Origin of the sequence: Stagnihabitans tardus, from assembly GCF_009925085.1 — a bacterium.
Taxonomy (GTDB): Bacteria; Pseudomonadota; Alphaproteobacteria; order Rhodobacterales; family Rhodobacteraceae; genus Stagnihabitans; species Stagnihabitans tardus.
Window position 1 is genome coordinate 1 of record NZ_JAABNR010000002.1, and the last position, 56,633, is coordinate 56,633.

The 56,633-nt window shown below is 67.2% G+C and carries 48 protein-coding genes, 1 tRNA gene and 2 pseudogenes (1 of these 51 running past the window's edge); 24 read left to right on the forward strand and 27 right to left on the reverse strand.

All coding sequences use genetic code 11. The annotated features are described in order from the left end of the window. The first annotated feature begins 50 nt into the window (after positions 1-50). Positions 51-127 (forward strand) — tRNA-Met (locus GV832_RS01855). 72 nt (positions 128-199) lie between these two features. Here GV832_RS01855 and GV832_RS01860 read toward each other — a convergent pair. Then, positions 200-883, reverse strand: coding sequence for a transposase domain-containing protein (locus GV832_RS01860; protein WP_168773128.1), 684 nt, complete (start codon positions 881-883; stop codon positions 200-202). A gap of 533 nt (positions 884-1,416) precedes the next feature. Between GV832_RS01860 and GV832_RS01865 the strand changes: the two are divergent. The 3 genes and pseudogenes from GV832_RS01865 to GV832_RS21930 form a co-directional block, all read left to right on the forward strand. Continuing rightward, positions 1,417-1,841: pseudogene (locus GV832_RS01865) on the forward strand (ATP-binding protein); the annotation flags it as partial. A gap of 162 nt (positions 1,842-2,003) precedes the next feature. Continuing rightward, positions 2,004-2,168: a transposase gene (locus tag GV832_RS01870; RefSeq protein WP_168773127.1), complete on the forward strand. Its 165-nt coding sequence runs from the start codon at positions 2,004-2,006 to the stop codon at positions 2,166-2,168. A 31-nt stretch (positions 2,169-2,199) separates the two neighbouring features. Continuing rightward, positions 2,200-2,505, forward strand: a pseudogene (locus GV832_RS21930) (IS5/IS1182 family transposase); the annotation flags it as partial. Positions 2,506-2,743: 238 nt separating this feature from the next. On the opposite strand, the gene GV832_RS01875 reads toward GV832_RS21930, so the two are convergent. Beyond that, a complete protein-coding gene (locus GV832_RS01875; RefSeq protein ID WP_168773129.1) occupies positions 2,744-4,831 on the reverse strand; it encodes a hypothetical protein in 2,088 nt (695 codons plus the stop codon). Positions 4,832-4,955: 124 nt separating this feature from the next. Continuing rightward, positions 4,956-5,672 carry a hypothetical protein gene (locus tag GV832_RS01880; RefSeq protein ID WP_168773130.1) on the reverse strand — a complete coding sequence of 239 codons (717 nt, stop codon included), beginning with the start codon at positions 5,670-5,672 and terminating at the stop codon, positions 4,956-4,958. Positions 5,673-5,753: 81 nt separating this feature from the next. On the opposite strand from GV832_RS01880, the gene GV832_RS01885 reads away from it, so the two are divergent. Further along, entirely contained in the window at positions 5,754-6,797 is a 1,044-nt protein-coding gene (locus GV832_RS01885) for a four-carbon acid sugar kinase family protein (RefSeq protein WP_168773131.1), read from the forward strand. Further along, a complete protein-coding gene (locus GV832_RS01890; RefSeq protein WP_168773132.1) occupies positions 6,790-7,509 on the forward strand; it encodes a FadR/GntR family transcriptional regulator in 720 nt (239 codons plus the stop codon). Before GV832_RS01885 ends, GV832_RS01890 begins: the two co-directional genes overlap by 8 nt. A gap of 111 nt (positions 7,510-7,620) precedes the next feature. Here the strand turns inward: GV832_RS01890 and GV832_RS01895 are convergent, their stop codons facing one another. From GV832_RS01895 to GV832_RS01930, 8 genes are read right to left on the reverse strand one after another with little or no spacing between them, the layout of a single operon-like run. Beyond that, positions 7,621-8,736, reverse strand: a complete 1,116-nt coding sequence (locus tag GV832_RS01895) for an iron-containing alcohol dehydrogenase (protein ID WP_168773133.1) — start codon at positions 8,734-8,736, stop codon at positions 7,621-7,623. After that, a complete protein-coding gene (locus GV832_RS01900) occupies positions 8,733-9,650 on the reverse strand; it encodes a dihydrodipicolinate synthase family protein (protein WP_168773134.1) in 918 nt (305 codons plus the stop codon). The genes GV832_RS01895 and GV832_RS01900 overlap by 4 nt, the downstream gene beginning before the upstream one ends. 1 nt (position 9,651) lies before the next feature. Then, positions 9,652-10,602, reverse strand: a complete 951-nt coding sequence (pdxA, locus tag GV832_RS01905) for a 4-hydroxythreonine-4-phosphate dehydrogenase PdxA (RefSeq protein ID WP_168773135.1) — start codon at positions 10,600-10,602, stop codon at positions 9,652-9,654. After that, on the reverse strand, positions 10,599-11,597 hold the full coding sequence (locus tag GV832_RS01910) for an ABC transporter ATP-binding protein (RefSeq protein WP_168773136.1): 999 nt from the start codon (positions 11,595-11,597) through the stop codon (positions 10,599-10,601). Before GV832_RS01910 ends, pdxA begins: the two co-directional genes overlap by 4 nt. Continuing rightward, entirely contained in the window at positions 11,594-12,577 is a 984-nt protein-coding gene (locus GV832_RS01915; protein WP_168773137.1) for an ABC transporter ATP-binding protein, read from the reverse strand. The genes GV832_RS01910 and GV832_RS01915 overlap by 4 nt, the downstream gene beginning before the upstream one ends. Beyond that, on the reverse strand, positions 12,574-13,497 hold the full coding sequence (locus GV832_RS01920) for an ABC transporter permease (RefSeq protein ID WP_168773138.1): 924 nt from the start codon (positions 13,495-13,497) through the stop codon (positions 12,574-12,576). The genes GV832_RS01915 and GV832_RS01920 overlap by 4 nt, the downstream gene beginning before the upstream one ends. Beyond that, positions 13,497-14,453 carry an ABC transporter permease gene (locus tag GV832_RS01925; RefSeq protein ID WP_168773139.1) on the reverse strand — a complete coding sequence of 319 codons (957 nt, stop codon included), beginning with the start codon at positions 14,451-14,453 and terminating at the stop codon, positions 13,497-13,499. The genes GV832_RS01920 and GV832_RS01925 overlap by 1 nt, the downstream gene beginning before the upstream one ends. Before the next feature lie 51 nt (positions 14,454-14,504). Next, positions 14,505-16,136 (reverse strand): ABC transporter substrate-binding protein, encoded by a 1,632-nt coding sequence (locus GV832_RS01930; protein ID WP_168773140.1) that lies wholly within the window; start codon positions 16,134-16,136, stop codon positions 14,505-14,507. A 308-nt stretch (positions 16,137-16,444) separates the two neighbouring features. Here GV832_RS01930 and GV832_RS01935 point away from each other — a divergent pair, with 308 nt between their 5' ends. Next, entirely contained in the window at positions 16,445-17,611 is a 1,167-nt protein-coding gene (locus GV832_RS01935) for a sialidase family protein (RefSeq protein WP_227754184.1), read from the forward strand. Between the two features lie 212 nt (positions 17,612-17,823). Next, a complete protein-coding gene (locus GV832_RS01940; protein WP_168773141.1) occupies positions 17,824-18,795 on the forward strand; it encodes a LacI family DNA-binding transcriptional regulator in 972 nt (323 codons plus the stop codon). Here GV832_RS01940 and GV832_RS01945 read toward each other — a convergent pair. The 3 genes from GV832_RS01945 to GV832_RS01955 are packed head-to-tail and all read right to left on the reverse strand — an operon-like array spanning position 18,792 to position 21,937. Further along, positions 18,792-19,925 (reverse strand): Gfo/Idh/MocA family protein, encoded by a 1,134-nt coding sequence (locus GV832_RS01945; protein WP_168773142.1) that lies wholly within the window; start codon positions 19,923-19,925, stop codon positions 18,792-18,794. The genes GV832_RS01940 and GV832_RS01945 overlap by 4 nt on opposite strands. A gap of 12 nt (positions 19,926-19,937) precedes the next feature. Further along, a complete protein-coding gene (locus GV832_RS01950; RefSeq protein ID WP_168773143.1) occupies positions 19,938-20,828 on the reverse strand; it encodes a TIM barrel protein in 891 nt (296 codons plus the stop codon). Continuing rightward, positions 20,825-21,937: a Gfo/Idh/MocA family protein gene (locus GV832_RS01955; protein WP_168773144.1), complete on the reverse strand. Its 1,113-nt coding sequence runs from the start codon at positions 21,935-21,937 to the stop codon at positions 20,825-20,827. The genes GV832_RS01950 and GV832_RS01955 overlap by 4 nt, the downstream gene beginning before the upstream one ends. A gap of 86 nt (positions 21,938-22,023) precedes the next feature. On the opposite strand from GV832_RS01955, the gene iolD reads away from it, so the two are divergent. The 5 genes from iolD (at position 22,024) to GV832_RS01980 (ending at position 27,974) form a co-directional block, all read left to right on the forward strand. Next, a complete protein-coding gene (gene iolD, locus GV832_RS01960; protein ID WP_168773145.1) occupies positions 22,024-23,886 on the forward strand; it encodes a 3D-(3,5/4)-trihydroxycyclohexane-1,2-dione acylhydrolase (decyclizing) in 1,863 nt (620 codons plus the stop codon). Next, the gene (iolC, locus tag GV832_RS01965; protein ID WP_168773146.1) at positions 23,886-24,854 is read left to right on the forward strand and encodes a 5-dehydro-2-deoxygluconokinase; all 969 of its coding nucleotides are present in this window, start codon (positions 23,886-23,888) and stop codon (positions 24,852-24,854) included. The genes iolD and iolC overlap by 1 nt, the downstream gene beginning before the upstream one ends. 11 nt (positions 24,855-24,865) lie before the next feature. Next, positions 24,866-25,705, forward strand: coding sequence for a 5-deoxy-glucuronate isomerase (locus GV832_RS01970; protein ID WP_168773147.1), 840 nt, complete (start codon positions 24,866-24,868; stop codon positions 25,703-25,705). Further along, on the forward strand, positions 25,702-26,544 hold the full coding sequence (locus tag GV832_RS01975) for a class II fructose-bisphosphate aldolase (protein WP_168773148.1): 843 nt from the start codon (positions 25,702-25,704) through the stop codon (positions 26,542-26,544). The genes GV832_RS01970 and GV832_RS01975 overlap by 4 nt, the downstream gene beginning before the upstream one ends. 113 nt (positions 26,545-26,657) lie before the next feature. After that, positions 26,658-27,974, forward strand: a complete 1,317-nt coding sequence (locus GV832_RS01980) for a sensor histidine kinase (protein ID WP_168773149.1) — start codon at positions 26,658-26,660, stop codon at positions 27,972-27,974. A 59-nt stretch (positions 27,975-28,033) separates the two neighbouring features. Here GV832_RS01980 and GV832_RS01985 read toward each other — a convergent pair whose 3' ends face one another. The 4 genes from GV832_RS01985 to GV832_RS02000 are packed head-to-tail and all read right to left on the reverse strand — an operon-like array spanning position 28,034 to position 30,892. Then, the gene (locus GV832_RS01985; protein WP_168773150.1) at positions 28,034-29,020 is read right to left on the reverse strand and encodes a DUF6976 family protein; all 987 of its coding nucleotides are present in this window, start codon (positions 29,018-29,020) and stop codon (positions 28,034-28,036) included. An 11-nt stretch (positions 29,021-29,031) separates the two neighbouring features. Next, the gene (locus GV832_RS01990; protein WP_168773151.1) at positions 29,032-29,241 is read right to left on the reverse strand and encodes a hypothetical protein; all 210 of its coding nucleotides are present in this window, start codon (positions 29,239-29,241) and stop codon (positions 29,032-29,034) included. A 54-nt stretch (positions 29,242-29,295) separates the two neighbouring features. Further along, a complete protein-coding gene (locus GV832_RS01995) occupies positions 29,296-29,763 on the reverse strand; it encodes a flavin reductase family protein (RefSeq protein WP_227754185.1) in 468 nt (155 codons plus the stop codon). Positions 29,764-29,797: 34 nt separating this feature from the next. Then, positions 29,798-30,892, reverse strand: a complete 1,095-nt coding sequence (locus tag GV832_RS02000) for an LLM class flavin-dependent oxidoreductase (protein ID WP_227754186.1) — start codon at positions 30,890-30,892, stop codon at positions 29,798-29,800. A gap of 109 nt (positions 30,893-31,001) precedes the next feature. Between GV832_RS02000 and GV832_RS02005 the strand changes: the two genes are divergently transcribed. Next, positions 31,002-31,547 (forward strand): winged helix DNA-binding protein, encoded by a 546-nt coding sequence (locus GV832_RS02005; RefSeq protein WP_168773153.1) that lies wholly within the window; start codon positions 31,002-31,004, stop codon positions 31,545-31,547. A gap of 185 nt (positions 31,548-31,732) precedes the next feature. Next, complete coding sequence (locus tag GV832_RS02010) at positions 31,733-41,650, forward strand: calcium-binding protein (protein WP_168773154.1); 9,918 nt, start codon at positions 31,733-31,735, stop codon at positions 41,648-41,650. Between the two features lie 29 nt (positions 41,651-41,679). On the opposite strand, the gene GV832_RS02015 is transcribed toward GV832_RS02010, so the two are convergent. The 4 genes from GV832_RS02015 to GV832_RS02030 are packed head-to-tail and all read right to left on the reverse strand — an operon-like array spanning position 41,680 to position 45,624. Then, complete coding sequence (locus tag GV832_RS02015; protein ID WP_168773155.1) at positions 41,680-42,678, reverse strand: 4-hydroxyproline epimerase; 999 nt, start codon at positions 42,676-42,678, stop codon at positions 41,680-41,682. Position 42,679: 1 nt separating this feature from the next. Further along, positions 42,680-43,906, reverse strand: a complete 1,227-nt coding sequence (locus GV832_RS02020) for an NAD(P)/FAD-dependent oxidoreductase (protein WP_168773156.1) — start codon at positions 43,904-43,906, stop codon at positions 42,680-42,682. A 1-nt stretch (position 43,907) separates the two neighbouring features. Next, positions 43,908-44,867, reverse strand: coding sequence for a dihydrodipicolinate synthase family protein (locus GV832_RS02025; RefSeq protein ID WP_168773157.1), 960 nt, complete (start codon positions 44,865-44,867; stop codon positions 43,908-43,910). 58 nt (positions 44,868-44,925) lie between these two features. Next, on the reverse strand, positions 44,926-45,624 hold the full coding sequence (locus GV832_RS02030; protein WP_168773158.1) for a GntR family transcriptional regulator: 699 nt from the start codon (positions 45,622-45,624) through the stop codon (positions 44,926-44,928). A 190-nt stretch (positions 45,625-45,814) separates the two neighbouring features. Here GV832_RS02030 and GV832_RS02035 point away from each other — a divergent pair, with 190 nt between their 5' ends. The 4 genes from GV832_RS02035 to GV832_RS02050 are packed head-to-tail and all read left to right on the forward strand — an operon-like array spanning position 45,815 to position 49,398. After that, positions 45,815-46,642 carry a class I fructose-bisphosphate aldolase gene (locus GV832_RS02035; RefSeq protein ID WP_168773159.1) on the forward strand — a complete coding sequence of 276 codons (828 nt, stop codon included), beginning with the start codon at positions 45,815-45,817 and terminating at the stop codon, positions 46,640-46,642. Beyond that, positions 46,639-47,778, forward strand: a complete 1,140-nt coding sequence (locus tag GV832_RS02040; RefSeq protein ID WP_168773160.1) for a Gfo/Idh/MocA family protein — start codon at positions 46,639-46,641, stop codon at positions 47,776-47,778. Before GV832_RS02035 ends, GV832_RS02040 begins: the two co-directional genes overlap by 4 nt. Further along, the gene (locus tag GV832_RS02045; protein ID WP_168773161.1) at positions 47,765-48,421 is read left to right on the forward strand and encodes a D-lyxose/D-mannose family sugar isomerase; all 657 of its coding nucleotides are present in this window, start codon (positions 47,765-47,767) and stop codon (positions 48,419-48,421) included. The genes GV832_RS02040 and GV832_RS02045 overlap by 14 nt, the downstream gene beginning before the upstream one ends. Then, positions 48,418-49,398 carry a carbohydrate kinase family protein gene (locus GV832_RS02050; protein ID WP_354001914.1) on the forward strand — a complete coding sequence of 327 codons (981 nt, stop codon included), beginning with the start codon at positions 48,418-48,420 and terminating at the stop codon, positions 49,396-49,398. Before GV832_RS02045 ends, GV832_RS02050 begins: the two co-directional genes overlap by 4 nt. Before the next feature lie 59 nt (positions 49,399-49,457). Here GV832_RS02050 and GV832_RS02055 read toward each other — a convergent pair whose 3' ends face one another. Genes GV832_RS02055 through GV832_RS02065 form a run of 3 tightly spaced genes read right to left on the reverse strand, consistent with a single transcriptional unit; the run spans position 49,458 to position 51,590 of the window. Next, positions 49,458-50,429 (reverse strand): LacI family DNA-binding transcriptional regulator, encoded by a 972-nt coding sequence (locus GV832_RS02055; RefSeq protein WP_168773163.1) that lies wholly within the window; start codon positions 50,427-50,429, stop codon positions 49,458-49,460. After that, complete coding sequence (locus GV832_RS02060) at positions 50,430-51,059, reverse strand: NrsF family protein (RefSeq protein WP_168773164.1); 630 nt, start codon at positions 51,057-51,059, stop codon at positions 50,430-50,432. It abuts the gene before it with no gap. Between the two features lie 3 nt (positions 51,060-51,062). Beyond that, entirely contained in the window at positions 51,063-51,590 is a 528-nt protein-coding gene (locus GV832_RS02065; RefSeq protein ID WP_168773165.1) for a sigma-70 family RNA polymerase sigma factor, read from the reverse strand. A 180-nt stretch (positions 51,591-51,770) separates the two neighbouring features. On the opposite strand from GV832_RS02065, the gene GV832_RS02070 reads away from it, so the two are divergent. From GV832_RS02070 to GV832_RS02090, 5 genes are all read left to right on the forward strand, one after another. Beyond that, positions 51,771-52,052: a BufA1 family periplasmic bufferin-type metallophore gene (locus tag GV832_RS02070; RefSeq protein WP_168773166.1), complete on the forward strand. Its 282-nt coding sequence runs from the start codon at positions 51,771-51,773 to the stop codon at positions 52,050-52,052. An 88-nt stretch (positions 52,053-52,140) separates the two neighbouring features. After that, a complete protein-coding gene (gene bufB / locus GV832_RS02075) occupies positions 52,141-52,959 on the forward strand; it encodes an MNIO family bufferin maturase (protein ID WP_168773167.1) in 819 nt (272 codons plus the stop codon). Beyond that, on the forward strand, positions 52,960-53,667 hold the full coding sequence (locus GV832_RS02080) for an HvfC/BufC N-terminal domain-containing protein (RefSeq protein WP_168773168.1): 708 nt from the start codon (positions 52,960-52,962) through the stop codon (positions 53,665-53,667). Then, positions 53,664-54,104 carry a DoxX family protein gene (locus tag GV832_RS02085; protein ID WP_168773169.1) on the forward strand — a complete coding sequence of 147 codons (441 nt, stop codon included), beginning with the start codon at positions 53,664-53,666 and terminating at the stop codon, positions 54,102-54,104. Before GV832_RS02080 ends, GV832_RS02085 begins: the two co-directional genes overlap by 4 nt. A 38-nt stretch (positions 54,105-54,142) precedes the next feature. Then, positions 54,143-54,910: a hormone-sensitive lipase gene (locus GV832_RS02090; RefSeq protein ID WP_168773170.1), complete on the forward strand. Its 768-nt coding sequence runs from the start codon at positions 54,143-54,145 to the stop codon at positions 54,908-54,910. Here the strand turns inward: GV832_RS02090 and GV832_RS02095 are convergent. Together GV832_RS02095 and kynA are read right to left on the reverse strand one after the other, a co-directional pair. Further along, entirely contained in the window at positions 54,894-56,522 is a 1,629-nt protein-coding gene (locus tag GV832_RS02095; RefSeq protein WP_168773171.1) for an AMP-binding protein, read from the reverse strand. The genes GV832_RS02090 and GV832_RS02095 overlap by 17 nt on opposite strands. A gap of 49 nt (positions 56,523-56,571) precedes the next feature. After that, a protein-coding gene (gene kynA, locus GV832_RS02100) for a tryptophan 2,3-dioxygenase (RefSeq protein WP_168773172.1) crosses the window boundary here: on the reverse strand, positions 56,572-56,633 show its 3' end. It continues 811 nt past the right edge of the window; the window shows 62 of its 873 coding nt (coding positions 812-873); its start codon lies beyond the right edge, outside the window; the stop codon is at positions 56,572-56,574.

Below are 56,633 nucleotides of genomic sequence, written 5' to 3' on the forward strand. Positions count from 1 at the left end.
GATAACTCTCTATCCGATCCACAACCCCACCGATCCTGGAACAAAACCGTCGCGGGGTGGAGCAGCCCGGTAGCTCGTCAGGCTCATAACCTGAAGGCCGCAGGTTCAAATCCTGCCCCCGCAACCAGTTTTATGCAGCGATATCAAAGACACCCGCCCCGCAGCAACGCGGGGCTTTTTGCTGTCCGCATGGCTGGCGCTACGAAAGTGCGGCAAGCGTCTGGTCTGACCGCGACGCCTTCGACGTCCAAGGCAATAGGTCATCGACCTTGTTGATCTTGCAGTCGGGCAAGCGCGCGAGGGTATTGGCGCGCCATGCAAGGGGATCGCCGGCGTTGAGCTTGGCCGTTTCGATCAGGGGGCAGGCCTTGCCGTCGGCCTCGGAGCCCAGGAAGGGGTGGATATTCCGCCCGAATACTATGGCGTGCATGCCGCGTCCGGCGAGATTGCCGTCCAGCGCCAGGATGCCGTGGTCGAGAGGTGGCGCAGGCGCTCCATGCGGGTCAGGGCCTAGCGGATGGCTGCGGCGAGGCGGGATTTTCAAGGGATCGCCGTCAGTTGCATGGCCAGCCATCGCTCCCGGTCGTTGAAGACCGTGCGGCTTTTGTGCTTCGTCGTTCGGCGCGGCGAACTGGCGGTGACCCTTTGGCCTCCTTCTCGACGGAGTGGAGCTTGGCGATCCGGCCGATGGCTCCCTCGGCGAGGGAGGGCCCTGCGAGCGGTGAATGTCGACGAACTTGCGCCTGACATGAGCCATGCAGGCAACCCCGCGGATGGCCCACGTGCGACAGAGGTCCTCGAAGCCGGACAGGACATGGCGGCCCATGGCATCGGCCAACGGTTCGAGCAAAACGGTGGACTTGCCGACCCGATCGGCCAGCATGGAAAGGTCGGGCCTGTGTTTTGGCGCCCCCCTGATGATCTGGCGGACCGTTCGCTGTCAGGCAGCGGACGCAGGGGGAGTTGACGCGGGTGGACATGAACGCGCGGGTTCGACTGGCCCTTCATGTCAAGGGCTGGTCGGTGAGGAAGATCGCTCGTGAACTGCATGTTTCGCGCATCGAAGCCAATGCGCCATTGGTCCGAGGAAAGCCCCGACGGCGCGGCCTGGGCTACCAGGGCGGACATGATGCCCTCTGCCGGTTCGGCCCATGACCTGGCCGCAGAACCGGGGCGCGGCGAGGGCCGAGGCCAACCCGTTCGATTGGGAGCCACGAGATCGGCGGGCCCATGCCCGGGCCTTCGGCCGAGGCCAGACGGTCGATGATCCTTGGCCTCCCTGCTCTGGCTCGCAAACCTGGAGCCATGGGCACGCCGTCGCCATTGGTGCTCGCATCGGGGGCGCATCACTGGCAGCTCCGAGCGCGCAAGGCCCCCTTCAAGGACTGGGTCCTGGCGCCTCCCATGGCCGCCGGGATCAAGCGCCGGCACGAACCGCCTCGCATCGTCGGTGACCTCTCGCAGTCGGAGATCGCCGAGAAGCAGGCGCGATCCATCCGCTGCCAGATGACCATCGCCAAGCCGCCCCTTGCCAAGGACATCGAACAGTTCGACGTCACCGGCGGCCGATCAATGAAGGCCTGGTCAAGGACCTGGAAACCGGCAATTTCGCGGCCTGTCCGCGCAATGTCGTTCTGAACGGCGGCACCGGGCCCGGCAAGACCCGCCTCGCCCGCGCCCTCATCCGCTGCGGCACGCGCGGTGTCGGGCTCCGCGCTCGGACCAATGGCGCTTGCGCCTCCATCTTCAACGTCGATCTGGTCAACCGCTAGGAGACCGAGACCCGGGCCGGCAAGCAGGGCCGCATGGCCGACTTTCTGACCCGCCTCCACGCTGTGATCAGTTCCATCGGCTCAGGCCCAGATCTCCACGCCCGGCAAAGGGGTCAAGATTGCGCGCCGATTGGCATGCGTCTTCACCAGCCACCCATGCACGGCCCAGGTCCGCAGCCATGGCCTGAAGCAGGAGTTCATCACCCAGCATTGCCCCCAAGCCAAGACGCCATGGTCGAGCCCGTGATCCGGACCATCAAGGCGCAGGGCATTCACCGCCAGCGCTTGGACAGCATCCAAGCCATGGGCGAGGGGATCAGCTTTTGCAATACCCGGCGCCCGCATCAGGCGCTGGACATGAAGACCCCTGCCGAGGCATTCGCATCGGAAGCTTAACCCTGCGCCGATTCCGCCCGGTCGATACAGGGGGGCCTGCGGCCATCGCCCTTGTCATGCTGCCTCTGCGGCGCGTGGGGCGGCAGCCGTCATTCCCCTCCGCAAGAACGGCAAACCCTGGAAGGAACCGAGCGCAGGGGGCGAGGCGCACCGCCGTTGCCTCGGTCGGGCGGCCTGGAAAGGCTGGGCAGACTGTCACCGTCGAAGTCTGGTCGTGGCTAGGACGCGCTGTTTCAAACGGCTCGGTCAGCGCGTCCTCTCCCGCGACTTCGGTCGCCAGGTTGCCGAACTTCGAAACAGAGCCGCCACCCTGAACCGCCTCACCGCCTTCGGAACGCGGCTCGTGGCGCGCAGGACAGGTCTGTCCCGGGAAAGGGGAACCCTCGAACCCAGCGGAGTTGCACAACACAGCCGTCTTGAGGGAAAACCCTTGAAACCGTCAGCTTCATGGCCCTGCGCCCTTCTTGCCGAACCTGGTGCAACGCGCGAAAGGCCCCAGGCATCCGCCTTGGCCCATGGCGTCCAGAAGACGCCACAGGTCGCTGTCCGTGACTTCCTGCGCGTCCTGACGGGCGCTAAAGCGAAGCGGTCTGCACCTTGCCGCCGACCCTGACATTGCGCCCGATCACGCTGGTGGTCTGGACCTTGATGTCCTCGGCCGAGGCCGCCTTGTCAGGGAAATGCGTCAGGCTCTTCCACGGGCTCGAGACGTTGTCGCGCTGCAGGACAACGCGGACATAGGGCACCATGGCGATGGTGCCGTCCTTCATCAGGTATTCCACGCCCAGCCGGGTCAGCATCTGCTTTTCCGTGATCTTGCCGGTTTCGAAGAGGTCCAGCACCTGGTTGGCGAAGTTCAGGCTGGCAAGGCCGGCCTCCTTGCGCGACAGGGAATAGCCCCAGCCCTTGTAGGGCTTGCCATAGTCCTTGGGCGGGCCGAGGAAGACCGCAACCGAGGTCAGATCCTGCCAGCCGTTGATATGGACCTGGGTCCAGGCCTTGTCCGTCATCCGCTTGATCGCCGTATCCACCGCCAGCTTCTCCAGCACCGGATTGGCAAAGACCGAGCTGGAATTGTCGCTGGGCAGGTTGGTCCAGTTCGCGACCTCGCCCAGGATGGCCTTCTGCACCACCTTGCGGGACTTCACGACCTTCTTGCCGTCGACCTCTTCGTATTCGATGTCGATTTCCTTCCAGCGGGTGGTTCGGATCGTGACGCCCGTTCCGCGCAGGCGGTCCGTCTGGCCGTTGTCGCCGTAGCCGTCCGGCGCGACGCCCCCCGTGGCCGCGCGCCGGGCCTGGCGCTCGATGCCGGTCTGGGCGCCGTGGCGGCTGGAGCCATGGCCCTCTCCTTCCGCATTGCGCCGCACCTCGCCGCCCTCGCCGTCCTTGCCCTCGCGCCATTCCATCGCCTCGGCCTGTTCGCGGATCGTCTCTTCCAGCGCGGCATGGATCTCCTTGAAGGGCATCTCAGGCACGGACTGGACCAGCTTTTCGATCCGGTCGTCCAGCGCCTTCATCTTTTCGGCGACCTCCTTCAGGGCAGTGTCGCGCGACTCTTGCGCCTGAAGGATCAGGGGTTGCAGCTCCAGCCGCTTGGCCTCGATCTCGCCCTTCTTGGTCTTGATCTCCTTCTCCAGCTTGACGACATCGGATTGCGCTTTGCTGCGCGCCTCGCCGGTCAGGACGAATTTCTTCTTGTTGTTCTTCTGCTTCTGGTTCAACGAGCCGCGCAGGGTGCTCAGCTGCTTGTTGGCCTTGGTGATCTGGCTCTCCAGCGCGGTCACGTCCTTGGACAGGGCGGTGATTTCCTTGGTGGCCTTGTCCTTGATCGCCTTTTCGTCCAGCGCAAGACCCTCTTTGGCGCCCTGCACCTTGCCCTTGTCCGTCTTGACCGCCACGGCCAGGGCCTTGATCAGCTTCGCGACCGCCGCCTCGATATCGGCCGGAGGCTTGGTGCCGACGAGGTCGGTCACCCCCTCTTTCAGGGCCTGGGTCAGGGTCTTCTGGCTTTCCTCGGAGAGGCCCGCCTTGACCTCGTCATAGGCCTTCGAGAACTTCTGCGCCAAGGCCGTGCCATGCGCCTTCAGGGCCTTGTCGAAATCGGCCGTCACCTTCTCCAGCGACTTGAAAGCCGCCGTGTAGTCGCGCTCTTCGGCCGAGGCGAGGGCGAAATCCCGGGTGGCGCGCAGGGTCGGCCCCTCGCTCAGGCGCGAGACCGAGACGTCGAAGAGCTTGGCCAGCTCGGCGGCGGCCTTGTCGAACTTGGCCTTGTCGGGATGGGCGCCGGTGTCGACGCCGCTGGCGCCTTTCTTCGGGGCAAGCGCCTGTCCATCGCCCTCCTTGGCCAGCACGATCGTCAGGCTCAGGCCATGAGTCTTCAGGGCGACCTGCAGCGCCTTGGCGAGGCCCGAGGGCGCCTTGACTTCGCAGGTCAGGGTCAGGGTCTTGCCCGCCAGCGCGGCCGAGCCGAAGCAGGTCTGCGTCGTGCCCACCGCCTTTTTCGCCAGCTCGGCCAGGGCCTTGCCATCCTTCTGACGGTTCAGGATCAGGACGGTCTCCGCAGCCTCCTTGCCAAGGCAGAGGCCGAAATTGACCGGGCGCTTGGTGGCGACGGCCAGCATGGCCTTCACTTCCTTGACCTCTTCGCTACTCATCGGCATGGCGATTCCCCCCCTGGATCGTGCGGACTTTCGAGGAAGGCTAACAGATTTTTGCTTCGGCGCTACATCGGCGCATCCGGTCGAGAAAGAGGCGGTCCAGCGGCTAACCGGACCCTTTGCGGGCCTAGATCGCCAGGCGGACCTCGCCGATGTTCTCGACTGTCGCCACCAGTTCTTGACCCGGCTCCAGCACCAGGGGGCCGATGCGGGCGCCGGTGATGACGAACTGACCCGCCCGCATCCCGACCCCCAGCCGCGCGGCGTGGTTGGCCAGGACCGTCAGCGCCGTCACCGTCTGCTGCCGCGTGGCAGGGCCCCGCACCTCGGCCAGGGGCGCCTGGCCCGCCAGCGTCACGGACAGCTCTTCAAAGGCCAGGTCGCGCCAGGCCTCGGTCCCGCTGCCGATCACCACGCCGCCACAGCTCAGCCCATCCGCCAGGGCCGTCAGCCCCGAGACCGCCTTGCGGTTCACAAAGCGCGAGCGCACAAGCTCCAGGGCCGCATGGGCGGGGCCAAGGGCGGCCAGAACCTCGGCCTCGTCATAGGGCGCGGCGCGGGCGGGGAGGTCGCGGGCCAGGATCAGGGCGATCTCGACCTCGACTTCGGCAGGGGCCAGATGGGCGGGCAGGGCGCCCGTCAGGACCCGCGCCGCACCGATGGCGCCATGGGTCGGCGGCCGGGGCCCTGGGACGGCGCCGGTCTTCCAGCCTGCGATCTGCCCGACTCCCGCCATCTGGATCGCATAGGCCTCGGCCTCGGTCAGCGGCGCCAGGGCCTCGGGCAGATCGGCCAGCCAAGGGCCCCTCTCGGCCTGGGCCAGAAGGCGGGCGGCATCGGACATGGGCGGACCTCGGGGCTTTACAATTCAGTTGCAAGTTTACATGTAGCCGGATTAGGTTCGGCGTCAAGAAGAGGTTGGGGCATGACGGGCACCAGACTGGCTGTGATCGCCGACGACTTGACCGGGGCGCTGGATTCCGCGGCGCCCTTTGCGCTGGCGGGGCTGCGGACGCTGGTGGCCACCTCGGTCGCGCAGATTGCCCCCTGCCTGGCGCTGAAGCCCGAGGTCCTGGCCATCAACCTTGGCTCGCGTGAGGTGCCTGTGTCCAGGGCAGAGGGCTTGGCGATCGAGGCGGCGGAGGCCGTGGCCGACGTGCCCCAGCTGTTCAAGAAGATCGACAGCCGGATGAAAGGCCATATCGTGGCCGAGGTCCGGGCGATCCTGGCCCGGCGCGGCGGGACGGCGATCCTGTGTCCCGCCATTCCCGAGCTGGGGCGGGTGGTGGTCGGCGGCCATCTGACGGGGGCGGGCGTCGCGCAACCGCTGCCCGTCGCGCGGGAGGATTGGGCGGCCCCCGACGCCGCGACCGAGGCTGACCTTGACCGGATCGTGGCCTCGGCCGAGGGGGCGCTTCTGGTCGGCGCCCGGGGCCTCGCGGCGGCCCTGGCGCGCACCATGGGCCGCCAGGCGCCCAGCCCGCCCGTCTTGCAGCGCCCCCTGGCCTTCGTCGTGGGCTCACGCGATCCGATCAGCCTGGCGCAGGTCGCCCGCCTGGCCGAGGCCCTGCCGCCGCTCCCCTGCCCCGATGGCGAGGTCCCGCCTGTGCCCCACGCGCTTTTCTTCCAGGCGACCCCCGGTCCCGGCGCCGATGGCGGCACGGTCGCCACCCGCCTGGCCTTGGGCGCGCTGCCGCATCTGCGCGCCTGCCGCAGCATGGTCCTGACCGGTGGAGAGACCGCCGCAGCCGTTCTGCAGGCCCTGGGCGTCGGCAGGCTGGAGCTCTTGGGCGAGGTCGCCACCGGCCTGCCGCTCTCCCGGGCGCTTGACGTGCCGGGCCAGCCGCTGATCGTCACCAAGTCTGGCGGTTTCGGCGCCGAGGATTGCCTGCTGACCCTCTTTCGCGCCAGTGCCGAAGCGCCTATGCAGCCTGCTGAAATCTTGATCCCCGAGCTCCCCCATGTCTGATCGGCCCAAATCCATGCTCTTGGCGGATGTCGTCCTGGACCGCCTGCGCCGCGCGATCCTGAACGGCGACTTTGCCCCGGACGAACGCCTGCCCGGTGAAAATGCCCTGGCCGAAAGCCATGGCGTCTCGCGTCCGGTGATCCGTGCGGCCCTGGCGCGGTTGCGCGACGAGGGGCTGGTGACCTCGCGCCAGGGGGCGGGCAGTTTCGTCAGCGCGCCCGGGGCGCCCAAGCCCCTGGCCTTTCAGCCGCTGGAGACCATCGCCGACCTGCAACGCTGTTATGAATTCCGCCTGACGATCGAACCCGCCGCCGCCGCCATGGCCGCCAGCCGCCGTGGCGACAAGCACCTGGCCGAGATCGGCACCTGCCTTCAGATCATGCGCGACGCGACCGAAAGGCGCAGCCACCGCGAGGATGCCGATTTCGACTTTCACCTCTCGATCACGGCGGCGGCGAACAACCAGTATTTCGAGACCTCGATGCGCGCCCTGAAAGAGCATATCGCGGTGGGGATGAAGTTCCATGGCCTGTCCTTGCAGACGGTGCGCGGCGGGCTGGACCATGTGCTGGAAGAACATGCGGCGATCTTCGACGCGATCTCGAAGGGCGAGGCGGAGCGCGCCCGCGAGGCCATGCTGAAACACGTCACCGGATCGCGCGACCGGCTCTTCGAGGGGCGACTTCTGGACCTCTCCTCCCGGGGGGGCTGAGGCGCGGAGGGACAGGTCTGCCTGACGCCAAGGCCCCAGACACTTTCGTTCCGCCGCGTAGCCCGGGGTATACCCCGGGTTTGCCTCCCTTGTTGTCGTAAGCGGTTCGGGTCAGAAGGCCGCCTCGTAGATCGCCTGGACCTCGGCCACCGACATGTCGCGCGGGTTGTTGTCCATCAGGCGGCGGATCGCATGGGCCTCGGCCGCCCAGGGGGCCAGGTGGTCACGGCTGGCGCCCAACCGGGAAAGCCGCATCTCGACCCCAAGCCCCGCGCACCAGGCAGAGGCCTCGGCCAAGAGGTCGCGGCCGGACAGGCCCAGGGCGCGCGCGATCTCGGCGGTCTTGTCAGGCGCGGCGGGCTGGTTGAAGGCCAGGACATGCGGGAAGATCACCGCATTGGCCAGCCCATGCGCCAGCTTCAGCCGCGTGCCCAAGGGATAGGCCAGGGCATGGCCAGCGGCGGTGTTGACCGGGCCAAGGCAGATGCCCCCGTAATAGGCCGCCAGCAACAGAGCCGCCCGCGCCTCGGCATCCGAGCCATCCTGCACCGCCCGGGGCAGATAGCGGGCGACGAGGCCAAAGCCCAGCCGCGCGTAATTGTCGATCAGGGGATGGGCTTTACGGTTGGTAAAGGCCTCGACGCAATGGGCCATGGCGTCGATCCCCGTGGCCGCCGTCACGGCGGGCGGAACCCCCATGGTCAGGTCAGGGTCCAGGGCCACCATGTCGGCCATCAGGAAGCGGCTTTCGACCGCCACCTTGTTCAAGCTCGCCGCATCGGTGACCAAGGCCCGGATCCCCGCCTCGGACCCCGTGCCGGCGGTCGTCGGCACCAGGGCCAGCGCGTTCTGCCGCCCCGCGACCTTGTTCGGCCCGATGACCTCGGCGAGGCCCTGGCCTCCGCGCAGCACGGACACCAGCTTGGCCACATCCATCACCGACCCGCCCCCGAAACCCACGACGAGGTCTGGCTTTGCGGCCTCGGCGGCCTCGATCGCGGCGGCAAGGTTCACCGTATCCGGCTCCGGCTTCACGCCGTCAAAGATGCTGACCTGGCCCGGCAGGCCCAGGCGGTCGATCATGGGCACCAGGACCGGCTGGGTGAGGACCAGCACGCGGGCGAAACCCTGTCCCCGCGCCCAGGCCCCCACCTGCGCCGCGCTGCCCGCGCCGTAGTCGAACTGTCCCGGCTGATGCAGGCGAAGGGGCGAGGCATAGTCGGTCATGCGATCTCTCCGGCTTGGATATGGGCGATTTTCTCGGCGAGGGCGGCGTATTCGCCCGGGCTCAGTCCGACCAGGGGCGGAAGGGTCCGACACCAGCCGGAATCGCCGGTGCGATGGGCGATCATCGCCTTGATCGCGGGGATCTGGACATAAGAGTTCGACAGGTCGCGATAAGCGTTGATCCGGGCCTGGGCCGCGGCCACCTGCGCCGCGCGCGCGGGGTCCCGGGCGCCGTCGTAGACCACCCGCAACTGGGCCGCCACCAGGTTCGAGGTCGCGGTGATGCATCCCGCGCCCCCCGCCTGCATCAGCGGCAACAAGAGCGGATCGGCCCCGGCCAGCACCGAAAAGCCGGGGAAGCGCGCAAGCATCGCCGTCATGTTCTCGATTCTGCCTGCGCTGTCCTTGATGCCGACCACGACGCCGGGGAAGGCGGCAATCAGGCGCTCGATCAGGTCATGGCCCAGGGGCAGGCCGGACATCTGGGGGATGTGATAGAGCACCACTTTCAAGCGGTCGTCACCTACGGCTTCGATCACGCGGGCATAGGCATGGAACAGGCCCTCATCGCTGACGCCCTTGTAATAGAAGGGCGGCAGCATCACGACGCGCGTCACGCCCACCGACAGCGCATGGCGTGTCAGCTCCACCGTCTCGGGGATATTCGCGACGCCGGTCCCCGGCATCAGCTGATCGCCCGACAGGCCCGCCCCAAGCGCGGCTTCCAGGATGGTGCGGCGCTGGGCGCTGGAAAGGGAATTGGCCTCTCCGGTCGTGCCCAGAAGAGCCACGCCGTGGCAGCCCTGGTCGATCAGCCAGCGGCATTGCGCGGCGAAGGCGGGCAGGTTGGGCGAAAGGTCGGCGTTCACCGGGGTGGCAGAGGCGCTGTAGACGCCAGTGATTGCAAGGGTCATGTCAGGCCTTTGGATGGGCGGCCAGGCCCCGGGCATAGGCCAGGGCGTGGTCGAGATTGACGTTCTTGGCGATCCCCTTGCCCGCGATGTCGAAGGCCGTGCCGTGGTCGACCGAGCAGCGGTCGATGGGCAGGCCGACGGACACATTCACGGCGGTATCGAAAGCCACCAGCTTGATCGGGATATGGCCCTGGTCGTGATACTGGGCGATCACCAGGTCGAAGGCGCCCATATAGGCGCGGTGATAGACCGTGTCGGCGGGGACGGGGCCGGTGACATTGATCCCCTCGGCCCGGGCCTGGGCGACGGCGGGGGCGATGTGGTCGTCATCCTCGGAGCCGAAAAGCCCGCCCTCGCCGCAATGCGGGTTCAGGCCCGCCACCGCGATGCGGGGCGCCTGTCCAAGGCGGCGGAAATGCGCATCCCCGGCGCGGATCGTGGCGAGGATCCGCTCGGGGCGGGCGCGCTGGATGGCGGTCTGCAAGGAGACATGGGTCGAGACATGGATGACGTTCAGCCGTTCGGAGGCCAGCAGCATGAACGAAGATTTCGACCCGGTCAGCGCGGCCAGCATCCCCGTGTGGCCGTCGTAGTGATGCCCCGCCGCGTTCAGCGCCGCCTTGTTGATCGGCGCGGTCACGATGCACGAGACCTGACCGGCCTCGGCCTGGCGCACCGCCGCCTCGATGAAGCGGAAACACGCCTCGCCGCAGCGCGTGTCGATCTGGCCGAAGGCGGGGGTGCCGCCCGGGATCCCGGTGTGGTGGATGTCGAGGCTGTCGAGGTTCAGGCCGGTTTTCAGCACGGCTTCGGCGGCGGCCAGGCTGCCGCGGTTGCCGAAGACGCGGTAGCCGGCCCGCGCCTCTGGCGACAGGGAGGCCAGCGACTTGACGATGATCTCGGGGCCGACGCCGGCGGGGTCTCCCATGGTGATGGCGATGGGGGCGGTCATGGGGTCTCCCAGTTGGTCTGGTCTTTGCCGGTCACCGCATGGCAGGCGACGCGGTGATCGGGGGCGACCTCGCGCCAGGCGGGCACCTTGGTCTTGCAAGGGTCGCGGGCGAGGGGGCAGCGGGTGTGGAAGCGGCAGCCTTGCGGCGGGTTCAGCGGGCTTGGCACCTCGCCCTCGAGGCGCTGGCGACTGCGCGCGGCGCGGGGGTCGGGTTCGGGGACGGCGGACAGAAGCGCCCGGGTATAGGGGTGCAGCGGTCGGGCGAAAAGGTCGCGGGCGGGCGCCAGTTCCGCAAGGCGGCCCAGATACATGACCCCCACCCGGTCGCTGATATGGCGCACCACGGCCAGGTCATGGGCGATGAAGAGATAGGTCAGGCCGTATTTATCCTGCAGGTCCAGAAGCAGGTTCAGGATCTGCGCCTGGACGGATACATCCAGGGCCGAGATCGCCTCGTCGCAGACGATGAAGCGGGGCTGGCAGGCGAGGGCGCGGGCAATGGCGACGCGCTGGCGTTGGCCGCCCGACAGCTCGTGCGGATAACGGCGGGCAAAGGCCGGCGTCAGGCCCACATCGGCGAGAAGCTGGGCCAGGCGGGCGGGAAGTTCGGCCTTGGTGGCCAGCTTGTGAAAGAGGATCGGCTCGGAGAGCGCCTCGCCGATGGTCATGCGGGGGTTCAGCGTGGAATAGGGGTCCTGGAAGACGATTTGCAGGTCGCGGCGGAAGGGGCGCATGGCGTCTTCGTCCAGGCCCGCGATGTCCTGGCCGTCATAGATCACGCTGCCGCCCGAGGGCCTGTGCAGGTTCAGAAGGCAAAAGCCGGTCGTCGACTTGCCGCAGCCGCTTTCGCCCACCAGGCTCAGCGTCTCGCCCGCGCGGATATCGGCGGTGAAATCGTCCAGGGCATGGACGGTGATGGCGGTCTGGCCAAAGGCCCCGGCGCGCAGGTCGAAGCGTTTGGACAGGCCCTTGATGGACAGAAGCGTCTGGGTCATGTCAGCTCCTGAAGCACGACGGGGCAGGCGACGCGGTGGCGCGGGTCGCTGCCGGGGACGGGGGCAAGCCGGGGGACGGTTTGGCAGACGGCGGTGGCCTGGGCGCAGCGCGGGGCAAAGGGGCAGCCCGGGGGGCGGCGGCCCGGCTCGGGCGGGGTGCCGCCGATCGAGGGCAGCCGCGCCATCGCCGCACCCGCCAGCGTGGGCAGCGAGGCCAGGAGGCCGCGCGTATAGGGATGCGTCGGGCGGTCGAAGATGACCGAGACCGGGGCATCCTCGACCACGGTGCCGGCGTAAAGCACCGCGATCCGGTCGGCCAGGCCCGCGATCAGCGCCAGGTCATGGGTGATCCAGACGACCGACATCTTCAGCTTGTCCTTCAGCTCGCGCACCAGGTCGACGATCTGCGCCTGGATGGTGACATCCAGCGCCGTCGTGGGCTCGTCCGCGATCAGCAGGCGCGGATGGCCCGCCAGCCCCATGGCGATCATCACGCGCTGGCGCATGCCCCCCGACAGCTCATGCGGGAAGGCGCGGGCCCGCTCGGCGGGCGCCGGGATGCCGACGAGGTCCAGGAGCTCCACCGCCCGCGCCATGGCTGCGGGTTTGGCCATGTTCTTCTGGTAAACCAAGGCCTCGACGATCTGATCCCCCACCCGCATCACCGGGTTCAGGCTGGTCATCGGGTCCTGGAAGATGAAGCCGATCTCGGACCCGCGCACCTTGCGCAGGTCCCGCGAGGACATCTTCAACAGATCGCGCCCCGCGAACATCGCCTTGCCGCCCGTGGCCTTGATGCGGTTGGGCAAGAGCCCCACCAGGGACAGCATGGTCAGGGACTTGCCGCAGCCCGACTCGCCCACGATGCCCAGGCTCTCGCCCTCGTCCAGCGACAGGTCGATGCCATCCACCACCCGCGCCGGGCCATTGTCGCGGGCGATGTCGATGGTCAGGCCCTTGATCTCCAGCAGCGCGGTCATTTCTGCCCCTTGGGATTGAGGGCGTCGTTCAAACCGTCGCCGAGGAAGTTGAAGGCCACCGTCACCACCGCCAGCACGGCGGCGGGCGCCACCAGCAGGTGGGGCGAGTTGGTCCAGACCCTGAGGCCGTCCGAGATCATGTTGCCCCAGGAGGGGGTGGGCGGCGTGACGCCGACGCCGAGGAAGGAAAAGGCGCTCTCCAGCACCATGGCGGTGCCAAGGCCGGCCGAGACGGCGACGACCAGCGGCCCCATGGCATTGGGCAGGACATAGCGCGCCAGGATGATGCGGTTGGTCAGGCCCAGGGCGCGTGCGGCGGTGACATAGGGCCGCGAGCGGATCGACAGGACCTGGGCCCGCACAAGGCGCGCATAGGGCGGCCAGGAGATCAGCGCCATCGACCCGAAGACCAGCACGAAGTCAGCCAGCATCGTGTTGCGCCAGATCGGGTTCAGGCTGGCCAGGTATTGCGTCTCCATCCAGGTGCTGATCGGCTGTTTCAACGAGGCGTTGATGACGACGACCAGCAGCAGTTGCGGGACCGACATGGTCATGTCGGTGAACCACATGACGAAACGGTCGAAGGTGCCGCCGTAAAAGCCCGCGATGGCGCCGAGGATCACACCGATCCCCACCGCGATCAGGGTCACCGCGACGGCAACCAGAAAGGCGGTGCGCGCGCCATAGATCAGCCGCGACAGCACGTCCCGGCCGAGGTCATCGGTGCCGAACCAATGCGCGGCCTGCGGCGGCACGCTGCGCAGGTCCAGGTTCTGCGACAGGTAGTCATGGGGCGCAAGCCAGGGTCCGAAGGCCGCCACGAAGACCAGGAAGGCCACCACCGCCAGCCCTGCCAGGGCCAGCTTGTTGCGCCTCAGCCGCTTCCAGGCGTCGCGCCAGAGATTGGTCGGTTGCTCCATCAGCGCCCCCCTTTCACGTCAGAGGCCCTGGGGTCCAGGAGAGGATACAAGAGGTCCACCAGCAGGTTCGACGCCATCACGAGGAAGGACCCGATGAAGGTGATCGCCAGGATCACGGGGAAGTCCGAATTGGTCAGGGCGCTGACCGTCAGGCGGCCCAGACCCGGAAGGCCGAAGACCAGCTCGACGAACATGGCGCCGTTGACGATGGTGATCATGATCAGGCCAAGCTGGGTGACGACCGGGGTCAGGACGGGGCGCAGGATGTGGCGCAGCGCCACGACCAGCTCGGGCACGCCCTTGGCGCGGGCGGTGCGGACGTAATCCTCGGTCATGACCTCGATCACCGCCGCCCGGGTCTGGCGCAGGATCAGCGCGATGGGCTGGAAGGACAAAACGATCAAGGGCAGGATCAGCTTGACGCTGAAGAGCCCACCCCAGCCGTAAGGAACCGCCTCGCCGGGCAGGACCATCAACAGAAGCACCATCAAAAGCGGCCCCGCGACATAGGCCGGGATGGCCCAAAGCGCCACGGCCGTGCCGAGGATCACGTAATCCGTGCGCGAATTCTGCTTCAGCCCGGCGACCATGCCCAGGGGGATCGCAATCACCGCCGTCAGAAGGATCGCCGTGACCCCCAGCGTGAAGGAGACGGGCGCGGCCGCCTTGATCATGGCCCAGACCGACCGGCCCGAGGTCAGGGAATTGCCGAAGTTGCCCTGCACCAGGTTGCCGACATAGGAGGCGAACTGCACCAGGAAGGGCCGGTTCAGCCCGGCCTGGTCGCGGATCGCCTCGATCTTGACCGGGTCATAGGCCACATCGCCTGGCGCGCGCAGGAAGATCAGCTTGATCGGGTCCCCGGCGCCGTAAAAGGCCAGGGCATAGACCGCCAGCATCACCAAAAGGACCGACGGCACCCAAAGGAGAAGCCGACGCAGGATATATGTCAACATGGGCCCTGGGTCCGGAAAGGGGCGGCGGGTCATCCCCGCCGCCGTTCAGTTTCAGGCGATGGTGATCGCCCAGGGCGCCACGATCTGCCAGTCGAGGTTCTTTTCCATTCCCGCGACATTGGCATTCGCCCAGCGGGACATGGTCTGCTTGTACCAGGGGATGAAGCAGAAGTCGTCGCGGAAGAGCCTTTGCGCCTCTTGCGCCAGCGCCACGCGGGCCGGATCGTCGGCGGGCTTGGTCAGGGCCTCGGCGATCAGGGCATCGACCTTGTCGTTCTTGTAGCCGCCCATCTTGCCCTGGGCATTGCCCGAGGTCGAGGCGATGGACCCCGCAAGGTAGCTCGCCCCATCCGGAACCCGGGTGCCGACGTCATCGCGGAAGATCTGCACCGCGTTCTGGTCGGGGCCGGCATACTGGTCCTGCTGCGGCTTCATGTCGACCGCCGTGATCCCCAGGTTCTGGCGCCACTGTTCGGCGATATACTGCGCCGCCGCCTCGTTGGCGGGCGAGGAGATCCCCACGAACATCAGCTTCGGCAGCTTTTCCGGCCCGCCATAGCTGGAGGCCGCCAGCAGCTCCTTGGCCTTGGCCGGGTCATGCGGATAGGGCACGAAAGCCGCATCCTCTTCACCCGGGACCGAGTTCATCACCGTGTCGGTCTTTTGGTGCGGACCATCGGGGAACGAGGCCTTGATCAGCCCGTCGCGGTCGATGGCCAGGATCAGCGCCTCGCGCACCTTGGGGTCGTCCATCGGCGCGCGGGTGGTGTTGAACCAGAAATGCTGGCTGGTCGGGATCGTCGGCCCGGCGGCGAAATCGGCGCCGAGGTCCTGGATCATGGTCGAGGTCACAAGCTCGGTATGGGCCTGGAACTCGCCCGACTTCAGCATCTGGGTGGCCGTCACATTGTCTTCGACCGAGGTCAGTTCGATGCGGGCGAGCTTGGGCGCCTCGCCGAAGAAATTCGGGTTGGGAACCCAGGTGATCAGGCCGGTGTCCAGGTCGGCCGCCTCCATCATGAAGGGCCCCGAGGTCGCGCCATTGGCACCGAGGAACCAGTCAGGCACCTCGTTGCCATCGGCGCCACGGGCGACCGAGACCTTGACGATGGGCGCGATGTGGTTGGCGAGGCGCTGGAAGAAGATCGGATCGGGACCCGAGAGGGTGACGGTCAGCGTGGCGTCATCGGTGACCACGATGCCCGAGATATCGGTGGCCGTGCCGTCCTTGACCGCAGCGTAACCCGCGACGCCCGCAAGCACCTGGTCGACGCGCTGGTTCTTGGTGGCGGGCATGGCGGACAGTTCCCACGAGCCCTTGACGTCCGCCGCCGTGATGGCGGAGCCATCGGCGAACTTGGCGGCGGGGTTCACCTTGAGCGTCCAGGAGGTGAAGTCGGCCGAGGGGGTCCATTCGGTCAGGACATAGGGCTGGATTTCCCCTTTGTCGTTGAAATACATGGCGCTGCCATTCCAGACCGAGTTCCAGCGATAGGGCACGCCGCCGCCGCGCAGGGGTGACCAGTCCTGGCTGAAGGCCGGGCTGATGGCCTTGAGCACCTGGCCCTCCTGGGCCATGGCAATATGCGCGCCCGGCCCGAAGGCGGCCACGGCGACGACCGAGCCCAGGCCAAGCCGCAAGGCACCACGCCGGGTCAGGCCCGGTTGCATTCCGTCTTTCATGCATTCCTCCCATGTTGTGAGCGGCCCGGCCGCGCCACTGGATGGCGCCTCCTCGGCTCGTGCCTGCTGCTGATGATTAACAACTCCGGGCGAAGTCTGTCAACTTGTTATACAAACTCGGCGGATTTTGGCGACTTGGGTGGAGGTAGTGTGCCGGAAAGAAATAAATAATACGATAAAACAATTATTTGTGCGAGTTCCTCACGGAAAATCCTGGACTCCGCATTTTGACAACTTGTAATTTTTTGCACGATCTGCTTGCTTCTGTCCCTGTCGCGCCCGACTCGCGGGCTTTCGTGGAGACTGCGATGGACCTCATGCCCCCGGGCGAACTTGCCCGCCCCCAGATCGAAGCCAGGATGGACGGGGTCCTGCACCGCCATGCCACCGAGACCGACCGGATCGAGGCTTTCCTGCCCTCGCCCTGCGTGCAGAACCATGCGGCTTTCCTGGCCCTGCTGCCGGGGGGCGCCCTGGCCTGCGCCTGGTTCGGTGGCACGATGGAGGGAAAAAGCGACATCTCGATCTGGCTCTCGCGGCTGGCCCCCTGCGCCTCGCGGTGGAGCCCGGCCGAGCGGCTGAGCCATGCGCCCGATCGGTCCGAACAGAACCCCGTGCTCTGGGTCGCGCCGGGCGGAGAAGTCTGGCTGTTCCACACCTCGCAGCCCGGCGGGCGGCAGGATGAATGCGAGATCCATGTCCGCCGCTCGCCCGATGGCATGCGCTTCGGGCCGGTGCAAAGGCTGGGCGATTTCCGCGGAGTCTTTGTCCGGCAGCCGCCCATCCTTGGCCCGGGGGGGGAGTGGATCCTGCCGGGTTTTCGCTGCGTCACCCCGCCCGAGGGGCGCTGGACCGGGGGGCTCGATACCGCCGTCACCCTGGTCTCGCGCGATCAGGGGGCGAGCTGGGCGGCGGTCGAGGTGCCGGGCAGCCTTGGCGCGGTGCATATGAACCCGGTGCCGGGTTCGGTGCCGATGCCGGCCTTCTATCGCGACCGCTTTGCCCAGGCGGTGCGGCGCAGCCTGTCGACCGATGGCGGCCTGACCTGGGGCCCGGCCGATCCGGTGGACCTGCCCAACAACAATTCCTCGATCCAGGTGGTGCGCCTGGCCGATGGCCGCCTGGCCCTGGTGGGCAATCCGACCAATGCCCTCATGTCCGACCAGCGCCGCGCCTCGCTTTATGACGAGATCGAAGAGGGCGACGCGGGGGGCCCCATGGGCACGGCCGTCTGGGGCGTGCCGCGCGCGCCCCTGGTGCTGGCGCTTTCGGCCGACGGGGGTGGGACCTTTCCGCTTCGCCGCAGCCTCGAGCAGGGCAGCGGCTATTGCCTGTCGAACAACTCGGAAGAGGGGTTGAACAAGGAATATTCCTATCCCTCGATCCTCCAGGGCCCCGATGGCGCCCTGCACATCGCCTATACCTATCACCGCAGGGCGATCAAATACCTGCGGCTTGACGCGCCTCCGGCTTGAGGCCCTCGGGGTCAGGGTGGCAAAGCGCCTTGACCCCAAGATCGCCTGACGGGTCGAGCGCCCTTCTCGGTCTCAAGGTCGCGCATCCGCTTGCCCGGTGCCGGCGGTCATGGAACTGGACCAGGGGGGGCGCGCAAGGCGCTTTGAAGTCGTGGTTTCTTGGCCGCCTGAACCCGTATAGTCTTGCCAAGACAGTGGTGGGCGGAGATCTGATGGCAGTAACCCTCAAGGACGTGGCGGCCAGGGCCGGTGTCTCGCGCTCGGCCGTGTCGCGGACCTTTACCGATGGCGCCTCGGTCTCGGCCAAGACCCGCGCCAAGGTCGAGGCGGCGGCGGCTGAGCTTGGCTATGCGCCCAATGCGCTCGCCTCAAGCCTGACGACGGGGCGCACGAAGCTGATCGGGCTGATCGCCAACAACTTCCACAACCCCCTGATCTTGGAGGTCTTCGACCTTTTCACCCGGGGCTTGCAGGATCGCGGGCTCAGGCCCTTGCTGGTGAACCTCAGCCAGGCAAGCGACACCGATGGCGCAGTCCGCATGTTGCGGCAATATTCGGTGGATGGGGTGATCGTCGCCTCCTCGACCCTTCCGCCCAGCTTTGCCCTGGCCTGCAAGGCGGCGGGTCTGCCGGTGGTCCATGCCTTTGGCCGGGCCTCGCCGGATGTGCATGTGGTGGGGATCGACAACAGGGCCTGCGGGCGCATGGCGGCCGAGGTCCTGCTGGCCCATGGCTATCGCAGCTTCGGCTTCCTGGGTGGGCCAGAGCGGGCGAGTTCGACCCAGGACCGGGCGGCAGGCTTCGTCCAGGGGCTGGCGGGGCAGGGCGTGGCGCTGTCCTATGCTGCCGATTACACCTTCGACGCCGGGCGCAGGGCGATGCAGGTGCTTTTGGCCTCCCCGGCCGAGGCCTATTTCTGCGGCGACGATCTTCTGGCCGTGGGGGCGATGACCGCGATCCAGGACGCGGGGCTTTCGGTGCCGGGCGACATCGGTCTGATCGGGCTCAATGACATGGAGATGTCGCGCTGGCAGAACATCGGCCTGACGACCATCCGCCAGCCGGTGGCCGCGATCATCGACGCGGCCATCGAGCTTGTGGTGGCGACCATCGCAAACCCCGGGATGGCGCCGGAAACCCGGCTTTTCCCTTGCGAGGTGATCGAGCGTCAGACCCTGCGCTAGCGGAACATCGGCGGGCGGGCGTCGACCCATTGGCCTGCCGCCCGGGCCGAGGCCACCGCCGCATGGACCGCCGCCATCGACCTGAGCCCCGCCGCGGCGCGGGGCAGGCCCGGGCGCGGCTCTCCGCGGATCGCATCGGCCAGGTCGCAGTAGATGTTCGCCACCGCCAGCGGGAAACCCTCGGGATGGGCAATCGCCACGCGGGAGAGACGCCTTGCGTCCTCGCAAAGCCCGGCCTCGCCCTTCTCCATGATCTGCGTGCGGCCCCCCAGGGGCGTATAGATCAACTGGTTGGGCTGTTCCGAGGCCCAGCGAAAGCCCCCCGTCTCGCCAAAGACCTGGATGTCGAAGCCATGCTGCCGCCCGATGGCCACCGAAGAGGTCCAAAGCCGCCCCACCGTGCCCTTGCCCATGCGGAAGTTGACCATGGCGTCATCCTCCAGCTGGCGCGAGGGAATCGTCGAGGCGAAATCGGCGGAGAGCGTGGTGACTTCGTCGTTGCAGATGAAGGAGGCCATATGCAGCGCATGGATGCCGCAATCGGCGAACTGGCCCGAGACGCCCGCCATGGCCGGGTCATAGCGCCAGCGGACGCGGGGGTTATCGGCGTCGGTGGCGTCTCCGTGGTGGCCGTGGCTGAAGCTGGTGACGACAAGGCGGATCCGGCCCAGGTCCCCGGCTTGCACCATGGCGCGGGCCTGGCGGACCATCGGATAGGCCGAGTAACAATAGTTGACCGCGCAGATCTTGCCGGTCTTCTCGGCGACACGGACGATCTCTTCGCCCTCTTCGACCGTGAGCGTCATGGGCTTTTCGCACAGCACGTTGAAGCCCGCCTCGAGGAAGGCCTTGGTGATTTCGAAATGGGTGGAGTTCGGCGTGGCGACCGTCACCAGGTCGGGGCGGTCATCCCGGCCCCGCTCTCCGGCCAGCATCTCGGTCCAGTCGCCATAGGCGCGGGAGGCCACGACGCCCAAGCGTTGCGCATAGGCGCGGCCCTGTTCGGGGCGGTGGTCCAAGGCCCCCGCCACCAGCCGGAAATGCCCGTCCGCCAAGGCGCCCAGGCGATGCGCCGGGCCGATCTGGCTGCCCTCACCCCCGCCGATCATGCCCCAGTTGAGTTGTGCCATCTCCGGCTCCTTTCAAAATCCGATCGAGGTCAGGTAGTCGCGGTTCCTCCGCGCGTCGTCGATGGGGCTGACATCCAGGGTCGGGTCGCAGTCCTGTTCGACCGTGCACCAGCCCTGGAAATTCGCCTCCAGCAGGATCTGGCGGACGGTGGGGAAGTCCACGTCGCCTTGCCCGAGGTTGCAGAAGATGCCCTGCCCGCAGGCCTCGTAGAAGCCGGTGGAGGCAGCGATGGCGCGGGCCTTGACCCTGGGGTCGATGTCCTTGAAATGCATATAGGAAATCCGGCCTATATGGCGGCGCATGAAGGCCACGGGGTCGAAACCGGCATAGGAGTGGTGGCCGGTGTCGAAGCAGATTTTCAGGATGGCGGGGTCGACCTCATCCAAGAGCCGCTCAAGCTCGGGTTCAAAGTCGATGAAGCCCGCCGCATGGGCATGGATGCCGACGGTGAGGCCATAGTCCTCGGCCCCCATCCGCGCCACGGTGGCGATGCGGTCGCGGAAGGCCGACCATTCGGCCGGGCCCATCTGCTCGGCATCAGCCGCCCGACCCGCCGTTGGCGCCCTGCGCGGCGAGATCGAGTCGATCAGCACGAGGTGGCGCGCGCCATGGGCCACCAGCGCCTTGCAGGTGCGGGTGGCGGCGTCCAGGACCTCCTCCCACTTCGAGGGATCATGGAAGGGGCGGAAGACCACGCCGCCGATCAGCTCCAGGTCGTTTTGCGCCAGGGTCGCGCCCAGGATGGCCGGGTCCTCGGGCATGAAGCCGATGGGGCCAAGCTCGATGCCCTTGTAGCCCGCCGCCGCGCAGTCCGACAGCACCTGGGTCCAGGGCGGGTTGCGGGGGTCGCCTGCGAATTCGACGCCCCAGGAACAGGGCGCATTGCCGATGCGGATGGTCATGGGGTCGCTCCTTGGGGGACGGGGTGCCATTGGCCGCTGTCCGAGGCCTGGAAGGCGGTCTCGATGATCTGACTGACCGCGAGACCGTCGCGGAAGGTGGGCCAGACGGGCTGGCCGGAGTGGATGGCCTGCAGGAAATCCCGCGCCTCGATGATGATCTGATCCTGATAGCCCGTGCCATGCCCCGGCCCCTGGCAAAAGGCGCCGAAGTCGGGATGGGCGGGGCCGGTCAGGATGCGGGTGAAGCCGCGCGTCGCCTCCGGCCCCTCGGCGCGGTAGAGGTGGAGGGCGTTCTGATCCTCCTGGTCAAAGCGGATCGAGCCCTTTGTGCCATGGATTTCATAGGCATAGCCCATCTTGCGCCCCGTCGCCACCCGGCTGACGTAAAGATGCCCCATGGCGCCGGAGACAAAGCGCAGCATCAGCTGCCCGTGGTCGTCATTGGTGACAGCGCCTCCGGGGCGCTGGCCATGGACCGTCTCGATCCGCGCCGAAAGCTGGGCCACGGGGCCCATCAGGGCCAGCATGCAGTTGATCGGATGGGGCGCCAGGTCGCCCATGCAGCCATTGGCGCGGCCCCTGGTGCGCCAGGTTGCGGGGGCCTGGGGATCGGCCAGGAAATCTTCGGTATGTTCCCCGCGAAACCAGGTGACCTGGCCGATCACCCTATCGGCCAGAAGCTGGCGGACGAATTGCGTCGCAGGCGTGCGCACATAGTTGAAGCCGATCATATTGGCCTGGCCCGAGGCCTCTGCCGCAAGGGTCATGGCCTGGGCATCCTCCAGCGAGGCTCCCAAAGGCTTCTCGCAGAACACCGGCTTTCCCGCCGCAAAGGCCGCCAGCGCGATCTCCCGGTGGGTCTCTTGCGGCGAGGCGATGACGACCGCCCCCACCTTGGGATCGGCCACCAGGTCGCGCCAATCCGCCGTCGCCCGCGCAAAGCCATAGGTCGTGGCATAGCGCGCCGCCGAAGCCTCGGTCGTCGCCGCGATCACCTCCAGCCTGGGGCGCAAGGGCGTGTCGAAGACCGCCGCCACTGCTGACAGGGCCACGGCATGGGCCTTGCCCATGTAACCGCCGCCGACCAGGCCTATTCCGATCTCTGCCATCTCGCCACCCGACCGATATTGCAACCGGTTGCAAAATGGGTATCCTGAGCCGAGTTCCCGCGCAAGCCCCTTCGAAAGGTCAGACCATGCCCCAGACGATCCGGTTGACCGTCGCCCAGGCCATCGCCCGCTGGCTGGCGGCGCAATTCATCCAGATCGAGGGCGCCGAGGTCCGCATCTGCGGCGGCGGTTTCGGCATCTTTGGCCATGGCAATGTGCCCTGCCTGGGGGAGGCTCTGTATCCGCTGCGCGATGCCCTGCCCTTGTATCGCGGCCAGAACGAGCAAAGCATGGGTTTCGCGGCGGCGGCCTATGCGAAATACCACCTGCGGCGGCGCTTCATGTTCTGCACGGCCTCCGCCGGGCCGGGGACGGCGAATCTTCTGACGGCGGCGGCCTTGGCCCATGCCAACCGCCTGCCGATGCTGATGCTCTGCGGCGACACTTTCCTGACGCGGCTGCCTGATCCGGTGCTGCAACAGCTGGAGCATTTCGGCAATCCGACCCTTGGGGTGAACGACGCCTTCAAGGCGGTGAGCCGCTATTGGGACCGCATCACCCATCCGGCGCAGATCCTGCAATCGCTGCCCGCAGCGCTGGCCACGATGCTCGACCCCGCCGATTGCGGCCCGGCCTTCATCGGCCTGCCGCAGGACCTGCAGGGCTGGGCCTGGGACTATCCGGTTGATTTCTTTGCCCGCCGCCTCCACCGCATCCGCCGCCAATCCCCGGATGCCCTGGAGATCGCCGAGGCCGCCGCCCTGCTCGGCCAGGCCAGGCGGCCCCTCATCATCGCGGGCGGCGGGGTGCAGTATTCCGGCGCGGTCGAAGCCCTGACCACCTTTGCCGAGGTCCACGGCATCCCGGTGGTCGAGACGATCGCGGGGCGGGCGAATCTCCTGGCCACCCACCCGCTGAACATCGGACCCCTGGGCGTGACGGGGTCGGACAGCGCCAATGCCGTGGCGAAAGAGGCCGATGTGATCCTTGCCGTCGGCACGCGGTTGCAGGATTTCACGACCGGCTCCTGGACGGTCTTTGCCCCTGACGCGCGGTTGATCGGGCTGAACGTCGGACGCCATGACGCCGCCAAGCACCAGTCCCTTGCCGTGGTGGGCGACGCGCGCCTGGGTCTCGAAGTCCTGTCCGAGGCGCTTCTGGACCACTCCGCCCCGGCAGAGTGGGTGACCAAGGCCCAGGCGCATCGCAAGACCTGGGATGCCTATGTCGCCGCCAATGTGGCCCATGGCAACCGGCCCAATTCCTATGCCCAGGCCATCGGGGTGGTGAACGCTCTCGCCCACCCGCGCGACCGCATCGTGACTGCCGCCGGAGGTCTTCCCGCCGAGGTCACCGCCAATTGGCGCACGCTTGGCATCGGCACGGTGGATGTCGAATTCGGCTTCTCCTGCATGGGCTATGAGATCGCCGGCGGCTGGGGCGCGCGCATCGCGCAGTCGGAAGCCGAGCCGGACCGAGACACCGTGGTCCTGGTCGGCGATGGCAGTTACCTCTTGATGAACTCCGACATTTACTCCTCGGTCCTGACGCAGAAAAAGCTGATCGTGCTGGTCCTGGACAACGGCGGTTTTGCGGTCATCAACAAGCTGCAAGGCAACACCGGCCAGCCCGGCTTCAACAACCTGATCGCCGATTGCCCGACCGTCCCCGACCCCTTTGCCGTGGATTTCGAGGCCCATGCCCGCGCGATGGGGGCTCTGGCCGAGACCGTGGCGGGGCCTGCCGAGCTTGGCGCCGCCTTCCAGCGTGCCAAGGCGGCGCCCAAGACCAGCGTGATCGTCATGCAGGTTGACCCGCACGAAGGCTGGACCACCCAGGGCCACGCCTGGTGGGAGATCGGGACTCCGCAAGTCTCGGCCTCGGACCGGGTCCGCGAGAAACATGCCGAGGTCGAGGCCGGGCGCGCCGCGCAAAGGGCGGGCCTGTGATGGCCGATCTGTCGCGCCTTGGGCGCTTGCCCTGCCTGATCATCGGCCGCGCCGGGATGGACCTTTACGCCGACCCGCCCGGCACGCCGATCGAGGCCGCGACACGCTTCACCTCGGCCCTTGGGGGATCGTCTGCCAATATCGCGGTGGCCCTGACCCGGGCGGGGGGGCGGGCCGCGCTTTTGACCTGCGTATCGGATGATGCCGTGGGGCGGTTTTGCCTTGCGCAACTCGATGCCTACGGCGTGGACCGCAGCCTTGTGCGCTCTGCCGGGGGCGAGGCGCGCAACTCGCTCGCCGTGGTGGAGACGCGGATGGAGAATTGCCAATCGGTCATCTACCGCAACCACGCCGCCGATTTCCAGATGAGCCTGAAGGATGTGGAAGCCGTCGACTACGCCCGCTTCGGTGCCCTGGTCACCACGGGAACGGTCCTGGCGTCAGAACCCTCGCGCGCGGCCTGCTTCCGCGCCTTCGACCTCGCCCGGGCGGCGGGGCTGCCCTTGATCTTCGACGTCGATTACCGCCCCTATTCCTGGGCCTCGGCCGAGGAGGCGGCAGAGGTCTATTCCCGCGCGGCGAGCCTTTGTGACGTGATCGTGGGCAACGACGTGGAGTTCGACTTCATGTCCGGGGCCAAGGGCCAGGGCCTGGCCAAGGCCCGCAGCCTGACGGCGCAAATCACCGTCTACAAGATGGGCGAGAAGGGGGCGATCACCTTTGCCCAGGGCCAGGAGATCCGCACCGGCATCTTCCAGACCGCGACGCTGAAACCCACCGGCGCCGGCGACGCCTTCCTTGGAAACCTTATCGCAAGCCTCGCACAGGGCGCCCCGGTGAAAGAGGCCGTCCTGCGCGGATCGGCGGCGGCGGCCATCGTCGTCTCGCGCGTGGGATGCGCCCCGGCCATGCCCACCTCGCAAGAGCTGGACCGCTTCATCACCTTCCACAGCGGCCCCACGGCCTGAGAGGACAAGCCATGCACATCGCCCCCCATGACAACCAGAACCGCCCCATCGTCGATATGGGCAACCCCCTGGTCCCCCTGGTCTATTTCAACATCCTGCGCCTGGCGGCGGGCCAGCATTTCGACTACCGAACCCCGGGCTACGAGACCTGCGTGGTCCCCGCCACAGGCACGGTAACGGTCGAGACCCAGGGCGAGACCTTTGCCGATATCGGCCACCGGGGCGTCGATGTCTGGGACGGCGAGCCCGAGGGTGTCTATGTCCCCTCGGGCGCCGGGGCGCGGATCACTGCCCGGACCGAGACGGAGGTCTTCGTCGCGGGCGCGGCCTTTGCCGAGACGCTCCGCCCCTTTGCCGTGCGCGCCGCCGATATCGACCGGGTGCAATATGGCTCGGACGACACGAAAACCCACCGCAAGATCAAGCACATCCTGGGCGCGGCCTATCATGACCGGGTGGGGCGGCTTCTGGTCTCTGAGCTTTTCACTGTCGGCGCGGGCGGCTGGTCGGGCTTCCCGAGCCACAAGCACGACACCGACCGCCTGCCGGAAGAGACCCGCCACGACGAATGCTACAACTTCCGCTTCCGCCCCGACTACGGGTCAGGGATGCAGATGCTGCAACGCGTCGACAACGAGCCGGGCGAGGCCTATCACATCATGAACCGGTCAACCGTGCTGATCGACAAGGGCTATCACCCCTGCTGCGTCCTGCCGGGCTACGAGATGTATTACTTCACCATCCTCGGCGGCCAAAGCCAGCGCAGCCTGAAGCAATTCTTCCAGCCGACCCATGCGGCGCAGCTTCACACGATCCCGGGGATCATGGACATGGTGGCAAAGTTCAAATGACCCTGGCGACCCTGGCCCAGGTCCTGCAACCGGCGCTGCGGGACGGTTACGCCGTCCCCGGCCTCGTCTGCCTCGGTTGGGAGGACATGCGGGCCTATGTCGCCGCCGCCGAGGCCGAGCGCGCTCCGGTCATCCTGCAAGCCGGGCCGGGCTGTCGCGCCCATACGCCGCTGGCCGTGTTGGGGGCCATGTTCCGCCACCTGGCCGAAGCCGCCTCGGTTCCCGTCGTGGCGCATCTGGACCATGGCTATACGGCCCAGGACTGCCGGGCGGCGCTGGAGGCAGGCTTCACCTCGGTCATGGTCGATGGGTCGAGCCTGCCCTTGCAAGCCAATATCGACCTGACGGCCCTTGTGGCCGAGATGGCCCATGCGCAGGGCGCCTCTTGCGAAGGCGAGATCGGCTTCGTCGGCTACGCCGGGGGCGCCGAGTCCCGGGGGACCGACCCGGAAGAGGCCGCCCGCTTTGCGCGCGAAACCGGCATCGACGCCATGGCGATTTCGGTCGGCAATGTCCACCTGCAACAGGCGCCCGGCATGGGCCTTGACCTTGCCCGCCTGCGCGCGATCGAGGCCCTGACCTCGGTGCCCCTGGTGTTGCACGGCGGTTCCGGCATCTCGTCGGCAGAGCGGAGCGCCCTGGCCCAGGGCAGCCGCATCGCCAAGGTCAACATCGGCACGGAACTGCGCCTGGCTTTCGGCCGGGCCCTGCGCGAGGGGCTGATGCGCGACCCCGACCAATTCGACCGCCTGGCGATCCTGAAGGCCACCGAAGCCCCGGTGACCGAGGCCGCAAGGGCCGCGATCCGCAGCCTTGGGGCCTCGGGCCGGGTCCGATGACCCAGGCCGGCGACGCGTGAGCCTTGCCACCATCGCGGCTCTCGCGGATAGTTGACGCAAAGGCAGCCGCCGCCCCGCAAGCCCGCCGTCTTCGGACCATGGAGATCGGACCAATGAGCGACCAGCCCGACCATCCCCAAGAGCTGGAACGCCATTTCCGCGTGGAATATGGCGATCGCCGCGAGGTCTTCGCGCGGATCCTGGGGACGATTCTCGGCGCGGGCATTCTTTACGGCTATACGGGCTGGCTCAGCGCCTGGGCCTGGATGGCGGGCTTCCTTTTGGCGCAGGTGGCCTATTTCGCCTTCCTGAAGCTGCGCAAGGCCCGGGCCACGGCGCGGGACGAGGTCATATCCGGGCTCCTGTTCCTGCAGCTTCTGGCGTCTTTCCTGTGGATGCCCGCCGTGATGATCTGCGAAGAGGACCGCGCGCTGTCGATCTGCGGTGCCGCACTCGTCGGGTGCAACCTGGTCTTCCTGGTCCGGCGTTCGGACAATTCCAAGGTCATGATCTATGGCGAGGTCGTTGTCGTCGCCTCGGTCATCGTCTCGGTCTTCGTGACCTTGATCCCGCAGTTCAGCGACCCCTTGGCCCGGGCCGGCCTTCTGCTCAGCGGCTCTGCGCTGCTGTATTACTTCATCGAGGCCGCCGCCGCCGCCCGCCGTCTGCGGCGCGAGGCGCTGGAGGCCAACCAGCGCAGCCTTCAGGCCGAGAAAATGGCCGCCATCGGGCGCCTGGCGGGCGGGGTGGCGCATGATTTCAACAACAACCTGACCGCGATCCTGGGTCATATCGAGCTCTTGGGGCTGTTGGAGGATGGCGAAGAACGCCGCGCCTCTTTGGAGGAAGCCACCGTGGCGGCGCGTCAGGCGGCCCGGACGGTCAAGCAGCTTCTGGCCTTTGCGCGCAAGGAGCGGATGGTGCTGGCCCCGCAAGAGGGCGGTGAAATCCTCGAGGGCCTGGTCGTCCTGACGCGGCGGCTGATCCCGGTCTCGGTGGCGCTGAAGGTCGAGGCGGGGGCAGGGCGGCAGGGCTTCGTCGCCGACCGGGCGCAGCTCTTGTCGGCGCTGATCAACCTGGTCGTCAATGCGGTGGATGCGATGCCCGGGGGCGGCACGGTCACGCTGTCCAGCAGCAGGGTCCAACTGGCCGAGCCCCTGGTTCTGGCGGATGGCGCACAGATCGAGCCCGGGGCCTATGTCCGCCTTTCGGTCCGCGACGAGGGCGGCGGCATCCCGGCCCATGTGCTGCCCAAGGTTCTGGAGCCCTTCTTCACCACCAAGCCGGCCGGCAAGGGCACGGGGCTTGGCCTGCCCATGGCCTTCGGCGTCTCGCGTGAGTTCGGCGGCGGGCTGACCATCGCCACGGCGCCGCAGGGGACGACCGTCTCGATGTTCCTGCCCTTGTCGGAGGCACCGGTGGCCACCTAGTCCGCAATAGGACCCAGGGCCCCGCCGCGCCAGGGAAACCCCCGGCGCGGCGGGTCTTTTCAGGCGGCCTGGATGTCCATGCGGACCAGGGTCTGGTTCAACAGGACATAGGCGATCTCGCCGAAGGTGACGGGGCCGGTAAAGGCGCCGGTGCGCTTGCCCGTCATGTCGCCGTAAAGATAGTTCAGGATGCAGTTGCACGAGAACTGACCCGCGCCCGAGGTGCCGACCTTGTCCGAGAAAGCCTCGGCATAGTTCCCCAAGGCCTCGGCCTGGCGGTATTCGACGCCAGCCAGAACTGGCGCATAGAGCGTCACCTGGCCCTTGGCCAGGTCGACCTCCTGGATCGAGACATTGATCAGCGCCCCGGCATAATTGGCGACCAGGGGCAGCTTGGTGTCCATCCCGGTGCGGGTCACATACTCGGCCAGGTTGACGCGTTGACCGGCGACCAGCGCCTCGGTCACCGTGAAGCCCGAGGTCTCGAACAGGATCGGCGGGTTGGCCTCGCCGCCGCGTTCGAAGATGTTCAGGATGTCGAGATCAGCCGACAGTTCCCCCGGCAATTCGACATGCAGAAGCGCCGCGCCATCCTCGTGGGACGAGCCGTCCGAGCCGATGAAGACCTTGGGCTTGCGCTTGCCGATCTCGTCCAGGCCGACGCCGGTCACCCAGCCGAAGAGCGGCTGTTCGAAGAGCCCGGGGAAGCTGGCGCCGTGCAGGGCGAATTCGGAATGGGTGGTCGAAAAGGCCGGAACCAGGATCAGCGAGAAGCCATGCGTGGTATATCCCTCGCTGATTTGCGGCAGGTCCTTGGTCGCAACCAGCCGAGGCCGCGCATCGGTGCCCATCGGAAAGGTCGTGCAGAACAGCTTGTCGCGCCGCTCTTCCCCGCCGGTTTCGGTGATGAAATAGACGGTGGTGCCACCGATCCAGCGCCCCTTGGGCAGTTGCGACAAAAGCGCCTCGTCCCCGGCAAGGACCATGATGCGTCCCTCGGCAATCCGTGCGGCGGCTTCGGCGACGGTCAGAAACTCGTTTTCCATGTCGGTACCTTTCAGAAACAGGCCAGGTCTTTTTCGGCGAAACTGTGCTTTGCGAAGTAGGCCGAGAACTCTTGCAGCTTGCCGGGCAGCGACGCGGGGGCATCGCGCACCTCTTGTCGCAGGCGCGCCAGCAGGATTCGGGTGGCGAGAGAGGCCTTGGACACATCGGTGGTGGACAAGATCGCTCGTTTCAGTCGGGGGTCGTTCGGATCAACAGCCATGGTTTCCTCTTGAGCGCGGTGGCGGCAACTTGCGCCCCGCGTCTTAAGAAAAACCTAAGACGTCATGGACTGCGTCTCGGCCAGGGGGCGGTAGGCGCCCTGCCAATAGGTCAGCGCACCGGCGTTCGGCGTCGAACGGACCGCCTCGACGCGGCCGATGACGATGGAATGGGTGGCGCGGTCGGTCATCTCTTCGACCGTGCAGTCAAAGGCCGCCGGGGCGCCGCGCAGAAGCCTTGCCCCGGTCACCGCCACCTCCCACTCTGCCCCCTCGAACCGGGCGGCGCCCTTGGCCCCGCCCGCGAATCTTTCGGCCAGGGCCTGGTGGCCGGCCCCCAGGGAGGACCAGCCAAAGCAGCCGTATTCGGCCAAAAGCGGATGGGCCGAGGCCGTCCGGTTGATGCAGAACAGGACCAGCGCGGGTTCGACCGAAAGCGACACGGCCGAGGTCACGACCAGCCCCGAGGCCCGCGCGCCCTGTCCCACCGTGATGATGCTGACATTGCCCACAAGGGCCCGCATTGCCTTGCGAAAATCGCCTGCGCTGGCCCCCATCTCAGCGGATGCCCGCCTTCTCCAGACGCGGCAGAACCTCGTCGCGGAAGTAGGGGAACTCCTTGACGTAATCGACGAAGGACAGGGTCGTTCCGGCGAAGCCCGTCTCGTGCAGCTTGATCAAGCCCGCCGCAACCTGGTCGGGCGTGCCGATCAGGGGGAAGCCTCCGTGACCCAGGGCAAAGCCATAGCGGATCTGGGTCAGAAGATCATGCGGGAAGCTCAGCGCATGGGCCAGTTGCAGGCGGATCAGGTTGTCGGTCGCCTCCCAGTCGGCGTTTTCATCGACGATGTAGCGGACGTAATCCTGCGCTTCCTTCTCGGTCGGGCGGCAGACGACATGGCTGAAGGTCAACACGCCGACCTTGCGCTTTTTTGCCGCAGCCTGGGCCTTGAGCGCGGCGATCTCCTCTTTCGACCGCGCGAGGTCGATGGCCGGGGTAAAGAGGAAATCGGCATTGTCGGTGGCAAATTCGCGGCCCTGGGGCGAGCCCGCGGCGTTGATCACCGGGACAGACCCACGCAGGGGCGAAGGGTCGCCCTTGAGCCCCCTGATGTTCTTGAACCAGGTGCCATCCCAGTCGAAATGCTTGTCCGAAGCCCAGACCTTGCGGATCAGGTCATACCATTCCTGCGCATAGCCATAGCGCGTCTCGTGGTCGTCGGGCAGGGTCAGACCCAGGGCCTGATACTCCGGCTTGTTCCAGCCTGCCACGATGTTCAACCCGGCGCGGCCCTTGCCGATCTGGTCGATGGTGGCGATCTGCTTGGCCACGACCACCGGGTGATTGGCCGAGGTGTGGATGGTCGCGAAGACCGTGATGTTCCTGGTCGAGGCCAGGAGCCCCGCCGCCCAGGTCATCGTCTCCAGCACGCCGCCGTGGAAGTCGGTCGGCCCGCCGTAGCCGATCCAGCGCGCGATGGGCAGCATGAAGTCGATCCCTGCCTCGTCCAGCATCTTGGCCAAGGTCAGGTTGTTCTCCCAGGAGTTCACCCAGCGGTCCGCCGCCTGGGTCGGGGTCATCCCCGAAGAGCAATTGGTCGAAAAGGTGCCCAAGCGAAAGCGGTCGCCCGACAGCATCGGTGCGTCATTCATGGTTGCAGTCCCTGTTCAGATTTATTTTATGTTTGAAAGTCTATCGTAAATTCTCATTGCGTCAACGGGTTTGACGGGCAAGGATGGCGCGGTTCCAAAGAGGCGCGCCATGGCGAAGAAACCGCAACAGGGTCAAGCAGATACCGGGCTGGATTACCGCTGGCACCTGGCCCATGGCGCGGCAGAGGTCGATCTGACCGAGCTGGAATTTGCGCTGATGCGGGCCAACGAGGGATTCGAGCGCTGGCAGTCGGAATGCCTGGCCTCGGTTTGTGACCTGTCCGCGACCGGGCCCGAGAATGCGCTCTTGCACATCATCCGCATGAACGACCGGCCCAAGACGATCAAGGACCTGGCGCGGCTGACCAATCGCGACGACGTGCCGAACATCCAGTATTCGCTGCGCAAGCTTCTGGGCGCCGGGCTGATCCTGCGCAAGGGCTCGGGGCGCAGCGGTGTGACCTACGAAGTCACGCCCGAGGGCCACCGGGTGACCGAGGATTACGGCGCGCTGCGGCGGCGGCTTCTGCTGGCGGCGCTCGACAACTTGCCGGGCTTTGCCGCAAGGCTGACCGAGGCGACACGGACCTTGAACCTGCTGAGCGGCATCTATGAAGAGGTCGCCCGCACCGCCGCCACCCACCGCCCGGGCTGAACCGTGCTCGGGGTGGCGAACCGGCATATCCTTAACAATTCCTTGCCAGACTTGGGTGCGCGCGGTTAGCCTTGTTTACCAAGCCGTGACATTCCAGCTTCTGCCTCGACCCTGCGCCGCAGACCGAATTCCCGCGCAGGCCTGCCCTTCTCCGTGAACTTCATCTGCTTTCAAGGGATTGCGCCATGGCCGTTTCGACCACGCTTTTGTCTTTTGCGACGACGGACCAGAACCTTTGGGCCCCGGGTGCGGCCATCGAGCTTGGGATCGACACGGGCGATTCGCTGATCTGGGACCCCGATGAGCTGACCTATGACCTGGAGATCGGCGGATCCTTCCTTGGCGTCTCGGCCCAGGTCTATCTGGATGCCAAGATCGGGCTGGTGGCCTATGCCTCCATCGGCGAGGCGGGGCGCTTTGGCGGCGGCATCGACATCGCGCTGGAGGTCGGCCATTCGGCCGTCGTGCTGGGCGGCCAGCAGATGCATTTCGACTTCTCGAACTATTCGATCACCCAGGCCGACCTGGACTCCACCGGCTTCAGCGTCGGGCCCAAGGCAGGGATCGACCTGGTCCTGGGCTTCCAGTTCGGCCTGCGCGACATCTCTTATTCGGTCTTCGGGATCAAAGGCTCGGCAGGCGATATCTCGATCGTCAACGTGGACGAGAACATCACCCTGTTTTCGGTCGGGCCCGGGGACCTGGAGCTGCCCTTCGACCTGGGCTACGGGCTGGAGCTGACCCTGCGCGTGCCCTCGGGCGCCGATACCACGGGCACTTCGACCAAGCCCATCGTCACCTCGGACGGGTTCTCGGACAGCCCCTTCCTGGACCTGTCCGCCGACCTGGACGAGCTCTTGACCTCGCTCTTGAAGAAGATCCCCTTCCCGCCTGCCGCCGCCGTGGCCAATGTGCTGGAACAGACCATCTTCGCGACCTTCGAATTCGACCTGAACGACTATGTCCCGGGCATCGACAAGGGCATCTTCGGGATCGAGGCGACGGTGCTGGACATCGGCGCGACGATCGGCGCGACGGTGTCCGAACAGCTGAGCCTTGATTTCTCGAATGGCGACGGGGTCACGCCGGATGTCGATATCACCCTGCGGTCCGACAATGGCACCGTGGGCGACCTGACCGACGACGTGATCACGACGGCCAAGCTGGGCGACAATGACGTGACCTTGCAGGGTCCGGGCTATGAGGGCTTTGGCCCGGTCACCGTGACGGCAACCTACGAGCTGGGCGACCCGCGCTTCACCCACAACATCGGCATCGACCTTGTGGGCTCCTTCACCATCGAGGCGCTCAAGGCTGCCACGACCGGCATGATCGGCGAGAAGCTGGGCGTGAAGTTCGGCCCCCTTCTGTCGCTGGAGTTCCCCGAGGGCGGCTTCCGCCTGAATGTCATCCCCTCGGTCTATTCCAACAGTTTCAACCTCGCGCCCGGGGCCTTCAACACGATCACCGACAGCTACCAGATCTTCTATTCCTCGACCGCGCCGCAGGGGATCGTCGATTTCGACAAGCCGGGCGTCGTGCAGGAACTGATCGCCTACAACGAGGTGCGCCAGATCAACATCGCGGCCTCGAACGCGACCTTCGCGGCCGTGAACGGCTCGCGGGTGGCGGCGACCTATGACTTCACCAACGGCTTCTTCATCAACACGGCATCGGCGCAATTCGCCACCTTCCGTTTCGACGTGGCCCCCGCCTTCCCCGGAGGCCCCCGCGTCGGAAATGCCGACATGCAGGGCAACTTGTCGGTGACGACCCGCGACGTCGTCAACATCGACGCCTTCAACAATGTGGGCGTGCCGCTCGGCCAGCTGTCGGCGAGCTATACGATCAACGGCCTGTTCAACCCCTTCCCGCTCTCGGGGACCCTCGACGCCTCGACCGCGCATTCCGCCTCGGGCTATATCTTCCTGAACTCTTTGCCCTTCCCGGGCGACATGTTCGTGGGCGGCCCGGGGGGGATCGCGGAAGGCACGGTGCTGACCTATCGCTATTCCGGGGTGGATTTCCGGACCGAGAATTCGGTCAATATCCTTGGCAATTCCCGGGACGACCTCCTGGTCTATTGGGGCAACGAGGCGCAGCTGATCAACGGCGGTGGCCAGCAGGCCGGAAGCGCCACTGGCGACGTGCTGGTCGCGAACTTCGCCCGCAGCCACCCGCTTGATGCCATCGAATGGGACCTGCGCCCGACCGCAGGCGGCGCGCAGGCCGTGGGCGGCGATGGGGTCAAGCTGAAGCTGACCCGGGGGGCGGCGCTTTACGATGTCGCCGGGACGGGCCTTCTGTCCTCGGGCTACCAGGCCGTCGCGGGCGTGCCGGGCGCCATCGAGATCGCGCCCTCGGACCCCGATGGTGTGGCGCTGGTGCGCACCGGGGTCCTGAACATCGCGGGGACCTTCATCCTGCGCGTGACGGCCGAGGACACGGCCAATGGCGCCTCGAGCTTCGAGGTTCGGGTGGTCAACGCCGCCAATACTCCGGTGCGCACCATCGGCACCTATCTGACCAACCAGACCCGCCCGGGCGAGATCGGCGGCTACTCCGACCTGGTCATCAAGGATATCGTCCTGAACGTGGGCGAGAAGATCGAGATCATCACCTATCGCGGCGGCGCCACCGGGGCCGAGGCCGAGGCCGCCCGCATCTCGCGCCTGCAACTGCACGAGCAGCACGAGGTCAATTTCGTCAACATCGAAAGCTTCATGCTGGCCACCTCGAACAAGGCCGACCTGATCTTCACCTCGACCTATCGCGACGGGATCACCTTCAACGGCGGCGACGACACGCTGTTCCTGACCGCCGATGCCCATTCCGAAGAGATGGACATGGGGATAGGTTCCGATATCGCGCTGATCGAGATGAAGACCCCGGCCCAGACCGGGGGGACGGGCGCACAGGACCGCATCTTCGGCCAGCTTGGCGGGGATGAGGCCATCGTGCGCAACCTGTCGGATGTCGGCATGACCTGGGTTCTGCGCACCCCCGACCCGGCCCTGGGAACCGGACAGTTCCTGACCGGCGTCCTGGGCTTTGCCACCTCGGCCTTCGAGCTTTCGACCGCGCTGCGCGGGCTGAATTGGGTCTGGAAGGACCCTTTCTCGACCTCACGCGAGGTCAGCTTGCCGAATTCGACCCTGCCCGGCTCCTTCATCGAGGCCCGCCTGACCTCGGGCGGCTTCACCAATTCGGCCGTCCTTTTGAACTTCGAGGCGGTCAGCTTCGAGGGCTCGGACACGGCCAACGACCTGGCCTTTTTCTTTGGCGGCGCGATCTATGACGGCGGGGATTCCGAGATCGACACTTTCGTCGGGGACTTTTCGCAATACAGGCAGGTGGTGGGCCAGGAACGCGGCGTCGTCATCTCGGGCTACAACGCCGACTTTGGGCTGGAGGAATCGCCCTTCGGCGAGATCCGCACGACCTTTACCTATGACGAGGGCATCACCTTTGCGGGCGGCCACCGGGTCCGGACCTCGGAGATCAAGGGCTTCGAGCGGCTGATCGTCACCGGCACGTCGCTTGGAGACGTCCTGGTGGGCGGGGCCTATGCCGATCAGTTCGAGGGCGGAGCGGGCAATGACATCCTGGTGGGCGGCGGCTCCTTCCTGCCCACGCTGGCCTCGGGCACCTTCGCGCTTGGCGGGGTCAACGAGTTTTACGGCGGATTGGGGGATGACACGTTCCACGTCACCGGCGCCGAGCGGAGCCTGATCCGGCCCGACCTGGTGAACAACCTGGGCGATCAGCTCAACTTTGGCCCCGGGCTTCTGGCCATCCCGGAATTCGCCACCTTCTACGGCACCACCCTGACGGGCTTGCGGCAGGTCTTCCATCCCTATGACTCGGGTGGAACCGTCATCACCTTTGGCGCGCTTGACAGCGCCGCGACGCTTCTGGCGGCGACGGGGTTGATCACCACCTCCAACCGCGATTTCATCTTTGAGACCACCCTTGGCCTCGGGGCCTTCGTCTCGGGCCAGGTGCGCACCAACCTGACCGGCCTGGATGCCACCGACGACCTCTTCTTTGCCGATGGCGGGGCGACCTATGTCGGCGGAGAGCGCGTGGGCGACCGCGACACTTTCGTGGCCGATTTCTCGGGGCAGAGCATCGCCTTGACCTGGAATGTCGAGCAGGACGTGGCGGGCGTGACGCTGGCCAATGGCGTCCACGTGGCCGAGATGGACCGCGTTGTCCTGAAGCTGGGCAGTGGCGGGGACATGGTCACCGGCGGAAAGCTGGACGACCTGATCTACGCGGGCCAAGGGTCCGACGTTCTGCGCGGCGGAGGGGCAGAGACCGGCGACACGATCTATGGCGGCGCGGGGGCGGACCTCTTCGGCTGGAACGCCGATGACGGCAATGCCTGGCTCGACGGGGGCTCCGATGCCGGCGACACGGCCAATGCGGTCACCGACCGGCTTCTGGTTTCGGCCGTGGGGCAGAATGGCCTGGCGCTGATGGGGGTCGGGCTTTCGGCCAACTTCCACGACGGCACCTTTGCCGCGATGGCGGCTCCGGTCACCGCCGACGACGCCACGAATCTCTTGGAGACCATGTTCTTCCTGCAAGATGACGGCTATGAGCTGCGCATCTTCTCGGGCGGGAATTTCGTCACCACGACCGGGATCGAGGCCGTGGATGTCCAGGGCTCGAACGAGCACAATGACCTGATCCTCCATCACGGCGGCAATTTCTACGACGGCGGCGACAAGCTGGGCGATGCCGATATCTTCATGGCCGATTTCGGGTCGGAAACCCGGAGTCTGACGATCACCGCGCGTGCGGGCGATGACCGCCTGGCCGATGCGGTCGGGATGCAGGACATCGGCAACGGCGTCTCGATCGGCAATTTCGAGCGGCTCTTCGTGCGGACGGGATCGGGCGCCGACCAGGTCACCGGCGGCGACTTCGGCGACCTGATCGAGTCGGGCGACGGCGAAGACCTGGTGGACGGTGGCGCGGGCGACGACACGCTGGATGGCGGCGCGGGCAAGGATATCCTGTTCTACTCCAGCGGGACCGACGTCATCCGGGGCGGCGCGGACAGCGATATCCTCGAGATGGGCAACATCCCCGGTGGCACCCTCACGGTGCTGGGCTTCCAGGCCAATGGCGCGCTGCTCTTCGATGCCTCGGTCCATGACATCAACTCTGCCGCCCAGGCGCGCAGCGAGCTGACTGCGCTGTTTTCGAACGTCGCATCTGTCGAGAGCTTTACAGCGCTGGGCAGCAGCGGGAACCTGGTGACCTATTCGGGCATCGAAAAGGTCATCGTCTCGGCCGAAGAGGACCGTGACATGCTGGTCTCGGGCACCGGTGGTGGCATCCTGTCGGGCGATGGCGGGGATGACGTGCTGGTGGGCCTGGGCGGCAACGACCTCCTGGTCGGCGGGGCGGGCTTTGACCGCTATGCCGTGTCGGGCGCCTGGGGCAAGGATGTGATCGGCGGCGAATATGCGGGCAGCGGAGAGATCCATTTCTTCGGCTGGACGCGGGCGCAGGTCACTTTCAGCGTCCAGGGCGGCGATGACCTCCTGATGCGGGTCGGGGCGAACACGCTTCTGTTCCTTGACTATTTCGCCAATGGGGCCAATGGCCTGGCCTATACTTTCGCCTTCGACGACCAGACCGTCGCCTTGAACCTGACGGCGCTGGGCGCGGTTTCCAATGGCGCCATCACCACGGGCGAGGTCTATTTCGGCACCGCGGACCGCGACGAGATCTTCGACGGCACCGCAGGCTCGGACAGCTATTTCATGCGCGAGGGCAATGACCTGATCGCAGGCAGCGCCGGGCCCGACATCATCAGCGGCGGGCTTGGTCTGGATGCGGTGATCTACCAGGGCATGGTGGTCGCGGGCCCCGAGGCGCTGGGCGTCACGGTCAACCTGGCCACCGGCTTCGGTCAGGGCGGAGATGCGGCGGGCGATATCCTGATCTCGATCGAGGATATCCTCGGCTCGGATGGACGCGACAATCTCACCGGTTCGGACCGGCGCAATGCGCTGGCGGGCGGCGAGGGGCGCGATACGATCAACGGCGGCGGCGGCAACGATTTCCTTTCGGGAGACGCGGGCAACGACCGGCTGGATGGCGGGGCGGATGACGACCTGATCCTGGGCGGCAGCGGGCTGGACACGCTGAACGGCGGCACGGGCAACGATTACCTGAACGGCGGGGCGGACAACGACAGCTTCAGCGGCGATGACGGCGACGACACGGCGGTCGGCGGCGAGGGGTCGGACACGGCCGACCTTGGCGCGGGCAACGACGTCTGGATGGTCCTGGCCCCGGAAGGCGGGGTCGACACGGTCGAGGGCAACACCGGCAGCGATACGATCGAGCTTTCGGCCCTGACCACCGGCGGCGTGGTGACGCTGGGCGGTCCCTTTGACCAGGCGCAGCAGCTCTTCATCGACGGCGTGCTCCGGGCCAACCTGACCGGCTTCGAGAATGCCGTGGGCTCGGGCTATGACGATGCGCTGGTGGGCAATTCGCTGGACAACCGGATCATGGGCCTGGGCGGCAGCGACCGCATCCTGGGCCATGGCGGCAACGACATGCTGGACGGCGGCGCGGGCTTCGACCGGCTGGACTACAGCTCGGAGGGCGGCGGCGGGCGGGTCATCGTCGACCTGGCGCTTGGCACGGCCACGGATACCTATGGCAATACCGATACGATCGCGAATTTCGAACATGTGATCGGGTCGAATTTCGTCGCCTCGGGGCTGAAGGGAGACGATCTCTTCGGCGATGCGGGCAACAACACCTTCACCGGCAACAAGGGCATCGACTACGACCTGATCGACGGGCGGGCGGGCATCGACACGGTGGATTACAGCGCCGAGTCCGATACGCAGAACTACCTGCCCGGCGGCGGCTTTGTCCCCGGTCCGGTGGGCCAGGGCATCGTCGTCGACCTGTCGATCCTGGCCAATCTCGTCCTGCCCAATGCCACCGACACCTCGGGCCATGGCGACATCCTGATCAACATCGAGAACATCATCGGCTCGATCCGGGGCGACCTGATCAAGGGCAACGCGGCCGACAACCTCTTCGTCGGCGGCGACGGGGAGGACACGCTGGAGGGCGGCGGAGGCTTCGACACGCTGGATTACGGCGCCGAGACCGGCTTCCAGGGCGTGGTCATCGACGAGATCGACCCGCAGTTCACCCGCGACACCTTCGGCAAGCTGGACGTGCAGTCGGGCTTCGAGCGCATCATCGGCACCGCGCGCGGCGACCAGTTCTTCGTCTGGGACTACTTCGTGCGCGAGATCATCGCGGGCGATGGCGACGACCTGATCCAGATGCTGGGCGGGGCCACCACGGTCCACAACAGCCGGCTTTTCGGCGGCGATGGCAACGATGCGATCTATGGCTCGGACAGCTCGGATTTCCTCTTTGGCGGCACGGGCAATAACTTTGCGGCGGCGGCGGGGGGCGACGATGTCTATATGTCCTCCGGCGGCAATGACACTTTCGAGGGCGGCGCGGGCTTCAACCTGGTGAACTTCGAACTGGTGACCCAGGGCGTGAACGTCGACCTGACGACCGCCCTGGCCTTTGCGGGCCTGACGCAGATCCTGACCTTTACCGGGGTCCAGGGCGTGAAGGGCTCTCACCAGGGCGACTTGCTGACGGGCGATGCGGGCGCCAACCTGATCGACGGGTCCGAGGGCGATGACGGGCTGACCGGGGGCGATGGGGCCGACACGATCTATGGCGGCGCCGGGCGCGACCTGTTGAACTATGGCGAAGGCACCCAGGGCGTGAGGATCGACCTGACCCTGGCCTCGGGCAATGCGACCGACGGTTTCGGCAATACCGAGACCCTGCGCGACATCGAGGTCTTCGACACCACGGTCTTCGCCGACACGCTGAAGGGCAACGACGCGGCCCAGACCTTCGTCCTGCGCGGCGGGGCGGACCAGGTGGACGGTGGCGGCGGCTTCGACACGGCTGACTTCTCGCAGCTGGCGGCCAATCTGGCCGTGCAGATGGCCTTCGACAGTGTCACCGGGGTCCTGTCCGGCACGGTCGTGACCTCTGCGGGCACCGTGGTCCTGACCGGGGTCGAGCATGTCATTGGCACAAACAGCGCCTTCGACGACCTGTTCGGCAGCGATGGAAACGAGGTCTTCACCGGCAATGCGGGCAGCGCTGTCGATGTCATCGACGGGCGCGGGGGCATCGACACGGTGGACTATGGCTCCGAGACCGGGACGCTGGGGGTCACGGTCAACCTGGGCATTCTGTCGGCGGGGGCTGGCAGCCCCAATGCCACCGACACCTATGGACACGGCGATGCGCTGCAGGGCATCGAGGTCGTGATCGGCAGCGCCCTTGGCGACAGCCTTGCAGGCGGGGACCAGGCCGAGACGCTTTATGGCCAGGACGGCAACGACACCCTGGCAGGCTTCGTCGGCAATGACCTGCTGCATGGCGGCGATGGCATCGACACGGCCACCTATGCGATCGAGACCGGGGTCCTGGGCATCCTCAGCGACTGGCGCGACGGGTCCTGGTGGGTGCTGGACACCTTCGGCGGGCTTGACCGGCTGGTGGGGGTCGAGAACCTGACCGGCACGGCGCGGGCCGACACGATGACCGGAAGCGATGCGGACAACCTCTTGCTGGCGGGGCTGGGCAATGACCAGCTGGACGGCGGCAAGGGCGATGACCTGCTGAACGGCCAGGGCGGCAACGACAGTCTCCTGGGCTTTGTCGGCAACGACAGCCTGATCGGCGGCACGGGGGTCGACACGCTGCGCGGCGAGGCCGGGGTGGACACGTTGCGTGGTGGCGTCGGGGCCGATGTGATCGACGGCGGCGAGGGCCAGGACGCGGCCAGCTACTCCGACAGCACGACGGCGGTGCGCATCACCCTGGTCGATGGCGCGGCCACGGGGCTTGGCGGCGATGCGGCGGGCGATGTGCTGACCGGGATCGAGGACCTGATCGGCTCGGCGCATGCCGACAGCCTGACGGGTGACGACTTCGCCAACGTGCTGACCGGCGGGGCAGGGATCGACACGCTGACCGGCGGGCGCGGCAATGACGTCTATGTCACCGACGGGCTGGACGTGCTGGTCGAGGCCTCGGGCGGCGGGCGCGACCAGGTGCGCTCGACGGTCGCGATCACGCTTCTGGCCAATTTCGAGGACGCGGTCCTGACCGGCAATGCTGCGGTCAACCTGACGGGCAATACGGTCGGCAACGGGCTCTTCGGCAACGCGGGCGCCAACCAGTTGCAGGGCCTTGGCGGGGCGGACACGATGGGCGGCGGGGCTGGATCGGATGTCTATATCGCCGATGTGACCGATACGCTGATCGAAGAGGCCGACCAGGGCATCGACCGCGTCAATATCGCGGCCAACTACACCCTGGCCGAGAATTTCGAGAACCTGACCCTGACCGGCACGGGCCATTTCTCGGGCACGGGGAATGCGGCCAACAACCAGATCAACGGCAATGGCGGCCACAACACCCTGGACGGCACGACGGGGGCGGACACGCTGCGGGGCGGGGCAGGGAACGACACCCTTGTCACCGACGGCGGCGATGTCCTGATCGAGGCGCTGGACAGCGGCACCGACCTGGTGCTGTCCTCGGTCAGCCTGACGCTTGGCGCGAATTTGGAGAACCTGACCCTGACGGGGACGACGGCGGTGGCCGCCCGTGGCAATGGCCTGGCCAATGTGCTGATCGGCAATGCGGTGGGCAACCAGATCAACGGCGGCGCGGGGATCGACACGCTGACCGGGGGCGCGGGCCTCGACGACTTCGTCTTCGATCTGGCCCCGGGGGCGGCAGATGCCGATGTGATCACCGACTTCACCCTGGGCGAGGACAGGTTGCGGCTGGACGATGCCGACTTCCTGGGCCTGGCCCGCGGGGTGCTGGCGGCGGGGGCCTTCAGCAATGGCGCCGTCACTTCTCAGACCCGCATCATCCACGACACGGCGACCGGGGTGCTTTACTTCGACGCCGATGGCTCGGCTGCGGGGCTGCGGCTGGAGTTCGCCCGGGTCTCGATCGGGGTGGCCCTGACGGCGGCGGACTTCGTCATCTTCTGATCGGCGGCCCTCGGCTTAGCGGCCCCTGCTCAGCGGACGACGAAACCATGGGCAAAGGGGTCGCGGTCGTCGATGAAGATCGTGTTGAGCCCCGTCATCCGCGCCCATCCGGCGATGGAGGGCACGATGGCGGCGCGGTCGGCCACGGTCGTCGCGGCCTCGACCCGGCCCTTGAAGAGGCTGCCGATGATGCTTTCATGGATGAAGTCATCGCCCGGCTTCAGCACGCCCTTGGCCGCCAGCTGCGCCATCCGCGCCGAGGTCCCGGTGCCGCAGGGGCTGCGGTCGATGGCCTTGTCGCCGTAAAACACCGCGTTGCGCGCATGGGCCTGGGGGTCGCGCGCCTTGCCGGTCCAGAGGATATGGCTCAGCCCCTTGATCGCCGGATGCTCGGGATGGGTGAAGTCGTATTTCGCGTTCAGCGCCGCCCGCAGGCGCGGCGACCAGGCGATCAGATCGCCCGCTGTATGGTCGGCAATGTCGCGGAAGGCCTTCTGCGGCTCGACGATGGCATAGAAATTCCCGCCATAGGCCACATCGACCACGACCTCTCCCAGGCCTTCGACCTGGGCGGTCAGACCCTCCGCGTGCAGGAAGGAGGCGACATTGGTCAGCCGCACCTCCTCGACGTAATCGCCGTTCTGGACATAGGCGATATCGACCTTTCCGGCGGGGGCGTCGATGGAAAGCCGCCCCGGGCTGCGCGGCGTGATCAGGCCGTTCTCGATCCCCATGGTGATCGTGCCGATCGTGCCATGGCCGCACATCGGCAGGCAGCCCGAGGTCTCGATGAACAGGACCCCCACGTCGCAATCCTCCCGCGTGGGCGGGTAGAGGATCGAGCCCGACATCATGTCATGGCCGCGCGGTTCGAACATCAGCCCGGTGCGGATCCAGTCGAAGCGGGCCAGGAAATCGGCGCGGCGTTCCAGCATCGTGGCGCCCTCCAGCCGGGGCGCGCCTCCGGCGACCAGGCGCACGGGGTTGCCACAGGTATGGCCGTCGATGCAGGAGAAGGTGTGGCGCATGTCAGAACCTTTGCGGGCTGAAGGGGGAAAGGTCCAGGGGCGGCGCGGCCCCGGTGAGGAGATCGGCCACGACCCGCGCCGTGCCGGGCGATTGCGTCAGGCCAAGGTGGCCATGGCCAAAGGCATAGAGGATATTCCCGGAGGCCCTGGCCCGCCCGATGGCCGGGAGACTATCGGGCAGCGAGGGCCGAAAGCCCATCCACTGCCGTCCACCCTCGGTCTTCAGCCCGGGCAGGAAGCTCTTGGCCTTCTTCAGCATCGCTTCTGACCGCTTGAAGTTCGGCGGCAGTTCGAGCCCGCCAAGCTCGACGGCTCCGCCGACCCTGATGCCGGTCGTCAGGCGAGAGACGACGAAGCCATGGCCGCCGAAAGTGACCTGACAGCGCAGGTCCAGCGCGTCCTCCGGCAGGGTCGTGTTGTAGCCGCGCTCGGTCTCGAGCGGGATCTTCTCGCCCAGGGTCGCGGCGATGCGGTGCGAGAAAGCCCCGGCCGCGACGACGACCTTGTCGGCGGTCATCTCTGCGCCGTCGGTATGGATCGTAACCTTGTCGCCCGGGGTCAGGGCCCGGACCTCGGCGCGCAAGAGCTTGCCGCCGCGCGCCTGGAAAAGCTGGGCCAGGGCCTCGGTGTAGAGCTTGGGGTCGGCGATGGAATACCAGCCCGGGGTAAAGGTGCCATGGGTGAAGCGCGGCGACAGTCCCGGTTGCAGCCCCGCCATCTCCTCGGCCTTCATGTGCTGGAAGGCGATGCCATGCGCCTCGCGCGCAGCCCAGCCCGGGAGAGAGGCGCGGAACTCCGCCTCGCCCTCATAGACCTGCAGGTTGCCGCGTTTGTATAGCATCCCCAGAAGGCCGAGGTCGTCCAGAAAGGGCTCCAGCGTTGCGCGGGACAGGTCCATGAGCCCGGTCTGCGCCTTGGTCGAGGCCGCAACGGCCCTCGGCCTGCAGGCCCGGGCAAAGCGCCAAAGCCAGGGCGCGATCTGCAAGGCATAGGCCGGAGGGATGGTCAGCGGCCCGAGGGGGTCAAACAGCCAGCCCGGCGCTTTCCGCATCAGCCCCGGGGAGGCCAGGGGCAGGATGTCGGTGAAGGCAAAGGCCCCGGCATTGCCGGCCGAGGCCCCCGCCGCCGGGCCTTCGCGGTCGATGACGGTCACGTCGAGGCCCCGCGCCTGCGCCATCAGCGCAGACGACAGGCCCACGACCCCTGCCCCGATGACGGTGACCGTCATCTCAGGCGGCGTATTTCATGGCCACAGGCTGGCGCGACCAATCGGCATACCAGGCGTTGAACAGCGCGAACTGCTTCGCGATGAAGCCAGCCTGGGCGGGCGAGAGCGCATCGCTTTCGTTGAAATGCAGCCGGAAGCTCTCGTCGCCCTGCAGGACAAGCATGTGTTTGAAGAAGAGCACCAGGTCGGGCCCGGCATCGACTTCCGACAGGACCTGCATGGCCTGGTCGAGCTCATAGGCCAGCCGCCGCGCCTCGGCATCGCCCGCCATGGCGGCCTTGCAAAGCGCGGTGAGGTGCAGGACCTCACGGGGCAAGACATTGCCGATCCCGGTGATGGCGCCATCGGCGTTGCAGTTGACATAGCCGTGGTAGACGGCGGTATCGACGCCGATCATCAGCTTGATGTCGTCGGAGCCCGAGGTGATCATCTCGCCCGCATAGGACAGGTCCTTGAAGCCGCCGAACTCCTTGAAGCCCACCAGGTTCGGATGCTCGGCGCGGATCTGGAAGAAGAGGTCCGCCTTGGTCGAATAGCCGTAATAGGGCGAATTGTAGATCACGGCGGGAAGGGAGGGCGCCGCCGCCAGAACCGCCTTGAAATGGGCCTTCTGCGCAGCGGGAACCGTGCCGCGCGAGAGGAGGCGGGGAATGACCATCAGGCCATGGGCGCCGACTTTCTCCGAATGGGCGGCAATCGCTACGGCGGTCGCGGTGTTGACCGCCCCGGTGCCCACGACGACCTTGATGCCCGCCTTCACCAGCCGCTCGACCCCCTCCATCCGCCAGGCGTCGGTCAGAAGCGGCCAATCCCCCATCGAGCCGCAATAGACCACCGCCGACATGCCAAGCGAGACCAGCTCGCGCGCCTTGGCGACCAGGCGGTCGAAGTCGGGCGTCCGGTCGGGTTTGCAGGGCGTCATCAGGGCGGGAATCGTGCCGGAGAAGATATCGGGATTCATGGGAGCCTCCTTGGTTGCGCCCAGCCTATGACTTTGCATTTTATTTGTCGACAGGAAACTACAGGCGGATGTCCTGCCGTCGGTCCCGCGCGATCATGTCGCGGATCTGGTGGACGATCTGATCGGCATGGGCCTTGGCGAGGTGGTCGCAGAGCATAACGTCCCGGGCCTCGATGGCGGAGATCAGGGCCTCGTGTTCGGTGATATAGGGATGCGGCGCCTGCGCCTCGAAGGTCGGGTAGTAATAGAGACGCAGGATGCGGCGGCCATCGTCCAAAAGCCGGGCGAAGAGCTGCAGGTAATAGGGGTTGCGCGCTGTCTCGGCAATGGCGACGTGGAAATCGCGGTTGCGCAGGATCATGGCCTGGGCATCGCCCGAAGCGACCGCCTCAGCAAAGACCGCCTGGCGCGCGCGGATCAGGTCGAGGTCGCCCGGACCATGGAACTCCGCCGCCAGCCGGGTCGTGACGCGGTACATCAGGGTCAAGGCGTCGAAAAAGGCGTTCAGGTTGGCGAAGTCGATCTGGCTGACCACAGAGGAGCGGTTGGGCAGCGTGGTGATCAGCCCCTCGGCCTCGAGCTTGACCAGGGCCTCGCGGATCGGCGTGCGCGACATGGCGAAGCGGTCGGCCAGGGCCACCTCGTCCACCGAAGAGCCCGGCGGCAGGGTCAGGTCCAGGATCTCGTCGCGCAGCGTGTCATAGACCAGGCGGACGCCGGAACCGCGCTTGCGTTCGGGGAGGGGAGTGTCTTGCATGGGGCGGCCTTTTCCTTGGTCTAGGCGTATGACGCCTGCGGGGCAAGTTTTTCGCCCCGGCCGGGGGCCCGTATCACGATATCAGACCTGCGTCATCGGTCAGGGCCGCTGCGCAGGGTGAAAGGAAGGCCGTTGACAGAATCGACGCGGAGGGGTGGAATATGGAAACGTTTCCACATCGAGGTCCCCCATGAAAGCCGCCCGCCTGAACCGCCTTTTCGCGCCCTCGGGCAATTGTTTCGACGTGGCCATCGACCATGGCATGTTCAACGAGGCCTCGTTCCTGGGCGGGATCGAGGATATGCGGAAGTCGATCCATACGGTGGCGGCGGCGGCGCCCGATGCGATCCAGCTGCCGCCGGGGACGGCGAAGATCCTGCAGGCGATCCCGGGCAAGACCCGGCCCGCCTTGGTCCTGCGCACCGATATCGCCAATGTCTATGGCACGCCCTTGCCTTCGGCCTTGTTCTCCGAGGTGATCGACCGCCCGGTCGAACAGGGGCTGGTGCTGGATGCGGCTTGCGTCGTGGTCAACCTTCTGATGCTGCCCGGCCAGCCGGAGGTCTACCGCGCCTGCGTGCGCAACGTGAATGCGCTGAAACGGGAATGCGAGATCATGGGGATGCCGCTGATGGTGGAACCCCTGGTGATGCAGGACAATGCCAAGGGCGGTTACATGGTGGATGGCGATATCACCAAGATCCTGCCGCTGGTGCGCCAGGCGGCGGAGCTGGGCGCCGATATCATCAAGGCCGATCCGTGCTCCAACGTGCAGGAATACCACCGCGTCATCGAGATCGCCCAGGGCCTGCCGGTGCTGGTGCGGGGCGGGGGTCGGGTCTCGGACGCGGAAATCCTGTCGCGGACCTCGGAGCTGATGGCCCAAGGCGCGCGGGGCATCGTCTATGGGCGCAATGTCGTGCAGCATCCGAACCCGGGTGGCATGACGCGGGCGCTCATGGCGATTGTCCATGACGGGGCCTCGCCGGAAGCGGCGCTGCAGATGGTGCAGGCATGAAGGAGATCCGCTTCGGCATCATCGGCTGCGGGCTGATGGGGCGTGAATTCGCCTCGGCCGCCGCGCGCTGGCTGCATCTGACGGGGATGCGCGCCAGGCCCCGCATCGTCTCGGTCTGCGACACCAACCCCGCGCTGATGGCTTTCTTCACCGAGAACCTCGGCCCCATTCAGGCCACGAGTGACTACCGCGCGCTTCTGGCCAACCCGGAGGTGGACGCCGTCTATTGCGCCGTGCCCCATGTGCTGCATGCCGAGATCTATCCGGCGATCCTGGCCGCCGGGAAGCATCTCTTTGGCGAGAAGCCCTTCGGCATGGACGCGGCCCAGAACCGGGCGATCCAGGAGGCCATCGACGCCCATCCGGGGCTGGTGGTCCGCTGCTCCTCGGAAATGCCCTTCTACCCCGGGGCGCAGAAGGTCATCGACTTTGTCCGCAGCGGTGCGGTGGGGGATATCCTCGAGGTCGAAGCCGCTTTCCTGCATTCCTCCGACATCAACCCGATGAAGCCGATCAACTGGAAGCGGATGGAGGCGGTGAACGGGGAATATGGTTGCATGGGTGACCTGGGCATGCATGTGCTGCATGTGCCCCTGCGGTTGGGCTGGCGGCCGGAGACGGTGCAGGCCTCGCTGGTCAAACGGGTGACCCAGCGCCCGGATGGCAAGGGCAACATGGTGCCTTGCGAGACCTGGGACAATGCCACGATCACCGCGAGGGTGCCGCATGACGGCGGGCATTTCCCCATGGTGCTGAAAACCTGGCGGATCGCGCCCGGTGAGGCGAATACCTGGAGCCTGCGGGTTCTGGGCATGAAGGGCTCGGCCTTCTTCACGACGAAAAGCCCCCGTCAGTGGCAGTTCATGCGCTATGACGGGACGCAAGCTTGGCAGACGGAAGACCTCGGCTATACGCCGCTTTTCCCCGGCATAACGGGGGGGATCTTCGAGTTCGGCTTCACCGATGCGATCCAGCAGATGTGGGCGGCCTTCGTCGATGAGCTGGCGGGAGGGGATGCCAAGGGCTTCCCCTGCGCCTCGCCGCGGGAGGCTGCCGATCACCACGCGGTTCTGACGGCAGCCCTGACGGCGGGCCGCGAGAACCGGACGGTCGAGGTGACCTATGCGACGCTCTGAGATCAACGCGGCCTTGCGCGCGGCGCGGGCGCTTTGCGACGCTTACCGCTTCGCCCTGCCCGACTGGGCGGAGTGGAGCCTGGCCGATCACCAGGCCAACCCGGCGCAGTCGCGCTTTCTGGCCGGGCGGCAGATCGGCTGGGATTGCACCGACTTCGGCAGCGGAGACTTCGCGCGGCGGGGCCTGACTCTGCTGTGCCTGCGCAATGGGGTGCAGGGGGATGCGACAGAGCGGCCCTATGCCGAGAAGCTGCTCTTTGTCGGCGAGGACCAGGAGACCCCCTTCCACGCCCATAAGGTCAAGCTCGAAGACATCATCGTGCGCGGTGGCGGCAACCTGATGGTGGAGTTTACCCGCGAGGGCTCTTTCGCCGCTGACACGATGGCCCGGGTCGATGGCGCCGAGGTCGCGGCCTTTGACGGGCCGATAAGGCTGACCGCCGGGGCCTCGATCACCATTCCGCGCGGGCTGCAGCACCGCTTCTGGGGCGAGCGCGGTTATGGGCCGGTCTTCGTGGCGGAAGTGAGCCAGTGCAATGACGACCGGGGGGACAACTTCTTCCTGGAGCCCCTGGGCAGGTTCTCGACCGTCGAGGAGGACGAGGCGCCGCTTTACCCCCTGTGGAACGAGGTTTCGGTGTGAGCAGTCTTAAGGACAAGGCCATCGCCTGCGCGGGCAACTGGATCGTGGATATCGTCCAGACCATCGACACCTGGCCGCAGAAAAGCGACTTGGTCCATATAAGGCACGAGGTCATGGGAGTGGGCGGCGGGGCGGCCAACGTGGTGCTGGACCTCGCGGCCTTTGACGCGGGCCTGCGGCTTTATGCCGTGGGGCTGGTGGGGGGGGACGCCCATGCGGGGCTCTGCCGCAGCGCCTGCGATGCGGCAGGGGTGGATCGGCGCTGGCTGAAGACCAGTGCCACCGCGATGACCGCCCATACCCAGGTGATGAATGTGCCGGGCGACAGCCGGACGTTTTTCTATCACCCCGGCTGCAACGATGCCCTGACCGAAGCCGATATCCCGGTCGAAGAGATGGCCGCAGAAGGGGTGGGGATCTTTTACCTCGGTTACATCAATCTGCTGGGGGCCTTGGACGCGCTGGAAGGGGGCACGACCGGGGCGGCGCGGATTCTCTCCCGGGCAAGGGCTTGCGGGATGGTGACGGTGGTGGACCTCGTCTCTGCCGACACGTCGACCTTTGCGGCCACGGTGATGGCGGCCCTGCCGACTGTGGATTATCTCTTTCTGAACGAAGTGGAGGCGGCGCGGACACTGGGTCGGCCGCCGATCCCGGCCGGGGATCGGGCGGGGCTGGAGGCTGCGGCGCGGGCATTGCAGGCGGCGGGGGCGGGGCGGGTTGTTCTGCACACCGGCCAGGGGGCGCTGTGGTTCGACGGGGCGCCGCTTTGGGCCGAGCCCTGTGCCGTGGCGCCTGGGGATATCGTCAGCCCGGTCGGCGCGGGCGATGCCTTTTGCGCAGGCGCGCTTTACGGGATCCACCAGGGTTGGGATGCGGGGCGCTGCCTGTCGCTGGCGCATCGGGCGGCGGCGGCCTCGTTGAAGGGGGCGACGGCGACGGAGGGGATACCTCCCTTGCGGGTTCTCCTGGGCTGAGGGCGCTTGGGGGCGCTGCCCCCAAACCCCCGGGATATTTGGGCCAGTGTGAAAGGGGCTCAGGTCGTCTCGCGCCGGACCAGGCGCAGGGCGAAGGGGGCGGGCGGGGGGAGGGGCGCTCCGGTCATCAGGCCGATGAGCTGGGCCGTGGCGGCCGCGGCGATCTCTCGCAGGGGTTGAGAGATGGTGGTCAGCGCGGGCAGGACATAGGCCGCCGCCGGAAGGTCGTCGAAGCCGATGACGGCAAGGTCGGCGGGCACCCGGAGCCCGCGTCCGATCGCGGCATGGATGGCACCGATGGCCGCGATATCGGTCGTGCCGATCAGCGCGGTGGGGGAGGTCTCCAGCACGTCCTCGGCCAGGGCGCGGCAGGCGTCGAAGTCATGGACCGGGCCAAGCGCCACGGCAACCGGCGAGTGGCCCGCCTCGGCCAGGCGCTCCAGCGCGCCGGCCAGCCTGGCCTGGATCGGGGCGCTATGGGCGGGGGCTCCGATCACCGCGATGCGGCTGTGGCCCTGGTCGAGGAGATGGCCCGCCATCAGCCGCCCCCCCGCATGGTGATCGGCCCCGACCTTGACCGCCGCGAGCCCCGGCAGGTCGCGGTCCAGCGCCACGACGGGCACTCCGGCCAGACGCCCGTATTGGTCGCCATCCGCCAGGACCGAGGCCGCGATGACGCCGTCCACCCCTTGGGAGAGGAGGGTGGAGATATAGCGCTCTTCGGCCGCAGCGCTTTCATCGGTGCAGCAGATCAGCGCCTGGTAGCCGGCCTGGAACAGGGCCTGTTCGATGACATGGGCCAAGATGGCGAAGAAGGGCACGTCCAGCGCCGGAAGAAGGACGCCTACCATGCGGCTTTCGCCCGACCGCAGGCGCCGCGCGCCCGCGTTGGGCAGGAAGCCCAGTTCGGCGATGGCCTCTTGCACCCGGGCGCGGGAGGCCTCGCTGACATAGCCTGAGCCGTTGATCACCCGGCTGACCGTGGCGGGCGAGGTGCCCGAGCGCCGCGCGATGTCCTTGATGCTGGCCATCTACCAGCGCGCCAGCCGGGGGGCGAGAAGCGCGCCCAGTGCGGCGAGGCCGAGGACCGCCGCGTTATACCAGACCGCGACGAAAAGCGGGGAGTCGTCGGTGCAATGCAGGGCGTATAGCGTGGCCGCGATGCCGCCAGAGGCCAGGCCCGCCAGGGCTCCGGCCCGGGGCAGGTCGGTGGGGGCAGCGCGGCGCAGGAAGCCCAGGAAGACCGCGAGGGGGGCCAGGCCGATCAGCGTGACCAGGGCCAGGCAGGCCCAGTTGTGCTGGCCCATCAGGGCGGGGAACCTTGCCTCGGGCGGCAGGGTCAGTCCCTCGGCCAGGGCGCCCGCCATGAGCGCCAGGGCGACGAGCCAGAGCGCCCGCCCCGCACGACCTCCGGGCCGCGACAGGGCGCGCAAGAGGGGCAGCGCGGTCAGGGCGACCAAAAGCGCCATGCCCATCTTGAAGCCGAAACGCCATTGACCCATGGCCGCGCCCAGATCGGCGCGCGGTGACAGAAGCGCCGCGAAGACCGTGAGCGCCAGGGCAATCCCGAGGCCAAGCGCCAGGGCCCAGCGGGCGCCGAAGCCCGGGCCCCGGGGGGCTGCATCCTCGGCCAATGCCTTGATCAGAGAGCGCGTCTCCATCGCCTAACCCCTTGCAAAATGGCGCGAAATCGCGGCCAGTCCCCGGTGCAGCGCCACCCGCACCGCCGTCTCCGTCATGCCCAGCACGCTGGCGGTTTCCGATATCGTCCGCCCCTCGACCGAGATCGAGGCGACCACCGCCTTCTGCCCCGGCCCCAAAAGCCCCAGGGCCCGGCCGATCTCGCGGTCCGACACCGTCTCGGCCTCGGGCTGCGGCAGGGTCTCGATGAAATCGCCGATGTCGAGCTCGACCCGGCGCCCCTTGCGGCGGAAAGCGTCGATCATCTTGTAACGCGCGATGGCATGGACCCAGGGCAGCACGGGTTGCCCCGCATCCCATGTGTCGCGCTTCAGATGGATGGCCAGCAAAGTCTCTTGCACGATATCCTCGGCCTCGGTCCCGATCTTGCGCCACAATGTCCCGCGCAATCGCCCGGCGACGCGCTCCAGGAAATCGGCATAGGCCCGCTGGTCCCCGGCGATGGCAGCGCGCAGGGAGTGCGACAGGCTTTCTTCCAGGCCGTCCGACATGCAGGCCCTCCTGTAACCCAATACGAGGCGCAGGGGCGATTGTTACATCCCGCCCGCAGAAAAAGCCATGACGGTCACGACCGCGTGACAGCGCTGAAACCGGCGTAACGAAAGGGGCCCGGGCCGCGAAGTGGTTTGCAAGCGACCCACGACGGGCCGCTGATAACCGGAGGATACCAGATGAACCGTTCGATCCTGACCCTGTCGCTTGCCGCTTCCCTGGCCGGGGCCCTTGCCGCCCAGGCCGCTCCGATGACCGAGGACCAGATGATGGGCATGGAGAAGTGCTATGGCATCGCGCTGAAGGGGCAGAACGACTGCGCCGCCGGGGCAGGGACGACCTGCGCGGGGACCTCGACCAAGGATTACGACGCCGCCGCCTGGAAGGCCGTGCCCGCGGGCACCTGCACGACGATGAACGTCGAGGGCCACATGGGCATGCTGGAGCCGATGAAGAGCTGAGGCCCTGGGGAGGCCCTGCCCCGGGCCTCCCCCCTTCGCGCCGCAGAGGCTGCCCCGCCTCGACCCTTCCGACAAAGCCGGAGAGATCATGTCCCTGCCCCCCGCCATCGGCCTTGGCCTGAAGCCCGCCCATTACGAGGTCATCCTCGAGACCCGCCCCGACCTTGGTTTCTTCGAAATCCATGCCGAGAACTATATGGGCGCGGGCGGTCCGCCCCATGCCTGGCTGGAACGGATCGCCGCGCTTTATCCCCTGTCGCTGCATGGCGTCGGCCTCTCGATCGGGGGGGAGAGCCTGGACCCGGCGCATCTGGCCCGGCTGCGGCGGCTCGTCGACCGCTACAAGCCGGCGGAGTTCTCGGAACACTTGGCCTGGTCCAGCCATGGCGTCTTCTTCAACGACCTTCTGCCCTTGCCCTATACCGAGGCGACGCTTGCCCGTATCTGCAGCCATATCGACCAGGTGCAGGACGCCCTGGGGCGGCGGATGCTGCTGGAGAACCCCTCGACCTATGTGACCTTTGCGGAAAGCCGCATCGAAGAGACCGATTTCCTGCGCGAGATCGTCAGGCGGACGGGCTGCGGGCTGCTTCTGGATGTCAACAACGTCATGGTGTCCTGCACCAACCAGGAGATCGACCCTTGGGCCTATCTCGACCGCTTCCCGATGGAGGCGGTGGGGGAGCTGCATATGGCCGGCCATGACGAGGATGACGGCGTGCTGATCGACGCCCATGCCAGCCCGGCCACCCCCGGCGTGCTGGCGCTTTATGACCGGGTGCTGGCGCAGACCGGCCCCATGGCCACGCTGATCGAATGGGACAATGACGTGCCTGATTTCCCGACCCTGATGGCCGAGGCCGCGCGGGTGGCGCGTCACCTCGGCGCCCACGCGGAGGCGGCCTGAATGGATCACGCCTCTTTCGCGGCGGGGCTTCTGGGCGGCGCGGCGCCTGTGGGGATCTCTGACCCCGCGCGCTTTGCGATCTACCGCAACAATGTCCATGTTGGCCTTTTGGCCGCCCTCTCCGCGCGCTTTCCGGTGACCGAGGCAGTGCTGGGGCCCGCCTTCTTCCGCGAGGCCGCCCGGGCGTTTCTGCGGCAAAGCCCGCCCCTGACCCCGGTGCTCGCCGATTGGGGCGAGGACTTCCCGGACCACCTCTCCCACCTGGCCGAGGTGCCCGCCTATGTCCCAGACCTCGCCCGCCTGGAGGCCGCCTGGACCCGCGCCTATCACGCCGCCGATGCGGCGCCCCTGACGCTGGAGGGCCTCGCCAGCCTCGACCTCGACCGGGGGATGGCGCTGCATCCGGCGGCGCAGGTCCTGGCCTCGGCCTGGCCCGTGGGGCGCATCTGGGCGGCGCATCAGGGCAACACGGCGCAAGAACGGTTCAGCGGAGCCGATGCGGTGCTGGTGACGCGGCCTGCGCTTGCAGTCGGCGTCCATATCCTGCCGCCTGCCGACCTCGCCTTCCTGGCCGCGCTGCAAAGGGGGCAATCGCTGGCCGATGCCGTCCCCGATGACCCCGGTTTCGACTTCGGCCGCGCGCTGATCGGACTGACCGCGCTGGGCGCTTTTGCCCAGGGCCCGCACCTTCAAGGAGACCCAAGATGATGACCCGCGCCGCCCCCGTGCTGGAGCCCCTCGTGCCCCTCGGCCTGCGCCTGGCCCTGGCCTTCCCCTTCTTCTTCTCCGGCCTGACGAAATGGGACGGTTTCCTGACCCTCTCCGGCGGAGCGCGGTTCCTTTTTGCCTCGGAGTTCCGCCTGCATATCCTGGGGACGGAATATCCCTATCCCTTCCCGATCCTCGCCGCCCATGCGGCAGGGGTGGCCGAGATCCTGCTGCCCGTGCTCCTCGTCCTCGGCCTCGGGACGCGTCTGGCGGCGCTCGGGATCCTTGCCATGACGGCGGTGATCCAGTTGACCGTGCCGGAGGGTTGGGCCAATTTCCACCTGCCCTGGGCGGCCATGGCCCTGGCGCTGGTCCACTTGGGCGCGGGGCCTCTCAGCCTGGACCGGCTGCGCGCGGGCCTTGCGCGCACCGCATAAAGCGTCACCTTGGACGCGTTCAGCCCAAGGGAGCCAGGATGTCAGACCGCGATTCGCTCGATCGGGCCTATGCAAATTCCGCCCATATCCCCGGTGGCGCGGACTATCCCGCCCGCTGGGACCGCGAGGCCCGCGCCTTCCGCGCCACGGCTCGAAGCGAGCTTGGCCTGGCCTATGGCAGCGGCGAAGGTCAGGCTCTGGACCTCTTCCTGCCCGCACAGGCGCCCCGGGGCCTGGTCGTCTTTATCCATGGCGGCTACTGGATCGAGGGCGGGCGGGAGTATTGGTCGCACCTTGCGGCGGGAGCGGTCGCGCGGGGCTGGGCCATGGCGCTGCCCTCCTACACGCTCGCACCCAAGGCCCGGATCGCCCAGATGACGGCAGAGGTCGCGCAGGCCGTGGCCACCGCCCGGGCGCGCGTGCCTGGCCCGGTCGTCGTCACGGGCCATTCCGCCGGAGGCCACCTGGCCGCGCGGATGGCCTGCCTTTCGGCGCTGGAGCGTGTGGTCCCGATCTCTCCGCTGGCCGATCTTGGCCCCATCGCCGGGACCTCGATGAACGACCTTCTGCATCTGGACGCCGCCGAGATCGCCGCCGAGAGCCCCTGCCTGTCACGCCCCCTGGCCCCCGCCCACGTCTGGGTCGGCGCCCAAGAGCGGCCTGCCTTCCTCTGGCAGGCGCGGCTTCTGTCCGAGGCCTGGGCCTGCCCCTGGACGCCCGAGCCCGGGCGCCACCATTTCGACATCGTCGAGGGGCTTTGCGATCCCGCATCGCCCCTGATGCAGACCCTTATCCCCGCAGCTTGAAGCGCTGGATCTTGCCGGTCTGGGTCTTGGGCAGGGCCCGGACAAAGACCACGCGGCGGGGGTATTTATAAGGCGCGATGGTCATTTTCACATGGTCTTGCAAGAGCTTGACCATCAGCGCATCGGGCTCGCGACCCTCGGCCAGCACGACATGGGCCTCGACGATCATGCCGCGCTCCTCGTCGGGCGCGCCGATCACCGCACATTCCACCACATCGGGATGCGACAAAAGCGCGGCCTCGACCTCCGGCCCCGCGATGTTATAGCCCGCGCTGATGATCATGTCGTCGGACCGCGCGGCGAAGTGGAAGCGGCCCTCTTCGTCCTGCCAGAAGCTGTCGCCCGTCAGGTTCCAGCCGTCACGCACATATTTCCCCTGCCGGTCGTCGGCCAGGTAACGGCAGCCCGTCGGGCCCCGCACCGCCAGCCGCCCGACCTCGCCGCGCGGCAGCTCGGCCATGTCCTCCCCAACGATCCGCGCCTCATAGCCGGTCACGGGGCGCCCGGTGCAGGCGGGGCGGTGGTCGTCGAAGCGGTTGGTCAGGAAGATATGCAGCATCTCTGTCGCGCCGATCCCGTCAAGCATCGGTTTCCCCGTCTTCGCCATCCATTCCTCGTAGACCGGCGCCGGGAGGGTCTCACCGGCCGAGACCGCCGCGCGGAGCGAGCTCAGGTCCGCCCCCTCCTCCATCGCCTTCATCATGGCGCGGTAGGCGGTGGGCGCGGTGAAGCAGACCGTGGCGCGGTGCTCCTGGATGAGCGAGATCATGTTGGCGGGCGAGGCCTGTTCCAGCAAAGCCGCCGCCGCCCCGAAGCGCAGGGGGAAGACGGCCAGCCCGCCGAGGCCGAAGGTGAAGGCCAAAGGCGGCGAGCCCACGAAGACATCCTCGGGCGTCACCCCCAGAACCTCGCGCGCATAGCCATCCGCGATGATGAGAAGGTCGCGGTGAAAGGCCAGCGCGCCCTTGGGCGTGCCGGTCGTGCCAGAGGTGAACCCGATCAGGGCCACATCGTCGCGGCCGGTCTGCACCGCCTGAAACCGCACTGACTTCTTCAGGGCCGCCCGGTCGAGTTCCGCGTCGTGGTTGGCCGTGCCGTCAAAGCCCACCACGGTCTTGAGAAAGGCCGAGTGCTTGGCGCAGGTGACGAGTTCCTCCATCAGACGCGTGTCGCAAAGCGCAAAAGCGATCTCGGCCTTGTCGACGATCGCCGCAAGCTCTCCGGCCCGCAGCATAGGCATGGTGTTGACCACCACCGCCCCCGCCTTGGTGGCGGCCAGCCAAGCCGCCACCATGGCCGGGTTGTTGGCCGACCGGATCAGCACGCGGTTGCCGGGCTTGATGCCGTAATCCTCGACCAGCACATGCGCCAGGCGGTTGGTCCAATCCGCCAGCTCCTTGTAGGTCCGCATCCGCCCATTGCCGATCAGGGCGGTATGGTCGCCGAAGCCCTTCTCGACCATGCGGTCGGTGAGTTCGACGGCGGCGTTCATATACTCCGGGTAGTCGAAGCCCTGAAGCGGGATCTCCGGCCATTGGTCGGCAGGCGGCAGGCGGTCGCGGGTGAAAGTGTCGGTGTGACCTGATGGTCCGAGTCCGGGAAAATCGGGCATGGGGGTTCCTCCTGTTGGGGATGCCGGGGGGTCATCGCCCCCCGGTCGTTCAAAGAATGGTGCGCACGCGCCAAAGCTCGGGGAAGAGCTCGACCTCGAGCATCCGGCGGA

Bases quoted from the DNA above. Each gene is read 5' to 3' on its own strand.
- GV832_RS01860 (WP_168773128.1), bottom strand. From the start codon at position 883: ATGCTGGCCGATCGGGTCGGCAAGTCCACCGTTTTGCTCGAACCGTTG.
- GV832_RS01870 (WP_168773127.1), top strand. From the start codon at position 2,004: ATGGTCGAGCCCGTGATCCGGACCATCAAGGCGCAGGGCATTCACCGC.
- GV832_RS01875 (WP_168773129.1), bottom strand. From the start codon at position 4,831: ATGCCGATGAGTAGCGAAGAGGTCAAGGAAGTGAAGGCCATGCTGGCC.
- GV832_RS01880 (WP_168773130.1), bottom strand. From the start codon at position 5,672: ATGTCCGATGCCGCCCGCCTTCTGGCCCAGGCCGAGAGGGGCCCTTGG.
- GV832_RS01885 (WP_168773131.1), top strand. From the start codon at position 5,754: ATGACGGGCACCAGACTGGCTGTGATCGCCGACGACTTGACCGGGGCG.
- GV832_RS01890 (WP_168773132.1), top strand. From the start codon at position 6,790: ATGTCTGATCGGCCCAAATCCATGCTCTTGGCGGATGTCGTCCTGGAC.
- GV832_RS01895 (WP_168773133.1), bottom strand. From the start codon at position 8,736: ATGACCGACTATGCCTCGCCCCTTCGCCTGCATCAGCCGGGACAGTTC.
- GV832_RS01900 (WP_168773134.1), bottom strand. From the start codon at position 9,650: ATGACCCTTGCAATCACTGGCGTCTACAGCGCCTCTGCCACCCCGGTG.
- pdxA (WP_168773135.1), bottom strand. From the start codon at position 10,602: ATGACCGCCCCCATCGCCATCACCATGGGAGACCCCGCCGGCGTCGGC.
- GV832_RS01910 (WP_168773136.1), bottom strand. From the start codon at position 11,597: ATGACCCAGACGCTTCTGTCCATCAAGGGCCTGTCCAAACGCTTCGAC.
- GV832_RS01915 (WP_168773137.1), bottom strand. From the start codon at position 12,577: ATGACCGCGCTGCTGGAGATCAAGGGCCTGACCATCGACATCGCCCGC.
- GV832_RS01920 (WP_168773138.1), bottom strand. From the start codon at position 13,497: ATGGAGCAACCGACCAATCTCTGGCGCGACGCCTGGAAGCGGCTGAGG.
- GV832_RS01925 (WP_168773139.1), bottom strand. From the start codon at position 14,453: ATGTTGACATATATCCTGCGTCGGCTTCTCCTTTGGGTGCCGTCGGTC.
- GV832_RS01930 (WP_168773140.1), bottom strand. From the start codon at position 16,136: ATGAAAGACGGAATGCAACCGGGCCTGACCCGGCGTGGTGCCTTGCGG.
- GV832_RS01935 (WP_227754184.1), top strand. From the start codon at position 16,445: ATGGACCTCATGCCCCCGGGCGAACTTGCCCGCCCCCAGATCGAAGCC.
- GV832_RS01940 (WP_168773141.1), top strand. From the start codon at position 17,824: ATGGCAGTAACCCTCAAGGACGTGGCGGCCAGGGCCGGTGTCTCGCGC.
- GV832_RS01945 (WP_168773142.1), bottom strand. From the start codon at position 19,925: ATGGCACAACTCAACTGGGGCATGATCGGCGGGGGTGAGGGCAGCCAG.
- GV832_RS01950 (WP_168773143.1), bottom strand. From the start codon at position 20,828: ATGACCATCCGCATCGGCAATGCGCCCTGTTCCTGGGGCGTCGAATTC.
- GV832_RS01955 (WP_168773144.1), bottom strand. From the start codon at position 21,937: ATGGCAGAGATCGGAATAGGCCTGGTCGGCGGCGGTTACATGGGCAAG.
- iolD (WP_168773145.1), top strand. From the start codon at position 22,024: ATGCCCCAGACGATCCGGTTGACCGTCGCCCAGGCCATCGCCCGCTGG.
- iolC (WP_168773146.1), top strand. From the start codon at position 23,886: ATGGCCGATCTGTCGCGCCTTGGGCGCTTGCCCTGCCTGATCATCGGC.
- GV832_RS01970 (WP_168773147.1), top strand. From the start codon at position 24,866: ATGCACATCGCCCCCCATGACAACCAGAACCGCCCCATCGTCGATATG.
- GV832_RS01975 (WP_168773148.1), top strand. From the start codon at position 25,702: ATGACCCTGGCGACCCTGGCCCAGGTCCTGCAACCGGCGCTGCGGGAC.
- GV832_RS01980 (WP_168773149.1), top strand. From the start codon at position 26,658: ATGAGCGACCAGCCCGACCATCCCCAAGAGCTGGAACGCCATTTCCGC.
- GV832_RS01985 (WP_168773150.1), bottom strand. From the start codon at position 29,020: ATGGAAAACGAGTTTCTGACCGTCGCCGAAGCCGCCGCACGGATTGCC.
- GV832_RS01990 (WP_168773151.1), bottom strand. From the start codon at position 29,241: ATGGCTGTTGATCCGAACGACCCCCGACTGAAACGAGCGATCTTGTCC.
- GV832_RS01995 (WP_227754185.1), bottom strand. From the start codon at position 29,763: ATGCGGGCCCTTGTGGGCAATGTCAGCATCATCACGGTGGGACAGGGC.
- GV832_RS02000 (WP_227754186.1), bottom strand. From the start codon at position 30,892: ATGAATGACGCACCGATGCTGTCGGGCGACCGCTTTCGCTTGGGCACC.
- GV832_RS02005 (WP_168773153.1), top strand. From the start codon at position 31,002: ATGGCGAAGAAACCGCAACAGGGTCAAGCAGATACCGGGCTGGATTAC.
- GV832_RS02010 (WP_168773154.1), top strand. From the start codon at position 31,733: ATGGCCGTTTCGACCACGCTTTTGTCTTTTGCGACGACGGACCAGAAC.
- GV832_RS02015 (WP_168773155.1), bottom strand. From the start codon at position 42,678: ATGCGCCACACCTTCTCCTGCATCGACGGCCATACCTGTGGCAACCCC.
- GV832_RS02020 (WP_168773156.1), bottom strand. From the start codon at position 43,906: ATGACGGTCACCGTCATCGGGGCAGGGGTCGTGGGCCTGTCGTCTGCG.
- GV832_RS02025 (WP_168773157.1), bottom strand. From the start codon at position 44,867: ATGAATCCCGATATCTTCTCCGGCACGATTCCCGCCCTGATGACGCCC.
- GV832_RS02030 (WP_168773158.1), bottom strand. From the start codon at position 45,624: ATGCAAGACACTCCCCTCCCCGAACGCAAGCGCGGTTCCGGCGTCCGC.
- GV832_RS02035 (WP_168773159.1), top strand. From the start codon at position 45,815: ATGAAAGCCGCCCGCCTGAACCGCCTTTTCGCGCCCTCGGGCAATTGT.
- GV832_RS02040 (WP_168773160.1), top strand. From the start codon at position 46,639: ATGAAGGAGATCCGCTTCGGCATCATCGGCTGCGGGCTGATGGGGCGT.
- GV832_RS02045 (WP_168773161.1), top strand. From the start codon at position 47,765: ATGCGACGCTCTGAGATCAACGCGGCCTTGCGCGCGGCGCGGGCGCTT.
- GV832_RS02055 (WP_168773163.1), bottom strand. From the start codon at position 50,429: ATGGCCAGCATCAAGGACATCGCGCGGCGCTCGGGCACCTCGCCCGCC.
- GV832_RS02060 (WP_168773164.1), bottom strand. From the start codon at position 51,059: ATGGAGACGCGCTCTCTGATCAAGGCATTGGCCGAGGATGCAGCCCCC.
- GV832_RS02065 (WP_168773165.1), bottom strand. From the start codon at position 51,590: ATGTCGGACGGCCTGGAAGAAAGCCTGTCGCACTCCCTGCGCGCTGCC.
- GV832_RS02070 (WP_168773166.1), top strand. From the start codon at position 51,771: ATGAACCGTTCGATCCTGACCCTGTCGCTTGCCGCTTCCCTGGCCGGG.
- bufB (WP_168773167.1), top strand. From the start codon at position 52,141: ATGTCCCTGCCCCCCGCCATCGGCCTTGGCCTGAAGCCCGCCCATTAC.
- GV832_RS02080 (WP_168773168.1), top strand. From the start codon at position 52,960: ATGGATCACGCCTCTTTCGCGGCGGGGCTTCTGGGCGGCGCGGCGCCT.
- GV832_RS02085 (WP_168773169.1), top strand. From the start codon at position 53,664: ATGATGACCCGCGCCGCCCCCGTGCTGGAGCCCCTCGTGCCCCTCGGC.
- GV832_RS02090 (WP_168773170.1), top strand. From the start codon at position 54,143: ATGTCAGACCGCGATTCGCTCGATCGGGCCTATGCAAATTCCGCCCAT.
- GV832_RS02095 (WP_168773171.1), bottom strand. From the start codon at position 56,522: ATGCCCGATTTTCCCGGACTCGGACCATCAGGTCACACCGACACTTTC.